The 53390-nt window shown below is 67.5% G+C and carries 58 protein-coding genes, 3 tRNA genes, 1 pseudogene and 1 riboswitch (1 of these 63 running past the window's edge); of the genes and pseudogenes, 29 read left to right on the forward strand and 33 right to left on the reverse strand.

Annotation, left to right across the window (positions count from 1 at the left end; genetic code table 11):
* Nucleotides 1-156, forward strand: a pseudogene (locus EIP85_RS14960) (enoyl-CoA hydratase); the annotation flags it as partial.
* A gap of 10 nt (nt 157-166) precedes the next feature.
* Here the strand turns inward: EIP85_RS14960 and EIP85_RS14965 are convergent.
* Nucleotides 167-985 (reverse strand): alpha/beta hydrolase, encoded by an 819-nt coding sequence (locus EIP85_RS14965; RefSeq protein ID WP_127903023.1) that lies wholly within the window; start codon nt 983-985, stop codon nt 167-169.
* A 154-nt stretch (nt 986-1139) separates the two neighbouring features.
* On the opposite strand from EIP85_RS14965, the gene EIP85_RS14970 reads away from it, so the two are divergent.
* The 4 genes from EIP85_RS14970 (at nt 1140) to EIP85_RS14985 (ending at nt 3702) form a co-directional block, all read left to right on the forward strand.
* Nucleotides 1140-1982 carry a tryptophan 2,3-dioxygenase gene (locus EIP85_RS14970; RefSeq protein WP_127903024.1) on the forward strand — a complete coding sequence of 281 codons (843 nt, stop codon included), beginning with the start codon at nt 1140-1142 and terminating at the stop codon, nt 1980-1982.
* A 90-nt stretch (nt 1983-2072) separates the two neighbouring features.
* Nucleotides 2073-2696, forward strand: coding sequence for a nitrile hydratase subunit alpha (gene nthA, locus EIP85_RS14975; protein WP_127903025.1), 624 nt, complete (start codon nt 2073-2075; stop codon nt 2694-2696).
* Entirely contained in the window at nt 2693-3373 is a 681-nt protein-coding gene (gene nthB, locus EIP85_RS14980) for a nitrile hydratase subunit beta (RefSeq protein WP_127903026.1), read from the forward strand. Before nthA ends, nthB begins: the two co-directional genes overlap by 4 nt.
* Nucleotides 3370-3702 (forward strand): nitrile hydratase accessory protein, encoded by a 333-nt coding sequence (locus EIP85_RS14985; protein ID WP_127903027.1) that lies wholly within the window; start codon nt 3370-3372, stop codon nt 3700-3702. Before nthB ends, EIP85_RS14985 begins: the two co-directional genes overlap by 4 nt.
* Here the strand turns inward: EIP85_RS14985 and araD are convergent.
* The 3 genes from araD to EIP85_RS22835 all read right to left on the reverse strand — a co-directional run bounded on the left by araD (nt 3699) and on the right by EIP85_RS22835 (nt 6759).
* Entirely contained in the window at nt 3699-5438 is a 1740-nt protein-coding gene (araD, locus tag EIP85_RS14990; RefSeq protein ID WP_241560057.1) for an L-arabinonate dehydratase, read from the reverse strand. The two genes, EIP85_RS14985 and araD, sit on opposite strands and share 4 nt — an antisense overlap.
* A gap of 164 nt (nt 5439-5602) precedes the next feature.
* On the reverse strand, nt 5603-6574 hold the full coding sequence (locus EIP85_RS14995; protein ID WP_127903029.1) for a 2-hydroxyacid dehydrogenase: 972 nt from the start codon (nt 6572-6574) through the stop codon (nt 5603-5605).
* 32 nt (nt 6575-6606) lie between these two features.
* Nucleotides 6607-6759, reverse strand: a complete 153-nt coding sequence (locus EIP85_RS22835; RefSeq protein ID WP_164871753.1) for a hypothetical protein — start codon at nt 6757-6759, stop codon at nt 6607-6609.
* Nucleotides 6760-7151: 392 nt separating this feature from the next.
* On the opposite strand from EIP85_RS22835, the gene EIP85_RS15000 reads away from it, so the two are divergent.
* The gene (locus tag EIP85_RS15000) at nt 7152-8243 is read left to right on the forward strand and encodes an alcohol dehydrogenase family protein (protein WP_241560058.1); all 1092 of its coding nucleotides are present in this window, start codon (nt 7152-7154) and stop codon (nt 8241-8243) included.
* 84 nt (nt 8244-8327) lie between these two features.
* Here the strand turns inward: EIP85_RS15000 and EIP85_RS15005 are convergent, their stop codons facing one another.
* Complete coding sequence (locus tag EIP85_RS15005) at nt 8328-9260, reverse strand: LysR substrate-binding domain-containing protein (RefSeq protein ID WP_127903030.1); 933 nt, start codon at nt 9258-9260, stop codon at nt 8328-8330.
* 104 nt (nt 9261-9364) lie between these two features.
* On the opposite strand from EIP85_RS15005, the gene EIP85_RS15010 reads away from it, so the two are divergent.
* Nucleotides 9365-9637, forward strand: coding sequence for a DUF4242 domain-containing protein (locus EIP85_RS15010; RefSeq protein ID WP_127903031.1), 273 nt, complete (start codon nt 9365-9367; stop codon nt 9635-9637).
* A 69-nt stretch (nt 9638-9706) separates the two neighbouring features.
* On the opposite strand, the gene EIP85_RS15015 is transcribed toward EIP85_RS15010, so the two are convergent.
* The 6 genes from EIP85_RS15015 to EIP85_RS15040 all read right to left on the reverse strand — a co-directional run bounded on the left by EIP85_RS15015 (nt 9707) and on the right by EIP85_RS15040 (nt 15655).
* A complete protein-coding gene (locus EIP85_RS15015; RefSeq protein ID WP_127903032.1) occupies nt 9707-9913 on the reverse strand; it encodes a hypothetical protein in 207 nt (68 codons plus the stop codon).
* Nucleotides 9913-10656: a COG4280 domain-containing protein gene (locus EIP85_RS15020; protein WP_127903033.1), complete on the reverse strand. Its 744-nt coding sequence runs from the start codon at nt 10654-10656 to the stop codon at nt 9913-9915. The genes EIP85_RS15015 and EIP85_RS15020 overlap by 1 nt, the downstream gene beginning before the upstream one ends.
* A 63-nt stretch (nt 10657-10719) precedes the next feature.
* On the reverse strand, nt 10720-11646 hold the full coding sequence (locus EIP85_RS15025) for a MurR/RpiR family transcriptional regulator (RefSeq protein WP_127903034.1): 927 nt from the start codon (nt 11644-11646) through the stop codon (nt 10720-10722).
* A 166-nt stretch (nt 11647-11812) separates the two neighbouring features.
* Complete coding sequence (locus EIP85_RS15030; protein ID WP_127903035.1) at nt 11813-12850, reverse strand: ABC transporter ATP-binding protein; 1038 nt, start codon at nt 12848-12850, stop codon at nt 11813-11815.
* Nucleotides 12847-14526: an ABC transporter permease gene (locus tag EIP85_RS15035; RefSeq protein WP_164871754.1), complete on the reverse strand. Its 1680-nt coding sequence runs from the start codon at nt 14524-14526 to the stop codon at nt 12847-12849. Before EIP85_RS15035 ends, EIP85_RS15030 begins: the two co-directional genes overlap by 4 nt.
* A 106-nt stretch (nt 14527-14632) precedes the next feature.
* The gene (locus EIP85_RS15040; RefSeq protein WP_127903037.1) at nt 14633-15655 is read right to left on the reverse strand and encodes an ABC transporter substrate-binding protein; all 1023 of its coding nucleotides are present in this window, start codon (nt 15653-15655) and stop codon (nt 14633-14635) included.
* Between the two features lie 561 nt (nt 15656-16216).
* On the opposite strand from EIP85_RS15040, the gene EIP85_RS15045 reads away from it, so the two are divergent.
* From EIP85_RS15045 to EIP85_RS15055, 3 genes are all read left to right on the forward strand, one after another.
* Nucleotides 16217-16711 carry a cupredoxin domain-containing protein gene (locus tag EIP85_RS15045; RefSeq protein ID WP_127903038.1) on the forward strand — a complete coding sequence of 165 codons (495 nt, stop codon included), beginning with the start codon at nt 16217-16219 and terminating at the stop codon, nt 16709-16711.
* Between the two features lie 347 nt (nt 16712-17058).
* On the forward strand, nt 17059-17436 hold the full coding sequence (locus EIP85_RS15050) for a hypothetical protein (protein ID WP_127903039.1): 378 nt from the start codon (nt 17059-17061) through the stop codon (nt 17434-17436).
* 132 nt (nt 17437-17568) lie between these two features.
* Complete coding sequence (locus EIP85_RS15055) at nt 17569-17889, forward strand: SHOCT domain-containing protein (protein WP_206615553.1); 321 nt, start codon at nt 17569-17571, stop codon at nt 17887-17889.
* Nucleotides 17890-17957: 68 nt separating this feature from the next.
* Here the strand turns inward: EIP85_RS15055 and EIP85_RS15060 are convergent, their stop codons facing one another.
* On the reverse strand, nt 17958-18533 hold the full coding sequence (locus EIP85_RS15060) for a hypothetical protein (RefSeq protein ID WP_127903040.1): 576 nt from the start codon (nt 18531-18533) through the stop codon (nt 17958-17960).
* 65 nt (nt 18534-18598) lie between these two features.
* On the opposite strand from EIP85_RS15060, the gene EIP85_RS15065 reads away from it, so the two are divergent.
* Nucleotides 18599-19147, forward strand: a complete 549-nt coding sequence (locus tag EIP85_RS15065) for a Crp/Fnr family transcriptional regulator (protein WP_127903041.1) — start codon at nt 18599-18601, stop codon at nt 19145-19147.
* 222 nt (nt 19148-19369) lie between these two features.
* Here the strand turns inward: EIP85_RS15065 and EIP85_RS15070 are convergent.
* Nucleotides 19370-19446: transfer RNA gene (locus EIP85_RS15070), tRNA-Met, on the reverse strand.
* A 184-nt stretch (nt 19447-19630) separates the two neighbouring features.
* On the opposite strand from EIP85_RS15070, the gene EIP85_RS15075 reads away from it, so the two are divergent.
* Nucleotides 19631-20263, forward strand: a complete 633-nt coding sequence (locus EIP85_RS15075) for a cytochrome b/b6 domain-containing protein (RefSeq protein WP_127903042.1) — start codon at nt 19631-19633, stop codon at nt 20261-20263.
* Here the strand turns inward: EIP85_RS15075 and mprF are convergent.
* Complete coding sequence (gene mprF, locus EIP85_RS15080; protein ID WP_127903043.1) at nt 20227-22923, reverse strand: bifunctional lysylphosphatidylglycerol flippase/synthetase MprF; 2697 nt, start codon at nt 22921-22923, stop codon at nt 20227-20229. The genes EIP85_RS15075 and mprF overlap by 37 nt on opposite strands.
* 222 nt (nt 22924-23145) lie before the next feature.
* Here mprF and EIP85_RS15085 point away from each other — a divergent pair, with 222 nt between their 5' ends.
* The 9 genes from EIP85_RS15085 to EIP85_RS15125 all read left to right on the forward strand — a co-directional run bounded on the left by EIP85_RS15085 (nt 23146) and on the right by EIP85_RS15125 (nt 32138).
* Complete coding sequence (locus EIP85_RS15085; RefSeq protein ID WP_127903044.1) at nt 23146-23850, forward strand: HAD family hydrolase; 705 nt, start codon at nt 23146-23148, stop codon at nt 23848-23850.
* Nucleotides 23847-24809, forward strand: a complete 963-nt coding sequence (locus EIP85_RS15090; RefSeq protein WP_127903045.1) for a sugar-binding transcriptional regulator — start codon at nt 23847-23849, stop codon at nt 24807-24809. Before EIP85_RS15085 ends, EIP85_RS15090 begins: the two co-directional genes overlap by 4 nt.
* A gap of 117 nt (nt 24810-24926) precedes the next feature.
* Nucleotides 24927-26243 carry an ABC transporter substrate-binding protein gene (locus tag EIP85_RS15095; RefSeq protein WP_127903046.1) on the forward strand — a complete coding sequence of 439 codons (1317 nt, stop codon included), beginning with the start codon at nt 24927-24929 and terminating at the stop codon, nt 26241-26243.
* A gap of 129 nt (nt 26244-26372) precedes the next feature.
* A complete protein-coding gene (locus EIP85_RS15100; protein WP_127903047.1) occupies nt 26373-27245 on the forward strand; it encodes a carbohydrate ABC transporter permease in 873 nt (290 codons plus the stop codon).
* Between the two features lie 3 nt (nt 27246-27248).
* A complete protein-coding gene (locus EIP85_RS15105) occupies nt 27249-28079 on the forward strand; it encodes a carbohydrate ABC transporter permease (protein ID WP_127903048.1) in 831 nt (276 codons plus the stop codon).
* 13 nt (nt 28080-28092) lie between these two features.
* A complete protein-coding gene (locus tag EIP85_RS15110) occupies nt 28093-29094 on the forward strand; it encodes an ABC transporter ATP-binding protein (protein WP_127903049.1) in 1002 nt (333 codons plus the stop codon).
* Nucleotides 29091-29861, forward strand: coding sequence for an L-iditol 2-dehydrogenase (locus EIP85_RS15115; protein WP_127903050.1), 771 nt, complete (start codon nt 29091-29093; stop codon nt 29859-29861). Before EIP85_RS15110 ends, EIP85_RS15115 begins: the two co-directional genes overlap by 4 nt.
* A 1-nt stretch (nt 29862) precedes the next feature.
* Nucleotides 29863-30648: an SDR family NAD(P)-dependent oxidoreductase gene (locus EIP85_RS15120; protein ID WP_127903051.1), complete on the forward strand. Its 786-nt coding sequence runs from the start codon at nt 29863-29865 to the stop codon at nt 30646-30648.
* Nucleotides 30649-30659: 11 nt separating this feature from the next.
* A complete protein-coding gene (locus EIP85_RS15125) occupies nt 30660-32138 on the forward strand; it encodes a mannitol dehydrogenase family protein (RefSeq protein WP_164871755.1) in 1479 nt (492 codons plus the stop codon).
* 168 nt (nt 32139-32306) lie between these two features.
* On the opposite strand, the gene EIP85_RS15130 is transcribed toward EIP85_RS15125, so the two are convergent.
* From EIP85_RS15130 to EIP85_RS15145, 4 genes are all read right to left on the reverse strand, one after another.
* Entirely contained in the window at nt 32307-33197 is an 891-nt protein-coding gene (locus EIP85_RS15130; RefSeq protein ID WP_127903052.1) for a hypothetical protein, read from the reverse strand.
* An 8-nt stretch (nt 33198-33205) separates the two neighbouring features.
* Nucleotides 33206-33451: a DUF6471 domain-containing protein gene (locus tag EIP85_RS23285; RefSeq protein WP_127903053.1), complete on the reverse strand. Its 246-nt coding sequence runs from the start codon at nt 33449-33451 to the stop codon at nt 33206-33208.
* Nucleotides 33452-33574: 123 nt separating this feature from the next.
* Nucleotides 33575-34225: a GntR family transcriptional regulator gene (locus EIP85_RS15140; RefSeq protein ID WP_127903054.1), complete on the reverse strand. Its 651-nt coding sequence runs from the start codon at nt 34223-34225 to the stop codon at nt 33575-33577.
* Nucleotides 34226-34255: 30 nt separating this feature from the next.
* Nucleotides 34256-34954, reverse strand: a complete 699-nt coding sequence (locus EIP85_RS15145) for a M48 family metallopeptidase (protein WP_127903055.1) — start codon at nt 34952-34954, stop codon at nt 34256-34258.
* A 135-nt stretch (nt 34955-35089) separates the two neighbouring features.
* Between EIP85_RS15145 and EIP85_RS15150 the strand changes: the two genes are divergently transcribed.
* The 4 genes from EIP85_RS15150 (at nt 35090) to EIP85_RS15165 (ending at nt 38092) form a co-directional block, all read left to right on the forward strand.
* On the forward strand, nt 35090-35416 hold the full coding sequence (locus tag EIP85_RS15150) for a TIGR02300 family protein (protein ID WP_127903056.1): 327 nt from the start codon (nt 35090-35092) through the stop codon (nt 35414-35416).
* 83 nt (nt 35417-35499) lie between these two features.
* Nucleotides 35500-35575 (forward strand) — tRNA-Ala (locus EIP85_RS15155).
* 185 nt (nt 35576-35760) lie between these two features.
* Entirely contained in the window at nt 35761-36876 is a 1116-nt protein-coding gene (locus tag EIP85_RS15160) for a hypothetical protein (RefSeq protein ID WP_127903057.1), read from the forward strand.
* A gap of 79 nt (nt 36877-36955) precedes the next feature.
* Nucleotides 36956-38092 (forward strand): beta propeller repeat protein, encoded by a 1137-nt coding sequence (locus EIP85_RS15165; protein WP_127903058.1) that lies wholly within the window; start codon nt 36956-36958, stop codon nt 38090-38092.
* Nucleotides 38093-38166: 74 nt separating this feature from the next.
* Here EIP85_RS15165 and EIP85_RS15170 read toward each other — a convergent pair whose 3' ends face one another.
* On the reverse strand, nt 38167-38484 hold the full coding sequence (locus EIP85_RS15170; protein ID WP_127903059.1) for an antibiotic biosynthesis monooxygenase family protein: 318 nt from the start codon (nt 38482-38484) through the stop codon (nt 38167-38169).
* Nucleotides 38485-38580: 96 nt separating this feature from the next.
* On the opposite strand from EIP85_RS15170, the gene EIP85_RS15175 reads away from it, so the two are divergent.
* Nucleotides 38581-38778: a hypothetical protein gene (locus EIP85_RS15175; protein ID WP_127903060.1), complete on the forward strand. Its 198-nt coding sequence runs from the start codon at nt 38581-38583 to the stop codon at nt 38776-38778.
* Between the two features lie 23 nt (nt 38779-38801).
* Here EIP85_RS15175 and EIP85_RS15180 read toward each other — a convergent pair whose 3' ends face one another.
* From EIP85_RS15180 to gcvT, 10 genes are all read right to left on the reverse strand, one after another.
* Complete coding sequence (locus tag EIP85_RS15180) at nt 38802-39119, reverse strand: DnaJ family domain-containing protein (protein WP_127903061.1); 318 nt, start codon at nt 39117-39119, stop codon at nt 38802-38804.
* A gap of 25 nt (nt 39120-39144) precedes the next feature.
* On the reverse strand, nt 39145-39777 hold the full coding sequence (gene parA, locus EIP85_RS15185; RefSeq protein ID WP_127903062.1) for a ParA family partition ATPase: 633 nt from the start codon (nt 39775-39777) through the stop codon (nt 39145-39147).
* A 123-nt stretch (nt 39778-39900) separates the two neighbouring features.
* Complete coding sequence (locus tag EIP85_RS15190) at nt 39901-40980, reverse strand: ATP-grasp domain-containing protein (RefSeq protein WP_127903063.1); 1080 nt, start codon at nt 40978-40980, stop codon at nt 39901-39903.
* 170 nt (nt 40981-41150) lie between these two features.
* Nucleotides 41151-41226: transfer RNA gene (locus EIP85_RS15195), tRNA-Ala, on the reverse strand.
* 61 nt (nt 41227-41287) lie between these two features.
* On the reverse strand, nt 41288-41734 hold the full coding sequence (trxC, locus tag EIP85_RS15200) for a thioredoxin TrxC (protein ID WP_127903064.1): 447 nt from the start codon (nt 41732-41734) through the stop codon (nt 41288-41290).
* Nucleotides 41735-41788: 54 nt separating this feature from the next.
* Nucleotides 41789-43213 carry an MFS transporter gene (locus EIP85_RS15205; protein WP_164871756.1) on the reverse strand — a complete coding sequence of 475 codons (1425 nt, stop codon included), beginning with the start codon at nt 43211-43213 and terminating at the stop codon, nt 41789-41791.
* 168 nt (nt 43214-43381) lie between these two features.
* Nucleotides 43382-46222 carry an aminomethyl-transferring glycine dehydrogenase gene (gene gcvP, locus EIP85_RS15210; RefSeq protein ID WP_127903066.1) on the reverse strand — a complete coding sequence of 947 codons (2841 nt, stop codon included), beginning with the start codon at nt 46220-46222 and terminating at the stop codon, nt 43382-43384.
* 1 nt (nt 46223) lies between these two features.
* Complete coding sequence (locus EIP85_RS15215) at nt 46224-46580, reverse strand: VOC family protein (protein WP_127903067.1); 357 nt, start codon at nt 46578-46580, stop codon at nt 46224-46226.
* Complete coding sequence (gcvH, locus tag EIP85_RS15220; RefSeq protein WP_127903068.1) at nt 46577-46936, reverse strand: glycine cleavage system protein GcvH; 360 nt, start codon at nt 46934-46936, stop codon at nt 46577-46579. The genes EIP85_RS15215 and gcvH overlap by 4 nt, the downstream gene beginning before the upstream one ends.
* Nucleotides 46937-46948: 12 nt before the next feature.
* Nucleotides 46949-48076, reverse strand: coding sequence for a glycine cleavage system aminomethyltransferase GcvT (gcvT, locus tag EIP85_RS15225; protein WP_127903069.1), 1128 nt, complete (start codon nt 48074-48076; stop codon nt 46949-46951).
* A gap of 135 nt (nt 48077-48211) precedes the next feature.
* Nucleotides 48212-48323, reverse strand: a riboswitch (glycine riboswitch).
* A 75-nt stretch (nt 48324-48398) separates the two neighbouring features.
* Between gcvT and EIP85_RS15230 the strand changes: the two genes are divergently transcribed.
* On the forward strand, nt 48399-48959 hold the full coding sequence (locus tag EIP85_RS15230) for a gamma-glutamylcyclotransferase family protein (protein ID WP_127903070.1): 561 nt from the start codon (nt 48399-48401) through the stop codon (nt 48957-48959).
* A gap of 63 nt (nt 48960-49022) precedes the next feature.
* Here EIP85_RS15230 and hisG read toward each other — a convergent pair whose 3' ends face one another.
* Genes hisG through hisS form a run of 3 tightly spaced genes read right to left on the reverse strand, consistent with a single transcriptional unit; the run spans nt 49023 to nt 52337 of the window.
* Entirely contained in the window at nt 49023-49733 is a 711-nt protein-coding gene (hisG, locus tag EIP85_RS15235; RefSeq protein WP_127903071.1) for an ATP phosphoribosyltransferase, read from the reverse strand.
* Nucleotides 49730-50830 (reverse strand): ATP phosphoribosyltransferase regulatory subunit, encoded by a 1101-nt coding sequence (locus tag EIP85_RS15240; protein ID WP_127903072.1) that lies wholly within the window; start codon nt 50828-50830, stop codon nt 49730-49732. Before EIP85_RS15240 ends, hisG begins: the two co-directional genes overlap by 4 nt.
* Before the next feature lies 1 nt (nt 50831).
* On the reverse strand, nt 50832-52337 hold the full coding sequence (hisS, locus tag EIP85_RS15245; protein WP_127903073.1) for a histidine--tRNA ligase: 1506 nt from the start codon (nt 52335-52337) through the stop codon (nt 50832-50834).
* A 171-nt stretch (nt 52338-52508) separates the two neighbouring features.
* Between hisS and EIP85_RS15250 the strand changes: the two genes are divergently transcribed.
* The gene (locus EIP85_RS15250; RefSeq protein WP_127903074.1) at nt 52509-52715 is read left to right on the forward strand and encodes a SlyX family protein; all 207 of its coding nucleotides are present in this window, start codon (nt 52509-52511) and stop codon (nt 52713-52715) included.
* A gap of 7 nt (nt 52716-52722) precedes the next feature.
* On the opposite strand, the gene EIP85_RS15255 is transcribed toward EIP85_RS15250, so the two are convergent.
* Entirely contained in the window at nt 52723-53181 is a 459-nt protein-coding gene (locus EIP85_RS15255) for an Lrp/AsnC family transcriptional regulator (RefSeq protein ID WP_127903075.1), read from the reverse strand.
* A gap of 115 nt (nt 53182-53296) precedes the next feature.
* On the opposite strand from EIP85_RS15255, the gene EIP85_RS15260 reads away from it, so the two are divergent.
* Nucleotides 53297-53390 carry the 5' end (the start) of a phenylalanine 4-monooxygenase gene (locus EIP85_RS15260; RefSeq protein WP_127903076.1) on the forward strand. 707 nt of this gene lie beyond the right edge of the window, so 94 of the gene's 801 nt are visible here — the first part of the coding sequence; it begins with the start codon at nt 53297-53299; the stop codon falls past the right edge of the window.

The raw sequence follows: 53390 nt of genomic DNA on the forward strand, positions 1-53390 counted from the left end.
TGCTCGGCGATCAGCCACATGCAGAACATGTCCGCGCTCGACGCCGCCTATGCCGAGGCCGTCGTCGCCGGCGTCGTCAACACCCAGCCCGCCGCGCGCGAACGGCTCGAGGCCTTCGCCAACAAGACCGCCGCAAGGGTGCGACCGCAGGGCTGAGGGCGCGCCCTCAGCCCCCCGCCACGGCGAGGGTCAGCGGGTGCCCGGCCTCTTCCAGCCCCTCGATCACATTGAAATGGTGCCGCCCGGGATCGGCGACGAGCCGGGCCGCGACACCCTTCCGGGACCAGATGTCCGCCAGCAGCGCGGACTGGCGCAGGAACTCCGGCCGCTCCGCTGCCCCGACCCAGGCGGTCACATCGACGCCCGGGCGCGGCGCCTGCAAGGCCGGGCTTTCGGCCACCGCCTCCGTCGAGTCGAGGCCGAGCACGCCCGCCATCGAATGCAGCAGCAAGGGCCGCAGGTCGTGCAGCCCGCTGATCGACACCACGCGCTCCACCCGCGCCGCGATATCCTCCGCCAGCGGGCCTTCCGCGCAGACCATCCGCGAGGCCAGATGCCCCCCCGCCGAATGCCCGGTAAGCCGGATCGGCCCGGCGACCTGCGCCCCCGCCGCCGCCACCGCCGCGCCGATCTGCCGGGTCATCGCCCCGATCCGCGCCTCGGGGGCCAGGGTATAGCCGGGCATCGCCACCGCCCAGCCACGGGCCAGCGGCCCGGCGGCAAGATGTGACCAGCTCGACTTGTCGAAGGTGTGCCAGTAGCCGCCATGGATGAAGACGACGAGGCCACGCGGCGCGCCTTCGGGCAGGAACAGGTCGAACCGTTCGCGGGGAAGGTCGCCATAGGCGAGATCCTCCGCCCCGCATACGCCCGCGCGAAACGCCGCCGCCGCGGCTGCCCAGCGGGCCGGATACTCCGCGCCATCCGGGATATAGGCCCCGTTTGAAAACGCATCCTCCCAGTCGATCCCCGCATCCGCCACCATCGCCTGTCCCTCTCGCCTCTGTCATCTCCTGCACCCATGGCTAGGGGCAAACCGATCACCTTTCAAGCTTGAAGCAAAGCCCCGGAAGCGGATACACCGATGTGCAAGGCCGCCGCCCATCCCCGCGGACGGCCCCGGGCGGAAGGAGCGCGAGATGACCGACAAGACGGCATATGATCCCGGCACCGACGGGGCCGAGATGACCTTCCGGGGTGTCATGTCCTACGGCGACTACCTGCATATCGACCAGTTGCTCTCGCATCAGCGCCCGCTGACCGAGGCGCATGACGAGATGCTCTTCATCATCCAGCACCAGACCAGCGAGCTTTGGATGAAGCTCGCCATCCACGAACTCTCTGCCGCGCGGGAGGAGCTGAAGGCAGGCGCCACCGCGCATATGTTCAAGATCCTTGCCCGGGTCTGCCGCATCTTCGAGCAGCTGAATGGCGCCTGGGACGTGCTGCGCACCCTGACGCCCGCGGACTACTCGATCTTCCGCGAGGCACTCGGCCAGTCCTCGGGCTTCCAGTCCTGGCAGTACCGGATGATCGAATACGTGCTGGGCAACCGGAACCCCAACATGCTGAAGCCGCACGAGCATGTACCCGAGGTCCACCGCCGGCTGTCTGAAGAGCTTGACCGGACCAGCTTCTACGATGACGTGGTCCACCTGCTTTTCACCACCATCGATGGGCCCGATGCCGAGGTCCCCGCACCGCAGCTGCGCACCCCGCACCGGGCACTGCCGGAGATCCAGGCGAAGTGGAAGCAGGTCTACTGCGATATCGAGCGCTACTGGACCCTCTACGAGTTGGCCGAGAAACTGATGGACCTGGAGGATTACTTCCGCCGCTGGCGCTTCAACCACGTGACGACCGTCGAGCGCGTGATCGGCTTCAAGCGCGGCACCGGCGGCACATCCGGCGTGCAATACCTGCGCCGGATGCTGGAGGTGGAGCTTTTCCCCGAGCTCTGGCACCTGCGCGGGGAGCTCTGAACACCGCCCGGCCCGCGGCGAAGGGCGCGCATCCCGCGCGCCACACCGTTTCGTGGTGGACAGCCTTCCGTCCGCGGGCAATCTTGCGCCATGCCACACGATTCTCACGATCATGACCACGACGCCCACGCCCTGCTGCCGCCCGATCCGGCGCTGTGGGTGAAGGCGCTGGAAACACTCCTCTCGCGCAAGGGCTACGTCGACCCTGCCGCAATGGATGCGATCCTCGAATTCTACGAGGAGAAGATCGGTCCCCGCATCGGCGCCCGGGTCGTGGCCCGGGCCTGGTCCGATCCGGACTACCGCGCGGCCCTGCAGGCCGATCCCACCGCGACGCTCGCCGCCGACGGGCTGCTCGGCCGGCAGGGCGAACATGTGGTGGTGGTGGAGAACACGCCCGAGGTCCATAACGTCGTCGTCTGCACGCTCTGCTCCTGCTACCCGTGGCCGCTCCTCGGGATCCCGCCGAGCTGGTACAAGTCCGACGCCTACCGCGCCCGCGTCGTACGCGAGCCGCGCAAGGTCCTTGCCGAATTCGGGCTGGAACTGCCCGAGGGCCAATCCGTCCGCGTCTGGGATTCGACCGCCGAGATCCGTTACCTCGTCCTGCCGATGCGCCCCTCGGGCACCGAGGGGCTTGGGGCAGAGGCTCTGGCCGCCTGGGTCACCCGCAATTCCATGATCGGCACCGGCCTGCCGGAGCGCCCGGCATGACCCGCGTCCATGACATGGGCGGCCGATACGGCGACGGGCCGGTCGACCCGGCCCCGGGCGAGCCTCTCTTTCACGCCCCCTGGCAGCGCCGGGCAATGGCGCTGACGCTGGCCTTCGGCGCGCTCGGCCGCTTCAGCATCGACAGTTCGCGCTTCACCCGCGAGTCGCTCGCCCCGCGCGACTACAGCCGCTTCTCCTATTACGAGAAATGGATCGCGGCGGTGGCGAACCTCGCGCTCGCCTGCGGGCTGGTCACGCGGGAGGAGCTGGCCGGCGCCCCGGTGGCAGAGGCCCCGCTTGACCCCAAGGCGCTCCGCCCCGCTGCCGTCGAACCCGCGTTGCGGCGCGGCAGCCCCAGCCTGCGCGACGGCGCGGCGCCGCGCTTCGCCCCGGGCGATGCGATCCGCACCCGCCTGCCTGCGCGCAATACCCTTGTCGAGGGCGGCCACACCCGCCTTCCCGCCTATGCCGCCGGCCACACGGGACGGATCCTTCGCCGCCACGGCGCCCATGTCCTGCCCGACAGCAACGCCCATCGCCTCGGCGAGGCGCCAGAGCCGCTTTATGCCGTGGCATTCGACGCCGCCGACCTATGGGGCGCGGCGGAACGGGCGGGGGACGAGGTGATCCTGGACCTCTGGGAAAGCTACCTCTCCCCAGCGGAAGCAACCACATGAGCGATCCCCACGAGGTCACCCGCTTCGACGAGCCTTGGCATGCCCAGCTCTTCGCCCTGACGGTCGCGCTTTCCGAGGCGGGCCGGTTCTCGTGGCCGGACTGGACGGAGGCCTTCGGCGCCACTCTCGCCCGCCACGGCCTTTCGCGCGAGCTTGATGGCGGCGCGGATTACTACGCCGCCTGGCTCGAGGCGCTGGAGGGCCTGCTGGCCCGGCTCGACCTGGCGGAGCCCGGCAAGGTCGAGGCACTGCGCAACGCCTGGGAAGCCGCCTATCTCTCCACCCCGCATGGCAAGCCGGTGCATCTGGCCGACGAGGACGCAGCCTAGAATATGTCCGGTTCACCGGCCGCGCGGCCGAAATCGGATTGCAGGAAGTCGAAATCGCAGCCCTGGTCGGCCTGCGTCACATGTCGAGAATAAAGCCAGCCCCAGCCGCGCTCGAAGCGCGGCTCGGGTGGGGTCCATTCGGCTCGGCGGCGGGTGAGTTCCGCCTCGTCCACCAGCATGTCGAGCCGGCGGGCGGCAAGATCGAGGCGCACGGTGTCGCCGGTCCTGAGCAGCCCCAGCGGCCCGCCGACGAAGCTTTCCGGCGCGACGTGGAGGACGCAGGCGCCATAGGAGGTGCCCGACATCCGCGCGTCGGAGATCCGCAGCATGTCGCGGTAACCCTGCTTGATCAGCGCCTTGGGGATCGGCAGCATCCCCCATTCCGGCATCCCCGGTCCCCCCAGCGGCCCGGCGTTGCGCAGCACCAGAACCGTGTCCGGTGTGACCGCGAGATTTTCGTCGTCGATCGCCGTCTTCATCTCCGGATAGCTGTCGAAGACCAGCGCCGGCCCCTCGTGCCGGTGGAACTTCGGATCACAGGCCGCGGGCTTGATCACCGCGCCATCCGGGCAGAGGTTGCCGCGCAGCACGGCCAGCGAGCCCTCGTGATAGACCGGGTTCGAAAGCGGGCGGATCACGTCGTCATTATAGACCTCGGCGCCCGCGAGGTTCTCGCCGAGGCTCCTGCCGGTCACCGTCAGCGCGGAGGTGTCGAGCCGGTCCTCCATCTGCTTCATCAGCGCGCGCAGCCCGCCCGCGTAGAAGAAGTCCTCCATCAGGTACTCCGTGCCCGAGGGGCGGACATTGGCGATGAGCGGGGTGACCCGCCCCAGCGCGTCGAGATCGTCGAGGTCCAGATCAATGCCGGCGCGGCGCGCCATGGCGATCAGGTGAACGACGGCATTGGTGGAGCATCCGGTCGCCATGGCGACGATCGCGGCGTTCTTCACCGCCGCTTCGGTCACGATCCGGCCGGGGGTCAGATCCTCCCAGACCATCTCCACGATCCGCCGTCCGCAGGCCGAGGCCATGCGCTGGTGGCCCGAATCCACCGCCGGGATCGAGGAGGCGCCAGGCAATGTCAGCCCCAGCGCATCGGTGATCGCCATCATGGTCGAGGCGGTGCCCATCGTCATGCAGGTCCCGGCCGACCGGGCGATCCCGCCCTGAACGCCCAGCCATTCCTCGTCACTGATATTGCCGGCCCGCCGCTCGTCCCAATACTTCCAGGCATCCGAGCCGGAGCCGAGGACGCGGCCGGCATAATTGCCGCGCAGCATCGGCCCGGCGGGCAGATAGATCATCGGCACCCCGGCCGAGAGCGCCCCCATCACCAGCCCCGGCGTGGTCTTGTCGCAGCCCCCCATCAGCACAACGCCGTCGAGCGGATGCGAGCGGATCATCTCCTCGGTCTCCATCGCCAGCATGTTGCGGTACAGCATCGAGGTGGGCTTGGTGTAGCTCTCGTCGACCGACAGCGCCGGCATCTCGACGGCAAAGCCACCCGCCTGCAGCACCCCGCGCTTCACGTCCTTCACGCGCTCGGGGAAGTGCGCGTGACAGGTGTTCAGCTCCGACCAGGTGTTCAGGATGCCGATGACGGGCTTGCCCTGATACTCCTCGTCCGAATAGCCAAGCTGCATCATCCGCGACCGGTGGCCGAAACTGCGCAGATCGTCCGGCGCAAACCAGCGCGCGCTCCGCAGGTACCGCCCTCTTTCGTCGCCCTTCGCCAAACCAGCCCCCCTCGATGCTCTTCGGGCTGGAGTGCATGCACACGCCCAAAAGCCCGCCATTTGATCTGGCCGGTGACCACATCAATACATATTATTATTACATCATCATAGCTTACGAATGAACCTGCCGCCCGAAGGCGGCCTGGTTCCTCCGCCTCGCCCCTTCAGTCGCCCGCCCGGGGCACGTAGCCCGCCAGATCCACCGGCGTCAGCAGCGGCCGGCCCGCGAAGAAGGCGGCGAGGTTGTCCACCACCAGCTGCGCCATCGCATCGCGCGTCTCGACCGTGCCGGAGGCATGGTGCGGATAAAGCGTCACGTTGCGCAGCGCGACGAGCCGCGGCTCGGCCGTCGGCTCCTCCTCGAACACGTCGAGTCCTGCATGGCCCAGCCGCCCGGCCGCCAGCGCCTCGATCAACGCCTCCTGGTCGACCGTGCTGCCGCGCGAGACATTGACGAGGAGGCCCTCTGGTCCCAGAGCCTCGATCACCTCGCGCGAAATGATGCCCCGCGTCGCCGGTCCGCCGGCGAGGGCGACAACGAGGTGGTCGCACTCCCGCGCGAGGGTCACCAGATCGGCCACCTGCCGCCAGGGCGTGGTTTTGGCGCTGCGGTTCCAGAAGGCGATCTGTAGCCCGAAGACCTCGGCGCGGCGCGCGATGGCCTGCCCGATGGTGCCCAGCCCGACGATTCCCAGCCGCGTGCCGGCCACCCGGCGCTGCAGCGGGTACATCCCCTCGCGCACCCATTCGCCGGAGCGGACATAGGCATCCGCCCCGACCAGCCCGCGCCGGGCGGCCAGCAGAAGGAGTATCGCCGTATCGGCCACGTCGTCGCAGAGCGCGGCAGAGGTATTGGTCAGCGCGATCCCACGCTCGGCCAGCGCGGCCAGGTCGAACCCCTCGAAACCCGCCGAGGCGCAGGCGACGATCCCGAGCTTCGGCATCGCCGTCAGCATCTCGCGGGTCAGCGGCACATGGCCATTGGTCGCCAGGGCCCGGCATGCGGCGCCGTGCGCGGCCAGGAAGGCCGCCGGGTCGTCGGCACGGTCCCAGCGGTGAACGGTATAGGCCGCCTCCACCTGCACCATCGCCCTGGGGCGCAGGTCGTGCAGCATCATCAGATCCGGCTTGGTCATAGCTCGCCCCCTCAGCGCCTGTTTGCCCGGCGTCATTCGCCGAAGGCCGCCAGATGCACGTCCTTCGCGCGCCGGTAAAGGCCGATGATCGTCTCGCCCGGGAAGACCGGCGCGCCGCCGCAGCCGGTCGGGCCCTTGATCCCGATCGCGACGCCCATCAGCTTGTCGCGGGTGACTTCCTTCATCTCGATCTCCTCAGGCAAGTTCCGCAGGCCGCAGGCCAGCGGGAACGTTCCGATAGCAGACAGAGCGCAGGAAGCGCCGGATGGAAAGGGCTCCAGCCGAGGGCGCCCCGAAATTGGCGGGCCGGAGCGGAAGATGATCCGGGGCGCCGTGCGCGTCCGCCGGCAAACTGGTCGTGCGGCGATGATGAACGCCATGCCTGTGACACCCCGAGGCGCTTCCGTTGCGCGGGCGCGGGTTGACCACGGGTCCGCATGGCCGGCCCGGCCCGCAGAACCTGACCTTCGCGTCACGGGCAAGGCCTCCGGCCGATGACCAGCGGTGGGTCGGCAACACCCGGTGTTCCGGCTATGCTCATTGAAAGGGCGTAATCAGCTTCGATCGGAGGCAAGGCATGGGCGATGAAGATACGGGCGCCAACGTGAGCGGCAGGATGTGGGCGGTCGTCACGATGGGGACAGGCGGATACGAGCAGCTCGTGTACCGGCAGGTCCAGGTCCCGAAGCCCGGCCCGGGCGAAGTGGTGCTGGCCGTGCTCGCAGCCGGCATCAACAACACCGACATCAACACCCGGCTGGGCTGGTATGCTTCCTCCGTCACGACGGGCACGGATGACGCCCCGACGGAACCGAACCACACCGACGGCGGCTGGAGCGGGGCAACGCCGTTTCCCCTGATCCAGGGCACCGACTGCTGCGGCAGGGTCGTATCGGTCGGCCCGGGCGTGGAGCCGGGCAGGGTCGGTTCCCGCGTTCTGGTCCGGTCCTGCATGCGCAAGGCCGGGTTCGGCTCGATGGACACCGTCTGGCTCGGATCGGACTTCGATGGCGCCTTCGCGCAATACGTCAAGGTGCCTGAACAGGAGATATTCGCGGTCGACTGCGACTGGAGCGATGCGGAGCTTGCCACCATTCCCTGTGCCTACGGAACCGCAGAGAACATGGTTCACCGCGCCCGTGTCGCCCCGGGCGAGCGCGTGCTGGTTCCCGGCGCGTCGGGCGGCGTCGGCTCTGCCCTGATCCAGCTTATCAAGCGGCGTGGCGCCGAAGTGATCGCGGTCACGAGCGCCTCCAAGAAGCAGGCGGTCACGGAGATCGGCGCAGATCGCGTCCTGCTCCGGGACGATGACCCGGTTGCCGCCCTCGGCGAAAACAGCGTCGACGTCGTGATCGACAATGTTGCCGGGCCGGCCTTCGGCGAGATGCTGAAGGTTCTCAAGCGCGGCGGGCGCTACGTGTCCTCTGGCGCGATCGCAGGCCCGGTCGTCCAGCTGGACATGCGCGACATGTATCTCAAGGACATCACCCTGATCGGCTGCACCGCATGGGATGAGCCGGTCTTTGCCAACCTGATCTCCTATATCGAGAAGGGCGAGATCCGCCCTCTGCTGGCGGGCACCTACCCGCTCGACCGGATCGCCGAGGCGCAGCGCGCGTTCCAGGAGAAACGGCACGCCGGCAAGATCGTCCTGCTCCCCGCGCCCTGATCGTCGGTGCCGCCATCCGGGGTCCGGGCATTCAGCGGACGGGCTAATCCCAATGATGGCACGGGACGTATTGGCACCGCCTGGTCAATTTAACTGCACCCCCAGAAGGGCCGAGGCTTCGGCCACGAATTCGTCGCGTTCCGCGGCGATCCAGGCAAGGAACGCACGCATCGCCCGGTTGGGACGCCGGGTCTTTGGCCAGATCACGCGATACATGTAGGAGCCCCGGCGCATCACGCGGGGACCAAGGGGCGCGACAAGCCGGCCCTCGCGCATGTCGTTGAACACCTCCGTCAGGCCGGTCAGCACCAGTCCCGCCCCCGATACGGCCGTATTTTGGCCGGTGGTGTGCTGACCGCCGAACGGGTCCGTCGAGGTCAATCCGAAATCCTTCATCCACGCTGCCCAGTCACGCCATTCCGGGTCGGTCGTCCGGTCGTACAGGATGAAAAGCGGCACGCCGGTTAGGTCACGCGTCTCCTGGGTGATCCCGTGCGCTTCCGCGAAGCCCGGCGTGCAGACGGGAAGATAGCAGCCGTGACAGATTTCGAGCGCGTCGAAGCCTTGGCCCGCATCGCGTGAAAAACGGATGGCCATGTCGATGTTTTCCGCGCGCAGGTCGACCAGCGCGTCACTCGCCTCGATCTTGATCTCGATATCGGGATAGGCCCCGTAAAACGACGTCAGCCGGTTGGAAAGCCAGTGGTCGAGGTAATGGTAGGTCAGCGAGATGGTCAGATGCCGGCCGTCGCGCCCGCCGCGCAACTGGGCCAGCGCCTCGTCTACTGCGCCAAAGCCCATGGTCAGCTGCTCGGCCACCTCGCGGGCCTCCACCGTCGGCCGCACGCCCGATGGAAGCCGGTCGAACAACCGCAGGCCGAGGTAGTCTTCCAACCCTCTGAGTTGCTGTCCGATCGCGCCGACGGTCACGCCGAGTTCATCGGCGGCCGCGCTGAAGGTGCCGCAGCGCAGGGTCGCTTCGAGGGCTCTGAGTGCATTCAGGTGCGACAGCTTCATGAGGCACTATAGCAGAGATCGAGATGTCTAAAGAAAATCTGACCTGACCTTGCGGCAAAGCGATGGAATGCTCTGTGCGGTACTCAGGAAAAAGGGACTGTGCGATGAAACGCTATGTGATCGAACGCGACATCAACGGGGTCGGCGCGCTCAGCGATGAAGAGCTCGCAGGGGCCGCGAAGACCTCCAACGCGGCGCTCGCCGAACTGGCGCCGCGGGTACAGTGGGAACATTCCTACGTCGCCGGGGACAAGACCTTCTGCATCTATCTCGCCGAGAACGAGGATGCGATCCGCCGCCACGCCGAGATCAGCGGCTTCCCCGCGACGAAGATCACCCTTGTCTCGGGCATCATCGACCCGACGACAGCGGGCTAGGCAGCCCCGCGGCGCGCATCGGCCCAAGGCCTGCGCCACAGGTGCCCGCCAGGCCCCAGTGGCGCAGGTTCAACGCCGGAGCATCCGTCTGAGGCTGAGCGCGAGGATCACGATACAGCCAAGCAGAAGCAGCCCGGCCCCCGCCAGCGGCATGAGGCCGCCCAGCCGTACAGCCAGCGCCACGATCACGATCAGCCCAAGGACCTGCAGCGCGAGGTTGCCGTCATCGACAAAAAGCCCCAGCAGCTCGCTGAATATCGACTTGATGAATTGCATCAGACGGCCTCCTGCCGGCCGCAGGTCCCGTTCATCACGCTGACCGCGACAAGCGAAACGATGAGCAGAATGACCAGTATGGCCAGGATGGACAGATCGGCGCCGGGCCAGGCGGCCCCGAGGCCCTCGCCCGTCCAGAAGATCCCGAAGGACGTCAGCATCAGCCCTACGGCGAATTTAAGCGTGTTCTCCGGCACGGTGCTGAGCGGCTTGTGAACGACCGCCCCGACCAGCAGCACCGCGACGGCCGCGGCCAGCGCCCCGAGTCCCGCGATCCAGGTCATGTGATGCGCGGTGCCGACGGCGATGACGATGAAGACCACCTCCACGCCTTCGAGAAGCACGGCCTTGAAGGCCGCCATTCCCGCCAGCCAGTCCGCGCGCTTGTCGGCGGCAAGCTTCGTCAAGGCGTCGGTTTCCTTGGCAAAGGCGGCTTCCTCATCGTGCAGTGCGATGAACCCGCTGGCACGCAGGATTGCCTTTCTCAGCCAGCGCATCCCGAACAGGACGAGCAGCGTGCCGACCACGAACTGCATCACTCCGAGGGGGATCAGCGCGAACAGCGGGCCGAAGATCAGCACCAGCACGACGAGCAGCCCGAGCGCGGCGAATGTGCCCGTCAGCGCCGGCCGCCAGCTTCGCGTCAGCGCCACGGCCAGCACGATGGTGAACGCCTCGACGACTTCGACGACAGAGGCGAGGAATGCCGCCGTCAGCGTCGGGAGGATGGAGGTGAGGTGCATATCAATCCTTTCGATCTCGGTGCCGGCCTTTCGGCGGCATGAAGGCTTGCCCAGGCCCGGGCCTCAGCTTCTGTCGTTCGTCTCCCCGGCCCCTGCAGGGCGCCGCGTTCCGCGTTTGAGCCAGTTGCGATCGACCTGGCCGCGCAGGCGGCTCAGGGCGTCGAGGCTCGCGACGGCGCCCGCGCGGTTCCTCGCGGCAAGGCCAAGCGTCAGGGCCTCGATCAGCACGAGCGTCGCGCCATGAAGCGCCAGGTGGTCCGACCGGCCCCGCGGCACGTACAGCACCGTCTCCACCCGAGAGCCGATCAGCGGGCCGAGACTGTCCGAGATCAGAACGACCTTCGCCCCGACCTCCGCCGCATGGTCCAGCAGGACCTCGACCTCCCGATAGACTGGCGCATAAGCCAGCATCAGGACAACGTCACCCGAGGTGACCCAGGCCAGCTTGTCGGCCATCCCGACGCCCGCGGAGGTCATCGCCATAGTGCGCAGGCCGATGCGGTTGAACTGAAGCGCCACGTAGTCGGCGATACACCCCGAGGGCCCGATGCCGAACACGTGCCGCGTTGGGGCGCTGCCGATCAGCTCGACCGCATCGGCAAAAGCCTCGGCCAGATCGGGGCGGCGCAGCGCGTTCACCCCGTCTTCGTGCAGATCGAGCAGGTGATGCAGGATCGCCGCCGGCTCTCCCGTCGTCGCATCGAGCGTCCGCGACAGCAGACGCGAGGGCGAGGACGCGCCGGTCAGCTCGGCCAGCAGATCCTCACGAAGATCCGGCAATCCGGCATAGCCGAGCGATCGCGCCGTGCGCACGACGGTCGCGTCGCTTGTCCCGGCCGCCTCGGCGATCAGCGCGGCGGAGTTCAGCACCACCACGTCCTTGTGGGCCGCGAAGAACGTGGCCACGCGCGCCTCGGAAGGCGGCAAACGCGGAACTATAGCCTCGACGCGCCGATCGAACGGCAGCCGGTCGTTACCCTCTCGTCCCATGGCGCGCCTTCTCAGGATATTTCCGGATCATTCACTACAGATTTTACAACTTGAACCAAATGCTACAACCCAAATCGTGGACCCATTCGGCTGACCATCCTGCGTGTCGGCCCTTGTCTGATCTCCCAGCGTCTGATGTCCCTCGGTCGCTTGCGGGACCGCACCGCTAGTCTTCCCGAAAAACCAGGCACCGCGCCCAGTCCACGTGGAAGGCAACGCGCTCCCCCGCCGCGATCCGGCGGTCGAGCCGGAGGTGGATCGTGCCGCCGGGCAGATCCACAAGCGCCTGCCAGCCGCCGCCGGCATAGCCGCAGACCCTTACCCTGCCGGCCAGCGTGCCGGGCCCCTCATCCATCGGCGTGAGCCATTGCGGCCGCAGGAAGAGCTGCGCCTTTCCGGGGGCCTGCCCGACCGGGCGCGGCGCCCGGGCGCTGCCCCAGACAAGCGCATCGTCCGTGACCTCGACCGGGAAGGGCCCGGCAGCCCCGGTGAAATGCGCGACGAACGGTGTAGCCGGGTGGTCGTAAACCCTGTCGGGCGCGTCGATCTGCAGCAGATTGCCGTTGTGCAGAACACCGACCTGATCGCCAAGAAAGAAGGCCTCTGACTGGTCGTGCGTGATGTAGAGCGCCGCAATGCCGGCGTCGCGTACCGTCGCGGCGATCATGTCCCGCAGCTCGTCGCGCAGTTTCGCATCGAGGTTGGACAGCGGCTCATCGAACAGCAAAAGCCGCGGCTGCGCCGCCAGCGCCCGGGCAAGCGACACGCGTTGCTGCTGTCCGCCCGACAGTTCGTGCGGATAGCGCGCGCCAAGCCGGTCGAGGCCGACCGCCGCCAGCGCCGCGGCACCGGCCGCGCGCCAGTTCGGCACGCGTCTTTCACGCAGGGGCAGGCCGACGTTGTCGGCCGCCGTGAGATGCGGCCAAAGGGCGTAATCCTGGAACACCATGCCCAGCGCGCGCTGCTCCGGGGTCGCGAACCGCGGCCCGGCGTCATCCACAAGCGCACCGGAAACCGCGATCTCTCCGCCATCGAGCCGCTCAAGACCGGCCACCAGCCGCAGAAGGCTGGTCTTGCCCGACCCGGACGGCCCGAGAAGGCACAGGATCCGGCCCGGCGCCAGATCGAGAGAGACGTCGGCGACCGCCCGGGTCTGCCCGTAACTCTTGCGCGCGTTGCGGATTTCAAGGGCGCGGGCGCTCATCGGGTCGGCTCCGTTGAAAGGCGCTGCCATGCGCACGGCGTCAGCCGGGCGAAGGCGAAGCGGGCGAGAAGAACGGCGCCCCCGACCATCGCGATGGCGGTCAACTGCAGCGCGGCCTCGGTTTCGAAGTTGAAGCCGTGCAGATAGGCGATCAGCGCGACGGCAAGAGGCGGCGAGCCGGGCGGGTAGAGCAGCTCCGACGCCGGAAGTTCGAACACGATATGGCTGGCCGTCAGCAGGAAGGCGAACATGATCGGCGTCGCCAGAAGCGGCAGCCGGATCCGGAGCCAGCGGCGCCCGGCGGAGACGCCGTGAACCGCCGCGGCCTCGTGCATGCTGCGGTGTTGCTGGCCCACTGGGCCAAGCAGCATGCGAGAGGTGACCGGCAGGGCGCCGGTGACATAGGCCATCGCCAGGGCTGCGGAGGTGCCGTAAAGCGGCAGCCAGGGCTGGTTGAACGCGAAGATGTAGCCCGCCGCAAGGATCAGGCCGGGCAGCGCCATGATCGTCAGCAGCCCCCAGTCGAGAACGCGCGCAAGCCCGGTCGGCCGCATCAGCGCCAGTGCCACCCCGAGGCCAAGCAGAATGGCCCCAGCCGAAGCAACGAGCGACAGCTTGGCCGAGTAGAGCAGCGCCCCGAAGACCTCGGGCACCCGGAACACGTTGGCGTAGTGGGCGAAGCTGATGTTCGACAGCGAGAAGGGCTTCGAGATGTCCCCGACGAGGGAGACGGAGTCGGCCGAGAAGACCGGGATGCCGAGCGCGAGCGTCATCACCACCGCCACGCCCCCCAGCTGTACCGCGATCTGGCCCCGGGAGAGCCGGCGACGGCGCGGCGGGCGGGCGCGTCCGGTGATGATGCGGTAGCGCTCCGCCCGGCGGTTGACGCGGGTCTGCAGCCAGACGGCGGGAAGAACGAGGCTGAGGAGCAGCCAGCTGTCCGCCGCGGCGAGCCCGAAGTTGAGGGGCATCGCATTGAGCGCCGCGTAGATCGAATAGGTCGCCATCGGAAAGTTGACCCCCGCGGCCAGCGTGTCGGCGACACCGAAATCCGCCAGCGACTCGGCATAGACCATTGCGAAGGCGGCCAGGATGCTGGGGACCAGCAGGCCAAGCGCCAGCCTGACCCGCGTCCGGCCGGAAATCCCGTGGACCCGGCCGGCCTCGTCGATCTCCTCGGGCACGGCCAGCCAGGCCGCGACAAGCGTGAGATAGGCGAAGGGAATGAGCTTGAGCCCCAGCACCAGCATCACGCCGAAGGCGCTGATCATGATCGTCGAGGCCCAGGGCATGTCGATCAGCCCACCGGGCGCCAGCAGGAACTGCCAGCCGACAGCCATGAAATAGGAAGGCAGCAGCAGGATCGCCCAAACCGCGCCCTCGATCAGGCGCCGCCCGGGCAATGTGGTGCGGCTGGTGAGCCATGACAGCCAAAGCCCGGTCGAGGTGGCGATCACCCCTGCCCCCGCTCCGATCCACATGGAGTTCAGGAGTGCGCGCAGGTTGTAGCTGCTCAGCGCCTCCGCAAAGCTGTGCAGGCTGACGATACCGCCGCTTGCGGTCTGCCCGAACAGGTGGGGAAAGACCGCGAGGGCCAGGAAGCTCAGCAGCGGATAGCCCAGCAGCAGCGCCACGATGGCAATGCCGAGCAGCGGCAGGATCAGCCGCTTCGCCATACGCCCGCCATCCCGAAGCAGGACGGCCGGGGCCGTCCGGCCCCGGCGGAGACGCGGGGGCATGACCCCCGCGAACCCGTTATCTAAATCTTCCGAGCTCATCTGCTCAGTGGACGATGTTGTTGGTGAACCAGGTAACGACGCTCGCCTCGCGCGGCCCCCAGACCATCGGGTCCAGATACTGCGTCTTCAGTGTCGCGACCGACACGACACCGGCATCGGCCTTTTCGCCTTTGACCACCGGGTTGAAGAGCGAGTCGCCGCCCGCATCGCCGGTCAGCGCGATCTTCTGCCCCTCGGGCGACATCACGAACTGAATGAACCGCTCGGCTTCCTTCTGAACCTCGGGCGAGGCTCCGGAAGAGATCGCGATGGTGCGCGGCAGCAGGCTGACCGGGTTCGGATAGATGATCTCGAAGGGCTTACCCTTGATCTTGCGGCCGATGCCGGCGCTGTCCTGCGCGATGGCGACCGAGGTCACGCCGAGGCCGAGCGCACGCAGGTTCGGGCCATTGGTATCGAAGACCTTCACGTCGTTGGCCTTCATCTTCTTCCACCAGGCTTTGCCCTGATCGACACCGCCCTGCCACTGCATCATGCCGGCGACCATCGGGTAGGTGGGCCCGGAAATCGCCGGGTTGTTGATGCCGACCTTGCCCTTGAACTGCGGCTTGAGCAGATCGTCCCAGCTGGTCGGCCAGTCAGCCTTGTTCGGCAGTTTCTTGGTGTTGACGACGATCGCGCCGGCGACCGAGACGGCCGTGGCGGTATAGGCGTGATCCTTCGGCTGCAGCTCGGCGCCGGTCGCGGTCCAGTCGGCCCTGGGCGCGAAGGGTTTCAGTAGCCCCTGGCTGGCCAGGGCGCGCATTCCCTGGGCCCCGTCGACCCAGATGACGCCCCATTGCGGGTTCTGCTTTTCCGCAGCGACCTTGGCCAGAAGCGGGCCGGTGCTGCCGTCGACGACCTTTGTCGGGATGCCCGTGGCCTTTTCAAAGGCCTTGCCCATCGCGGTGTCGTAGCCAATCGCGGCATAGACGACGAGCGGCTGGGCCGCATTGGCGGCCGAAGCAACGCCGCAGGCAATGGCGGTGGTGGCGGCGAGTATCTTGAGCGAGATGCGTGAGCGCATGAATTCCTCCTCAGCGGGAATTGCGGTCAGACAGTGCGGATGACTGACCCACGGACTTCAGTTTCACAAAGGCCTTGCCGCTCTCGCATACGAGCGATTCATTACGTGCACGTGACAGTTCTGTAGTGTTTGCGACGAGGCGCCAGGGATCACACGATCGTGAGGTCGCTCCAATCGCGACCCAAAGGATTGCCTGAAGTCATCGACCCAGCATCGCTTCAAAGCCCGACGCAAGAAGTGCTGCCGAAGAGCCGCAATAAGGCATGAGGGATTTCAATACGGCTGCCAGTCAGCCGAATTGGGTTTGAGATCATATGAATTCAAAAAATTGAATATTATTTGCACGGCCATAATTACCCCGGATGAACAATACAATACATTGATTTTAATACATTTATTATATTCAAGTCGTGTGCGACAATCTGTCAGGCCGAAATTGATTCACATCAAAGTTTCACGAAGACCTGAGAAGTATTGATTTCGACGGAGGGCAAAGGAGCCCCCACGCAAGCTGTGATATCCGGAAGGGGTTTCGGATATGACGAGATAGGAGTGTCCGAAATGACAAAGCTTGGGACGAAATTTCTGATTGCCGCCACTTTCGCCGCCACGACCGCGTTCAGCGCGGGTGCGGCCATGGCAACGGCCACGCAAGCTCAGCCCGTGACGAAAACCATCTATGTCCTGGCTGACGACATGGGCCTTCTCGGGCCCGACAAGCAGCATCATGACAGCTTCCTGCCCTCGAGCTTCGTTCTTAAGGCCGGCCAGCAGGTCAAGCTCGTGTTCGTCAACTACGATGACATGCCGCACAGCTTCACCGCGCCGGGTCTGCATGTGAACGTGATCGTGAAAGCGGCCACCCACAAGGCCGGCAGCGACGCCGTCGTCCCGACCGAGACGACCTACACCTTCACCCCGTCGAAGGCGGGCCAGTTCCGCTGGCACTGCAACTTCCCCTGCGACAAGGGTGACGGTGCGGGCTGGGCGATGAAGGCCAGCGCCACGGGCCAGGACGCGGTCGGCTACATGGCTGGCTATGTCGTGGTGATGTAATCCACGAAACAGGTCGCAGATCTGGAGGCGCAGCCGTAAAGAGCGGCTGCGCCGATTTCTTTTCCGGATCACGCGCATCTTTCCGGTGAAACCCATTCACGACAAATGGACCTGCGCCATCGCGGGACCGTTTGCTGCGACCCCGGGGCAGCCCGGCATTGCCGCCACCCGCCCGGAGCGCCGCCAAGGTGCGGGTCAGGCCCCGGCGTCTTCATGCGGCACGGGCAAGATCCCCGATCCGCCCGGCAATGCGAGACGTCAATGCGGCGGCGCCTTTCACCCGTCAAGTTCGCCCGACTGCCGCACTTTTCCCACGGCGCAGCATTCTGGCAGAAAGGAGAACCCACATGCGTATCCTTTACATCGCCGCCATTGCCCTCCTTCTGAGCAGCGGCCCGGGGTTGGCGCAGACCGGTCTCGGGCCGGTTTATCAGGCGTTGCGGGACCAAGGCTTCAGCCAGATGCAGACCTACCAGGAGCAGGGCCGGATCCGCGTGACCGCGCGCCGGGGCGGGGCCCTTCGCCAACTCGTCTACGACGCCGGGACCGGCAGGCTGTTATGGGACAGCATGGACCCGCGGGACCGCGCCCATGATTATCTCTTCATGCGCTCCCAGGATCAGCTTCACATGGAGCACCATGAGAGCGAGGGAGACCGCGATCATGATGGCGGCATGGGCGGGGGAGACGGGGGAATGGGCGGAGGCGGCATGCACGGCCACTGAACCGGCCCCATTCGCGAAGGGGGGGCTCGCACAATTCGGCAGCCTTCCATTGCCCGTCGGCTTTGATCCGGATCATGGCGGCCAGCCCTGCGCTCAGGCGAAAATCTCGCCAGAGATACGATGGAGAGAACCATGAAACTCCTGAAGACGCTGGCAATTGCGCTTCCGCTCAACGCTGTTGCGATCGCGGCGCTGGCTGATGCGCCGGGTCCCGGTAATTACTATGGTCACATGATGGGCGGCTACGGATACGGGCCCGGTTTCTTCGGTATGGGCGTAATGATCCTGTTCTGGGCGATCCTCATTGGCGCCGTTGTGATTGCAGTCCGCTGGCTGATGGAACGGGACCATAAACGCAGCAACAGCGCGCTCGACATCCTCAAGGAACGACTCGCGCGCGGCGAAATCGAACCCGAGGAATACGAGGCCCGGCGCAAGGTGCTCGAGGCCTAGGGCGCAGCCCCGCCGATTGCCGCCGTCCGGCCTTGGCGCCGGCACAGGTTGGCCAGGCGGCTTATCGATCAGGGGTGCGGGTTCTGGCCGGTCGCGATCATCAGGTGATGCGCCTGATGGTGGCTGCCGAGGGCAAGCACCCCGATGAAGCCGAGGGCCTTCACCTTGACGATGTCCCGTGGATCGCGGACGGCGATGGTCAGGGCCGCGCCCTGCGGGATGTCGTGTGCGGCGTAGGTCCAGCCACCGACGCCATTCATCGTCTTTGCATGCGCCGCGACCATGCGGCGGATCGAGCCAGCCGTATCGCCCTGGCCGGTCACTACGAAGCGGACCCCCTCCGCCACATCCTCGGTTTTCACGCGGGAGCGCAGCGTGACGTTGTCCATGTCGATAAGGTGCTGGCGAAGCGCCTCGATGTTCACCTTCGACCAGTCAGTCTTGGGGTCCGCCACGAGCATGTTCACGATCTCATGGATCGCGGCAAAGGCTGCCTGGCCGCCCTCGCGGGGCATTTGACCGGGCGGCATGACCATGTGGGTGCCGTGATCCATCGCCTGCATCTGGCCGGCGACGCCGGGCATCTGGTCGGCGAAGGCCCCGGGGGCGGCAAGAAGGAGGGCAAGGAGGAGGAGGCGCTTCATTCGGAGCTCCGATACGGGCGTGGGATTGAGGCCCCCACTCTTGCGCAGGCTTCGCACAGATCCACATGATCGCCATCATGCCCATGCCCCTTGTTTCCTATTTCGCCACCCTGCCCCACGGCGAGCGCCACCTGAACCCGGGCGCCTTCCTCTTTCATCAGGGGGACGCGGTGACGCGCCTGTTCCTCGTCGTCGAGGGCGGCGTCGAACTCGTCCGACATCAGCAGGACGGAACGACGGTGATCCTTCAACGCGCGGGCGAGGGCGCCATCGCTGCTGAAGCTTCGGTCTTTTCGACGGCTTACCACTGCGACGCGGTCGCCATTGCCCCCACCCGGGTGGTCTCCGCGCCAATGGCGGAGGTTCGGGAGCTGTTCGCGCGATCCCCGGAGTTCGCGGAAGCCTGGGCGCGTCACCTGACCACAGAGGTTCAGCGAGCGCGGCTCCGCAGTGAGATCCTGACCCTTCGCACCGTCGCGGAACGCCTCGACGCCTGGGTGGCCGGCCAGGGCCAGGACCTGCCCGCCAAAGGCGAATGGAAGTCCCTCGCCCGGCAGATCGGGGTCAGTCCGGAAGCGCTTTACCGGGAACTGGCGCGGCGACGGGCAAGCTGAGCGCTAAGAGCCTGAAACCCGACATGGCCCGCGCAAAGGATCAGCCACGGCAGCCCCCCTTCGAACCGGAGCGCATGGCACCGTGCGGTAGCCCCAACAGACGCGACAGTCGCCGCGCAGGTGTCTGGGATACCTGACCCCGGCGGAGGTCTTCCAACGCCACCTGAAAAGGGGATCCGGACCGGATCCAACCTCGTTAGTCGATACAGAAGATCGGTGGATTGGTAGCGGAGGAGGGACTTGAACCCCCGACACGCGGATTATGATTCCGCTGCTCTAACCAGCTGAGCTACTCCGCCACGGTGGCGCGGTAGGTAGGGGACGCCGGCGAAGGCGTCAAGAGGAAAACCGCCACGCGCACATCCGCGTCAGCACCCTGCGACGGAAGGCCCCGCGTCAGCCGTTTGTCAGGTTGAAAACCTATATCGCTGCGGGCATCTTGCGGGGTGCCTTCCTCCTCCTCCTCGACCGAAAGGCAAGCCTATGTCCTCCACTGCCGATACCCCTCGCCGCTATGCCCCGGCCCGTCCCGCACGCGCGCCGCGCCACAGCCGGCTGACACGGCTCTCTCATGCCGCGCTCGTGCTGGCGGTGATCGTCCAGCTGGCGAGCAGCCTCGTCATGCGCCGCCCGTATGGCGGCAATCCGGGCAACGGGTTTTTCCAGATCCATGAATATGCCGGCCTCGTTGCCATGGCGATCATCGTGGTGTTCTGGCTGAACGTGATCGGCCGCCGCCTCGGCACCGCGCCGGCCGCCCTGATGCCGTGGTTCTCCGCCGAACGCCGCCGGGCCCTGCACGCGGATATCCTCCGCCATATCGAGGCCGCCAAGCGCCTGCGTCTGCCGGAGCATGACGAGCGCGCTGCCCTGCCCTCGGCGATCCACGGGATGGGCCTGCTGCTGATGACCTACATGGCCGCCTCCGGCACCGTCTGGTACGCGATGACCGCAAACGGCCTCGGCCACGTGGCGTTCGTCCGCCCGATGATGGAGATCCACGGCGCCTTCGGGAACCTGGTCTGGGTCTATCTCTTCGGCCATGCCGCGCTGGGTGTTCTCCAGCACGTGACGAGCAGTCAGCCGCTTTCGGTGATGTGGTCGGCCAGGGACTGAGCCCCGTCCCCGCCGTCCGCACGGCCGCCGCCGTCCGCGCCGCCCCCGCGGCGCGGCGCGCCCCGCCCGCTGCCCGAGATCGCCCGCGTCACATCGCGCAGCGCGGTCAGCGGCGGCAGCGAGCCCGGCACCGCGAAGTAGCGCGAACGCCAGTCCGGCCCGAACTTCTGCTTGAAGGCACGCAGCCCGGCGAAATTGTAGAATGCGCTGCCGTATTTGAAGAGGACGGAGCCGAAGCGGTTCCAGAGCCGCGCGCCGTACTTGACCTCCAGCCCGGCCAGGGGCGCCATGCCCAGGCTGAACGTCGCCACACCTTCGGCCCGCATCCGCTCCATCAGCGCGACGAAGAGGTATTGCATGACGTTGGCCGGCGCCTCAGGGGCGAAGCGCATCAGGTCCACCGTCGCCGCCGCCTGGCTCGGCACTTCAAGGACATTGGCGAAGGCGATCACCCGCCCCTCGCGCCGGACCAGCGCCAGCCGGAAGCGCTGCAGGTAGCCCGGATCGAACCGCCCGACCGAGAAGCGCTTCTCCCGCCCCTTCTTGCCGGCAAGCCAGCGGGCCGAGACATCGGCCAGTTCCGCCATGAGCGCCGGTGAATGCGGCGGGGCGGAAAGGGCGAAGCTGACCCCCTCCCGCTCCAGCTGGTTCTGGGCGGCGCGCATCGCCTTGTACTTGCGGCCGGACAGCGAGAACCCGGCCAGATCGACAATCGCCTCCTCGCCGATTTTGTTCACCGTCAGGCCCATCTCGACCCAGATCGGCAGATAGGCGTCGGTGATCTCGTAGAAGACCGGACGGCAGCCGGCGGCGTAGGCGGCGTCGAAGAAGGCCCAGGCGAGGTCATGCACGGCCGCCTTCGGCCCGACGGGGTCGCCATAGGCGATCCAGGACTTGCCCTGCACGACGTACATGATGAAGGCGTCGCCGGCTTCGGAGAAGAAGAAGGTCTTGTCGCCGCTCAGCGCCAGGTTCGCGATCGGCAGGTCCTGCCCCGCCACGATCGCCTCCACCCGCTCGATCGTCTCGGCATCGGCCGAGACGGAGCGCCCCCGCGCCGGCTGCAGCGCAAGGTAGATCAGCGCGAAGACCATCAGGGCAGAGGCTGTCAGCGCGGCCCGCAGCGCGCGGGGCGCATTGGCCTCCGGCGAGAAGCTCAGCAGCAGTTCCTTCGAATAGGGCGCGTTCTCCTGCATCAGGAACAGGAACGCCCCGGCCGCCAGCGCGATCGCCGCGATCAGTACGAACCATCCGGGCGACAGCAGGTTCTGCGTCAGCCGCGCGGCGCGGTAGAACTCTCCCCTCAGCGGCCAGAAGATCACCGCCGCAGCCAGGAAGATCCCGGCGCTGACGAAGGCCAGCCCGTTCAGGACAGAGGCCACCGCCCCGGCCACCAGCGCGATTTCGGTCAGCCAGAACGCCGCCGAGATCCGCCGCATCAGCCCCTGCGCCAGCAGGATCAGGATCACCCCGAGCACGGCGGAAAGCATCGCCCCGCCCTCGAGCAGCATCGCCACGATCAGGTTGTGCGGATTGATCTCGTGCGGCCGAACCGAGGGCATCAGCGCCAGCGCCAGAAGGTAGCTGCCAAGCCCCAGCACCGTCGCCCCGGTCGCCCCCGGCGCCACGGTCGTCAGAACCCGGCTGACCGGCGCCATCGTGTCCGAGAACTCGCCCAGAAGCCGCGAAACCGGCCCGCGCGCCAGCCGCGCCTCGTTCACCGAGATCACGATCATCGCCAGCGCGAAGGGCGTAAGATAGTAGATCATCCGGAACACCAGCAGCGCCACCGCCGCCTGTTCCACCGGCACCGTGGCCGGAAGCGCGCCCAGCACCACACTCTCGAACACGCCGATGCCGCCGGGCACATGGCTCATCACGCCCGTCATCGCCGCCGTGGTGTAGATGGCCAGGAAGGTGACGAAATCCGGCGCCCCCTGCGGCAGCAGGACGTAAAGCGCCAGCGCCGCCATGCAGGTGTCTGCGGCGGTGAAGGCAAGCTGGCCCAGCAGGATCCCCGGCGAGGGCGCGCGCAGCTCGAACCGCCAGATCCGGATCGCATGCCCCGCGACCGAGGCCATGGCCAGCACCCCCAGCGTGGCCGCCAGCGCGATCAGCGCGACGATCCGCATCCGGTCCGGCGCGATGCCGAAGATCCCGGTAAGCGCTCCGGGGTGGGCGGCAAGCGCGGCCAGCCCCAGGACGGAGATCCCCACCCCGAAGGCCAGCGACACGAAGGTGGAGATTGCCGCCACCTCCAGCGCATTGACCCCGAAAGCAGAATAGATCCGGTAGCGGACCGCACCCCCGGACAGGACCGAGATCCCGATGGTGTTGCCAAGCGAATAGCCCAGGAAGGCGCCGACGCCGACGACCGGGAAGGGCAGCTTCCGCCCGATATGGCGCAGCGCCGACCAGTCGTAGCCGATCAGCGCGGTATAGCTCGCCGCCGTGGCGGCGAAGGCCGCGATCAGCGCGCCGATCGGCATCCGCCCGGCATCGCGGACCACGTCATGCAGCTTGATCGGGCCAAGCAGATGCAGCAGCGCACCGATCCCGGCCGCGAACAGCGCGATGCCGACAACGAAGGGCGCCGCCTTCTGCAGCCGTGCAAGCCACGCGGAGCGGGGCGGATCGCGGTCTGAAAACTGCTCGGTCATCGAAAGACGCTCGGGCCTTCTCTGGCTCCACCTCCGGCGGCCCGGCCGGGCCACCCCTGTCGCTTTGCCCGGCCCGGCGAAAATGTCCGGCCCGCGCCGGGCGAGACATGCCCTTCATTCAGCGCAAAAATCAAGAGCCGCAGCCGCCGGCGCACACCATGTCGCGGGCTTTCCGCCGAAGCTCTGGACGGCGCGCCCCGGCCAAGGCTAACGTGGCCCACCATGCCAGAGACAGAGCTTGTCATCTTCGATTGCGACGGCGTGCTGATCGACTCCGAGGTCATCAGCGCCAACATGCTCATTGCCGAGCTGAAGCTCTATGGCGTCGAGATGGACCTCGACTTCGTCAGCCGCCATTTCCTCGGCCGCTCCTACCCGGTGGTGCTGAAGGAGGTGCGCGAGCAATTCGGCGTCGCGCTGCCCGATCATTTCGAGGCCGACTACCGCCGCCGCCTCCTCGCCGCCTTCGCCGAGGGCCTGCGCGTCATGCCCGGCGCGCCGGAGCTTCTCTCCCGCCTCGCCCGGCCCTATGCGCTCGCCACCTCGTCCAGCCCGGAACGCACGGCCCGTGCGCTTGCCCTTACCGGGCTCGATCACGCCTTCGGCGACCGGGTGTTCACCGCCTCGCAGGTCGCCCGCGGCAAGCCCGCGCCGGATCTTTTTCTCCATGTGGCCGAGGTCATGGGCGTGGCCCCCGCGGCCTGCCTGGTGGTGGAGGACAGCCTCAACGGCGTCCGTGCCGGCCTGGCCGCGGGAATGGAGGTCTGGCGCTTCACCGGCGGCAGCCATCTTGCCGGGCGCCTGTCGCAGGAGCCGGCCGACGCCACCCCGCACCGGCACCTGTCGGATTTCGGCGATTTCCTGACCCTGCGCCCGGACCTCGCCCAGCCCCTGCCCGATCGCCGGCCAGCCGCGGTGGCACCATGAGCCGCGGCAACGACACCGACGCGCCGCTGGACGAGGCCGCCCGCGCCGGCTGGCTCTACTACGTCGCCGGCATGACCCAGGACCAGATCGCCCGCGACATGGGGATCTCGCGCCAGCGCGCGCAGCGGCTGGTGTCGCGCGCCGTGGCCGAGCAGCTGATCCACGTCCGGCTGGAGCATCCGATCGTCGCCTGCCTGGAGCTTGAACGCGAGCTCTGCCGTCGCTTCGACCTGCTGAGCTGCCGCGTCGCGCCCTCGCTCGGCCCCGGCACCGATCCGCTGCGCGCCATCGCACCCGTCGCGGCGGCGGAAATGGAGCGCGTGCTGCGCTCTACCCAGCCGCTGGTCATCGCGCTCGGCACCGGCCGGGCGCTGCGGGCAACGGTAGAGGAGCTGGCGCCGGTCTCTGCCGAACAGCACCGCCTGGTCTCGCTGATCGGCAACATCGCGCCCGACGGATCCGCCTCCTTCTTCGACGTGATCATGCGCATCGCCGACAAGGTCCACGCCCCCCACTACCCGATGCCGGTGCCGGTGCTGGCCGAGACGGCCGAGCAGAACGCGCTCTTCCACGATCTCGCGCCCATCCGCCGGGTGGTGGAGCTTGCCCGTTCCGCCAATGTCTGCTTCGTCGGCGTCGGCCAGCTTTCCGACGACGCGCCGCTGCACCAGGACGGCTTCGTCAGCCGCGACGAACTCTCCGAAATGCGCCGCATGGGCGCGATCGGCGAAATCGCCGGCTGGGTCTATGATTCGCAGGGCCGCTATCTCGACCTCGCGATGAACCAGCGCGTCGGCGGTGTCCGCGTCGATCCCACCCGGGCCGACCGCATCATCGCCATCGCCGGAGGCCGGCCCAAGTATGCCGCGCTGCAGGCCGCGCTTAAGGGCCGGATTATCAACGGCTTGATTACCGACGAAGACAGCGCCCGCGCCGTTCTCGCTGCACAGCAGCGTTAAATCCCCTCACACCAGCGCGATGTCTCGGTTGACTTTGTCATGCCCATAAGTGAGCATATGCCCACTGTGCGATCATATGCTCACATCGAGCAGCCATCGTGAACTGGGAGGATTCTGATGACTTCAACGCTTCGCGCGCTCTTCGGCGCGTGTGCTGTTGCCGCTTTGGCGACGGTGGCAAGTGCCGAAACCACGATCACCGTTGCGACGGTGAACAACGGCGACATGATCCGGATGCAGAAGCTGATGCCGGACTTCTACGCCGAACATCCCGACATCAAGGTGAACTGGGTCACGCTTGAAGAGAACGTGCTTCGGCAGAAGGTGACGACCGACATCGCCACCCATGGCGGCCAGTACGACGTGATGACCATCGGCACCTACGAGGTTCCGATCTGGGCCAAGCAGGGCTGGCTCACGAGCCTCAACGATCTGCCCGCCAGCTATGACGTGAACGACCTGCTGCCGGCGATCCGCAAGGGCCTCAGCTACGACGGCAAGCTCTACGCCTCGCCCTTCTACGGCGAAAGCTCCTTCATCATGTACCGCAAGGACCTGATGAAGAAGGCCGGCATGACCATGCCGGAAGCGCCGACCTGGTCCTTCGTCCGCAAGGCCGCCGATGCGATGACCGACAAGGCCAAGGGCATCTACGGCATCTGCCTGCGCGGCAAGGCCGGCTGGGGCGAGAACATGGCCTTCCTGACCGCCATGTCGAACTCCTTCGGCGCGCGCTGGTTTGACATGAAGTGGAAGCCGCAGTTCGACACCAAGCCGTGGCATGACACGCTGTCGTTCTACGTCGACATGATGAAGAAGGACGGCCCTCCCGGCGCCTCCAACAACGGCTTCAACGAGAACCTGGCGCTCTTCCAGCAGGGCAAGTGCGGCATGTGGATCGACGCCACCGTCGCGGGTTCCTTCGTGACCGGCAAGGATTCGAAGGTCGCCAACGAGGTCGGCTTCGCCCTGGCGCCGAACAAGGAAGGCATCGCGAAGCACGCCAACTGGCTGTGGTCCTGGGCCCTCGCCATTCCGACCGGCACCAAGCACGCTGCCGCGGCGAAGACCTTCATCGACTGGGCGACCAGCAAGCACTACCTCGACCTCGTCGCCTCGAAGGACGGCTGGGCCAACGTGCCTCCGGGAACCCGGACCTCTCTCTATGAGAACCAGAAGTACCTGGATGCCGCGCCCTTCGCCAAGCTGACGCTGAAGAGCATGCAACTGGCCGACCCGACCCATCCGACGGTCGATCCGGTGCCCTATGTCGGCGTGCAGTTCGTCGCCATCCCCGAATTCCAGGGCATGGCCACCGCGATCGGCCAGCAGTTCTCGGCCGCCGTCGCCGGCACGACCAGCGTCGACACCGCGCTGAAGAACGCCCAGGCGATCGCCACGCGCGAAATGAAGAAGGCCGGCTACCTCAAGTAGAGGCCTCTCTCCCAGGGGGCCGGGCGTCACGACCCGGCCCCCAATTTTCCGTTCCGATTATCCCGACCCCGGCGCCCGCGCGCCCCCTGATAACAGCCCGAAACGGGCCATGAGGGAGGAGGAAACCCCATGGCGACCCAGCATTCCCGTGCTGCCGCACGTCTGATGATCTCGCCCGCCGTCATCCTGCTGTTTCTGTGGATGGCCGTTCCGCTGGGCATGACGATCTATTTCTCCTTCCTGAACTACAACCTGCTCATCCCCAGCGCGCATAACTTCATCGGGCTGCAGAACTACGACTTCTTCGTCACCGATCCCGCCTTCGTCACCGCGCTGGTCAACACGCTGGTGCTGGTGCTCGGCGTGCTCGTCATCACCACGGTCGGCGGCGTCCTGATGGCGCTGCTGCTCGACCGCCCGATGTGGGGCCAGGGGATCGTCCGCATCCTCGTCATCGCGCCGTTCTTCGTCATGCCGACCGTCTCCGCGCTGGTCTGGAAGAACATGTTCATGAACCCGGTGAACGGCATCTTCGCCTGGGTCTTCCATCTGCTCGGCATCCAGCCCTTCGACTTCCTCGCCCAGGCGCCGCTCTTCTCGATCATCATGATCGTCTCCTGGGAATGGCTGCCCTTCGCCGCGCTGATCCTCTTGACCGCGCTGCAGTCGCTCGACAGCGAGCAGATCGAGGCCGCCGAGATGGACGGCGCCTCCGCCTTCTCGCGCTTCATCTACATCACCGTGCCGCACCTGACGCGCTCGATCACCGTGGTGATCCTGATCCAGACGATCTTCCTGCTGTCGATCTTCGCCGAGATCTACGTCACCACAAACGGCGGCCCCGGCAACGCCTCCACCAACATCCCGTTCATGATCTACTCCCAGTCGCTCCTGCAGTTCGACGTGGGCGGCGGCTCCGCCGGCGGCATCATCGCCGTGATCCTGGCCAACATCGTCGCGATCTTCCTGATGCGGATGATCGGCAAGAACCTGGAGGCTTGAGAGATGGCCCGTCGCGTCACAACCCGCGCCAAGCTCACCAACACCATCATCGCCTGGTTCGTCGGTCTCACGATCTTCTTCCCGATCCTCTGGACCTTCCTGACCTCCTTCAAGACCGAAGGCGACGCGGTGGCGATCCCGCCGAAGTTCCTCGACTTCCACTGGACGCTGGAGAACTACATCCAGGTCAACGACCGCTCCGACTACCTCTTGCACTTCTGGAACTCGGTGGTGATCTCCGTCGGCTCCACGCTGATCGGGCTGGCCATCGCCATCCCCGCCGCCTGGGCCATGGCCTTCGTCCCCGGCAAGCGGACCAAGGACGTGCTGATGTGGATGCTGTCGACCAAGATGATGCCCGCCGTCGGCGTGCTGGTCCCGATCTACCTGATGTTCAAGAACACCGGCCTGCTCGACACCCGCATCGGCCTCGTCATCATCCTGACGCTCATCGACCTGCCGATCATCGTCTGGATGCTGTTCACCTACTTCAAGGAGATCCCCGGCGAGATCCTCGAGGCCGCGCGGATGGACGGCGCCACGCTGCGCTCCGAGATCCTCTACGTGCTGACGCCGATGGCGATCCCCGGCATCGCCTCGACCTTCCTTCTGAACGTCATCCTGGCCTGGAACGAAGCCTTCTGGACCCTGCTTCTGACCGCCGCCAACGCCGCACCCCTGACAGCCTTCATTGCCTCCTTCTCCGCTCCCGAGGGCCTGTTCTACGCCAAGCTCTCGGCCGCCTCGACGATGGCCATCGCCCCCATCCTGATCCTGGGATGGTTCAGCCAGAAACAACTTGTCCGCGGCCTGACCTTCGGCGCGGTGAAATAGGGAGGGACACCCCATGGGCAAGATCAGCCTCAAGCAGGTGGTCAAGAAGTTCGGCGAGGTCGAGGTGATCCCGCCGCTGGACCTGGAGATCGAGGACGGCGAGTTCGTCGTCTTCGTCGGGCCCTCGGGCTGCGGCAAGTCGACCCTGCTGCGCCTCATCGCCGGGCTGGAGGATGTCTCCGACGGCCGGATCGAGATCGACGGCAAGGACGCGACCGATCTCGCCCCGGCAGAGCGGCGCCTCGCCATGGTGTTCCAGTCCTATGCGCTCTACCCGCACATGACGGTCCGCAAGAACATCGCCTTCCCGCTGAAGATGGCCGGCGTCGATCATGCCGAGCAGGAACGCCGCATCGCCTCCGCCGCCAAGGCGCTGAACCTCACCGACTACCTCGACCGTCGCCCCGGCCAGCTCTCCGGCGGCCAGCGCCAGCGCGTCGCCATCGGCCGCGCCATCGTGCGCGAGCCCGCGGCCTTCCTCTTCGACGAGCCGCTCTCGAACCTCGACGCGGCGCTGCGCGTCGGCATGCGGCTGGAGATCACCGAGCTGCACCACCGCCTCGCCACCACGATGATCTACGTCACCCACGACCAGGTCGAGGCGATGACCATGGCCGACAAGATCGTGGTGCTGCGCGCCGGCGTGGTCGAGCAGGTCGGCTCGCCGCTGGAGCTTTACCGCACGCCGCAGAACCTCTTCGTCGCGGGCTTCATCGGCTCGCCGAAGATGAACTTCGTCACCGGCAAGGACGCCGCCGCCCATGACGCCCACACCATCGGCGTGCGCCCCGAGCACGTCAAGCTGTCCAAGGACACGGGCCACTGGGCCGGCACCGTCGGCGTCTCCGAACACCTCGGATCGGACACCTTCGTCCATGTCGAGACCGAGGGCGGCCTCGGCCTGATGACCGTCCGCGTCGACGGCGAGATGGACGTGCATCACGGCGACCGCGTCTTCCTCACCCCGGAAGAGGACAAGATCCACCGCTTCGACGAAAAGGGGCAGCGCCTGTGAGACTCGCCGGACGCACAGCCCTGATCACCGGCGCCGCCCGCGGCATCGGCCAGGCCTTCGCCGAGGCCTATGTCCGCGAGGGCGCGCGCGTCGCCATCGCCGATATCGACATCGCCCGCGCCCGCAGCACCGCCGCCGGCCTCGGCGAGGACGCCATCGCGGTCGAGATGGACGTGACCCGCCAGGAAAGCATCGACACCGCCGTGGCCGAGACCGTCGACGGCCTCGGCCATATCGACATCCTGATCAACAACGCGGCGATCTTCACCGCCGCCCCCATCGCCGAGATCACCCGCGCCGATTACGAACGGGCGTTCGCGATCAACGTCTCCGGCACTCTCTTCACGATGCAGGCGGTGGCGCGGCACATGATCGCCCGCGGCCAGGGCGGCAAGATCATCAACATGGCCTCGCAGGCCGGCCGGCGCGGCGAGCCGCTGGTGGCGGTCTACTGCGCCACCAAGGCGGCCGTGATCTCGCTCACCCAGTCCGCCGGCCTCAACCTGATCTCCCACGGCATCAACGTGAACGCCATCGCCCCCGGCGTGGTGGACGGCGAGCACTGGGACGGCGTCGACGCCTTCTTCGCCAGATACGAGGGCAAGGCCCCCGGCCAGAAGAAGAAAGAGGTCGGCGAGGCCGTCCCCTTCGGCCGAATGGGAACCGCCCAGGACCTCACCGGCATGGCCATCTTCCTGGCCACTCCAGAAGCCGATTACATCGTCGCCCAATGCTACAACGTCGACGGCGGACAGTGGATGAGTTGAGATGGACCTGGGGCTCGACGGCAAGGTTGCGGTAGTCACCGGCGCAAGCAAGGGCATCGGCCTCGGCGTCTCGCGCGCACTCGCCCGCGAAGGTGCGGTGGTCCTGATGGCCGCCCGCGACGAAGCGCGCGTGGCCGCGGCCGCCCGCGAGGTCTCGGCCGAGTTCGGCACCGAGACGCTCGGCCTCGCCGCCGATGTCTCCACCGCCGAGGGCTGCGCCCGGGTCGTCGAGGCCGCGCGCGAATTCGGCGGCGCCGACATCCTGGTCAACAATGCCGGCACCGGATCGAACGAGACCGTGCTCGAGGCGCCGGACGAGAAATGGCAGGCCTACTGGGATCTCCACGTCATGGCCGCCGTCCGCCTCGCCCGCGGCCTCGCCCCGCAGATGATCGCCAGGGGCGGCGGCGCGGTCCTGAACAACGCCTCGATCTGCGCCGTCCAGCCGCTCTGGTACGAGCCGATCTACAACGTCACCAAGGCCGCCCTGATGATGTTCTCGAAGACCCTGTCGACCGAGCTCATCCCCCACAACATCCGGGTGAACTGCATCAACCCCGGCCTGATCCTCACCCCTGACTGGGAAAACACCGCGCGCGAGCTTTCGGGCCCCGGCGGCGACTGGCAGGGCTACCTGCAATCCGTCGCCGACGAACACGCCCCGATCCGCCGCTTCGGCACGGTCGAGGAACTGGCGGACTTCTTCGTCTTCCTCTGCTCCGACCGCGCCTCCTACTCGGTCGGCTCAACCTACCACGTCGACGGCGGAATGCTGCGGACCATTTGAAAGGCGCCCCCATGATCAAGCTCTCGAACGCCGCCCTGCACAGCCTGCCCGCCGGCATCGCCCGCCCGCGCTACGACCGGAGCAAACTGACCCCCGGCATCGTCCATATCGGCACCGGCAACTTCCACCGGGCGCATCAGGCCGTCTATCTCGACGATCTCTTCAACGCCGGGGCGGGCCACGACTGGGCGCTGATCGGCGCCGGCGTGCGCCCGCATGACGCCGAGATGCGCCAGAAGCTCGGCGCGCAGGATTACCTGACCACGGTGATCGAGCTCGACCCCAAGGGGAACCGCCCCCGCGTCACCGGCCCGATGATCGGCTTCGCCGAGGTCGCGCCCGACAACGCCCCCCTGATCGCCGCCATGTCGGATCCGGCGATCCGCATCGTCTCGCTCACCGTCACCGAGGGCGGCTATTTCGTCGATCCCTCCACCGGCACCTTCGACCCGACCCACCCGGATATCGCCGCCGACGCGCGCCAGCCCGGCACGCCCGCCACCGCCTTCGGCGCCATCCTCGCCGCGCTCCGCGTCCGCCGCGCCTCCGGTCTCGCGCCCTTCACCGTCATGTCCTGCGACAACCTGCCGGGCAACGGCCATGTAACCCGCGACGCCGTCACCGGCCTCGCCCGCCTCTTCGATGCCGAGCTTGCCGACTGGATCTCGGCCAATGTCGCCTTCCCCAACGCAATGGTGGACCGGATCACCCCGGCAACCGGCCCGCGAGAGATCGCGCTCGCCGGGAGCTTCGGCATCGAAGACGCCTGGCCTGTGACCTGCGAGCCGTTCCGCCAGTGGGTGATCGAGGATCACTTCACCGCCGGCCGTCCGCCGCTGGAAGAGGTCGGCGTGACCTTCACGGATCACGTCCATCTCTACGAGGCGATGAAGATCCGCATCCTCAACGGCGGCCATGCGATCATCGCCTATGCCGGCGGGATGATGGATATCGAATACGCGCATGAGGCGATGGCCGAACCGCTGATCCGCGCCTTCCTCGGCAAGGTCGAGCGCGAGGAGGTCATCCCCCATGTCCCCGCCGTCCCCGACACCGACCTGAACGATTACTTCGCCACGATCGAGGACCGCTTCGCCAATCCCGAGATCGCCGACACGATCCGCCGGCTCTGCCTCGACGGCTCCAACCGGCAGCCGAAGTTCATCATCCCCTCGCTGCGCGACAACCTCGCCAAGGGGCGGGTGCCGCTGGGGCTGATCCTCGAATCCGCGCTCTGGTGCCGCTACTGCGCCGGCACCACCGACAGCGGCGCGGTCACGGCCCCGAACGATCCGCGCTGGGACGAGCTGACCGTGATCGCGAAGAAGGCCAAGACCGAGCCCAACGCCTGGCTCGCGATGGCCGACATCTACGGCACCACCGGCCGCGATCCCCGTGTGCAGGAGGCCTTCGCAACCGCGCTCAACGCGCTCTGGACCCGCGGCACCCGCGCCGTGCTGGAGGACTACCTCACCGGCCGCCCGCTCTGAGCAGCCGGGCTCCGGCCCGCCCCTTCCCACTTTCCGTCCCCAAATATCCGGACTTATGCATCAAACGCACCAGCCCTCCGGAGCTGGTCGTCGCTCACTCTAACGGGTGAGGGATGACCAATGCGCAAGATCATACTCGCGACGCTCGGGTCCGCCCTTCTTTGCGCTTCAGCGGATGTAACGCAGAGAAGCCATTTCGTTGGCGAAGTGGCTAGGGCCGCCATCGATGCTAAAACAAGGAACGAGGTGATAGACGCGAGCATCTACCCCCCTGACAGAATGATCGTCTCCGGGGGAAAGGTTATAAGTCGTGCACGTAATAAGATAAAGCAGCTCAGGAGCGCCGTCATCCGGACTCGATTTATCAACCTTTCCGGCTGGGATCAGGTTGGGTTCAGTCGGAAAAGGCGTTTTTTCACCCGGGAAAATTATGGCAATGCTGGAAAGAGATTTCTTTCTCTCTTCAGATGCGACAAATGCATCTCTTGCGGCTATCAGATCAGTTGGATGCCTCATCGCAACGATTTTAGGGGCCGCGCGGACTTGGTAAGCAGCAGTTTTCCCCCTGTTGAAAAATTGGGTCTTCCAGTAAAGGCCGTAGCCGTTGTCGCCAATCGTCCGAGTGCATTGAGGATCAAGGTAGAAATCGATCAGGGGCCTTTGCTCCAGTCGGCTGATCTCGTTCGCCTCAGAGGCGTGGCGAAGCCCGGCGTTAGTCTGAAAAATGGCATACAGAACCCCCCCTACCCCAAAAATGCTCAAGACAAACGTGAAGATGCCCACAAGGAAGGAACCATAGTTCCATTCAGCAATATCCTGCTGCGCCTTCAGGTCATACTGGGCTTGGGAGTCGCCTTGATTGGCGGATACCTTTTCTATGACACATGCAAGCCAGCCAGAAACGCCATGCTTAGACAGAGGGAGCAGGCAGGATTGGTTGGCTATCTCGCTTTGGCTTGTATAGTATGCGGCAGCGCTTTGGCGCTCATGCGCATGTTCGTTTTGATAAGCTAGAAATGAACTTGCGGCTCGGTAGACACTGACGCTGCCAAGCAGCATGAAAAGTGCTAATCCAACCGCAGCGATGTACGCCCAAGCGCGACAAGACATTGTAAGAAGAACCTAGCCGTGAACTTACCTCGGCTTACCTTATTGCGCAGATTCCGCTCGTTGTCTTCTACTCCTACGGCAGCAAGCTTCTCGACCAGTCCCGCATAGGTAACGTTCCGGCGGGCCATCTCGGCCCGTAGCAGGCCCTTGGCGATCAGCCCCCTCGACGTCCGCGGGCATCCCAGCCGGAACGCCGGTGCCATACGGTGCGAAAGCGGTGCAAAAGCGGTGCTGTTACGGTATCGCCTTTTTCGAGTTCCGACAAAGGCTTACCCGCCCGAAGGCGCTCCCGCCCCCGGCTCCGGGCACGCCCCGGCAGGATTGCGTTAACTGGTCAGATGCCGCAGCCCCTGCGTCACGTCGGTGCGGACCGCGAGGCGCAGCCCCGGCTCGTCTCCGGCCCTGAGCGCAGCAAGGATCATCCGGTGATGCTGCGGCGGCTCGTTCCGCCTGAGCCGCCCGTAAAGCGCCCGCATCGTGGGGCCCAGCTGCAGCCAGACCGTCTCGGCGATGGCCAGCATCGCCGGCGCCTGGGCGCGCAGGTAAAGCGTCCGGTGAAACTCCAGGTTGGTGCGGATATAGCCCACCGCATCCTGCTTCGCGACCGCCTCGGCATTGGCCGCGTTGATCGCCTGAAGCCTTTCTATTAAGGCGAAATGCGCCCGCGGCAGCGCCCGGCTGGCAAGCTCCGGCTCCAGCAGCGCCCGGATCGCCGCCATCTCCTCGATCCGCTCGTTCGACAGTTCCGGCGCGGTCACCCGGCCGGAAGAGGACATGGTCAGCGCCCCCTCGGCCACCAGCCGCTGCACCGCCTCCCGCGCCGGGGTCATCGAGACGTCGAAGGTCTTGGCGATCCCCCGCAGTGTCAGCGGCTGGCCCGGCGTCATCTCGCCATGCATCACCTGCACCCGCAGCGTCCGGTAGACCCGGTCATGCGCGGCGGGAAGCGAGTCGGCGGGGCGGGGCTGCAACAGCATGGTTCTACCTGATCCTCTGCCCGTCCACGGTCAATCCCCGAAGCCCGCCTCGAAGCCCACCGCATGCAGCACATGCCCCTGCCGCTTCAGCCAGGCCCGCGGCCCCGCATATCCCGGCATAAGCCCTTGAACAACCGCCCAGAATGCCGGCGAATGGTTCATCTCCGCCAGATGGGCCACCTCGTGGGCCGCGACGTAATCCAGCACCTCCGGCGGCGCCATCACCAACCGCCAGGAGAACATCAGCGCCCCGTCCGGCGCGCAGGACCCCCAGCGCGATCGCGTGTCGCGCAGCGTGATCCGGCTGTAGCGCCGCCCGATCCGGCCCGCGTGTCGGTCGCAGGCCACCTGCAGCCGCTCCCGCGCCAGCACCTTCAGGAAAGCCGCGACCCGCGCCGGCACCCGTGCCGGTTCGCCCGGAACCAGAAGATCGCCACCCTCGATCCGCACCAGCCGGCCGGCTCCGGGGCGAATCATCAGCTCGCGCCCCTCGACCGGCAGCATCTCGCCGAAGCCCACGCCCCGCGCCGCCGGCATCCGAGCCAGGGCCGCGCGAATCCAGTCGGCCTTCTCCGCCGCGAAGGCCAGCGCCTCCGCCTCGCGCGCCCAGGAGGGCAGCGACAGCGTCACCCGCCCGTCAACCCGCGAGACTCGCAGCGAAAACCGCCGCGCCCGCGCGGAGCGGCGCAGAGAAATCTCGACAGGAGGAGAGCCTGGAAGGACCGCCATCATACCCCAGCACCGCCAGATGCGGTCCGTTAAGGATAACCGCGCACCGGCGGCCCGGAAAGGCTTTGACAGGCCGCGGGCTTTATGGCAATGGCACCCGACTCCGAACAGCCCAACAAGCGAAAGGGATCATCGATGCCCAAACCCGAATGGGGTGTAAAGCGCGTTTGCCCGACCACCGGCAAGCGATTCTACGACCTGAACAAAAGCCCGATCGTCAGCCCCTACACCGGCGAAGTGATCGACATCGACAACGCCCGCCGCAAGTCGGTGACCACGGTCTCCCGGGCAACGGCGGACAAGGACGAAGAGACGCTCGTCGAGGACATCGACAACGACGATGACCTGCTGACCAACGAGACCAGCAACGACGACGATATGGACGATGACCTCCTCGAGGATGACGAGGACGACACCGTTTCGCTCGACGATCTCGCCGACGTTCCGGACGAGGAAGAGTAGGGCGCAAGGCGGCGTTTTTCGCTTGCGCCGTACGCCGGGCTTCACTACATAGCCCGAGCGCTCCGAAGGGAGCGCAACCCGGTGGGGCCATAGCTCAGATGGGAGAGCGCTTGAATGGCATTCAAGAGGTCGGGGGTTCGATTCCCCCTGGCTCCACCAAACAAATAAACGGCTTGGCGGGCGTCCTTCGGGGCGCCTTTCTTGTTTCCGGCCTAGCGCCGCAAAGACGGGTCCGGCAGGCCCGTCTTCGCCGTTTTCGCTAATAATCGCACGATCGGGCTGGCAACGCCCCCGCGGCGCGGTGTTCAATGGAACCACGGGGATCCGCCCCGGCAGGACATTGCATGGCACCACCCCTCACGCCGCTTTCCGCCAAGGGCATCTCGGTCGCCCTCGACGAAGACTGCGGCCTTCTCGCCGCCTTCACGGTGGAACGCCCCGGCGCGCCCATCCGTCCGCTCGCCCGGGTGCCCTGGGCCGATGACCTGCCGGACTGCGAGGCAATCCGCACCGCGCCGCATCTCGCCCGCATGTCGGGTGATTTCTTCTGTGCCCCCTTCGGCCCCTCGGACTTCATCGGCGGCCCGCCGCATGGCGCCCCTGCCAACGGCCGCTGGCGCCTCCTGACCCGCGAAACCCTGCCCGACGGCGCGCGGGCGGTGTGGGAGCTGGGGAACACCGTCCTCGGCGCGCGGCTCCTTAAGGAATGGCGGCTGATCGACCATCACCCCGTGCTCTACCAGGCCCATGTCTTCGAGGGCGGCACGGGCGAAATCAGCCTCGCCCATCACGCGCTGATCGACGTGGCACGGGGTGCCCGGCTCAGCCTCTCGCCCCGCGCCTTCGGTGAGACGCCTGAGATGGACCTCGACGCCTCGGACGATTTCCGATCGGCGATCCTGCGCTACCCCGCGCATTTCGCCGATCTCGCCCACGTGCCGCTCATGGCAGGGGGGACGGCCGACCTCACCCGCCTTCCCGTCGCGCCCCGGCACGAAGATTTCGCGATGCTGGTCGATCAGGTTCCCGCGCCGCCGCCCGGCACGCTCGCCTGGGCAGCCGTCGCACGCCTCGCCACGCAAGACGCGGTTGTGCTGGTCAAGCCCGCAGCCCTTCTGCCCGAGACGATGCTCTGGTTCTCGCAGGGCGGGCGGCAGGCCCCGCCCTGGTCCGGGCGCCACAGCGGCGTGCTGGGGGTTGAGGATGCCTGCGCCTACTCGATCCACGGCCATGCCGCGGCCATCGCCGAGAATCCGCTCAGCCGGGCCGGGGTGCCGACCTCGATCCGCCTCTGCGGTCGGCTGCGCATCCCCTATGCGATCTGCGCGCTCGATCTGGGCGAAGGCGAGGGCAGCGACAGCCTTGCGGTCGAGGTCGGCCCCGACCACCTCTTGCTCACCGACGCGGCGGGCCGGCGGATCGAGACGCCCTTCCACGCGGGCTGGTTCGCCCAGGGCTGAGCCGCACGCTCCAGAAGTTCCCCCTCCGGCGGTTCGCCGCGCCGTGGTATGCTCCCACCGAGATCTGGAGGGAGGCACCATGTCGTCATCGCTCACGCTACTCATCGGCACCACCAAGGGCGCCTTCCTGATGGACGGCTCGGCCGGACGGGAGGCGTGGGCGGTCCGCGGCCCGTTCTGCGGCGGCTGGCCGATCAACCATGCCATCGGCGACCCGGAGAGCGGCGCGATCTGGGCCGCGGGCGGGGGCGACTGGCACGGCGCGGGTGTCTGGCGCTCCACCGACGGCGGGCAAAGCTGGGAGCTTTCGAAGCTCGCCAATGGCCAAGCCGACCGCTGGATGGCCGAGAACCCCGAGATCGCGGCCCAGATCGGCATGCAGCCCTCGCCACCTGCGCCTTTCACCGGCAACCTCGATGCGCTCTGGTCGCTCGGCCGGGCGGGCGGAACGCTCTACGCCGGGGCCAAGCCTGCCGCGCTCTACGCCAGCGGTGACGGCGGCGAAAGCTGGGCCAAGGTCGAGGGGCTGACCGACCATCCCTCGGCCGGAGAATGGGAGCCGGGTGGGGCGGGGCTGACGCTGCATACGATCGTCACGGATCCGGCCCGGCCGGAACGGCTCTGGCTCGGCATCTCGGCCGCAGGGGTCTTCGCCAGCGAGGACGGCGGGCTGCAATGGGACCGTCGCAACCGCCGCGCCAACGCCGCACCGGAAAGCGGTGACGTGGGCCATTGCGTCCACAACATGGTGCGCGCGCCCGCGGCGGCGGGGGAGGACCTGCTCTACCAGCAGAACCACCACGGAGTTTTCCGAAGCCCCGATGGCGGGCGCAGCTGGCAAGAGATCAGCACCGGACTGCCCTCGACCTTCGGCTTCCCGATCGCGGTCCATCCGCGCGACCCGAAGGCGATCTGGGTGCTGCCGCTGAACGGCGACACCCTGGGCCGCTACCCGCCCGGCTCGGCCGCCGCGGTCTGGCACTCCCGCGACGGCGGCGAAAGCTGGGTCGCCCAGCGCGAGGGGCTGCCGCAGAAGTCCTGCTTCTTCACCGTGCTGCGTCAGGCGATGGCGACGGACCGAGGCACGCCGGCGGGGGTCTATTTCGGCACCAACAGCGGCTCTGTCTTCGCCAGCAGAAACGAGGGCGAAAACTGGGAAGAGATCGCCCGCCATCTGCCCACCGTGCTCTGCGTCGAGGTGCTGGAACGCGGCTGACGCCGCCATCAACGCGATGCGCCGGGCCCCAGCGCCCTCCCGCTGGCGGCGCGGCGGCGCGACGAACGCGGGCCCTAGAACACCGCCGAGACCTCGTACATCACCGGCTCGAAGCGCGAGCAGAGCGAGGCGATGTGGCGGTTCCTCTCCCGCATCTCCGGGCTGCGCAGCATGGCCTGGAAATCCTCCCGCCGGCGCCATTTGGAGTAATTGGCGATGCGGGTCTGGGCGTCGTTCACATGCAGCGCGGCCTCGATGAACCCCGGCCATTTCGAGATGCAGTTCTCATAGGCGTCCTTCAGCGCGTCCATCAAGTCGTCGCAGGTTCCCGGTGTCATCTCGAAGGTGGTCAGCACGGTCTGGCCGCTGAAATCGTCGCTGATGGTCGCCATCTGCTCCTCCTTTGCGCTGCCCCCCGACTATCGCGCCAGGCCCGGGGCCTGTAAACGCGCTTTTCAGGCCGCCCTGCCCGGCGTAGGGTGCCGCCCATGCAGCTTCTCGACCCCAACGATCCATTCTTCCGGCCGGTCTGGCGCCGCTGGGCAACAACGCTCGTCCCCGCGCTCTGGGCCTGTGTCGAGGCGGCCCATGGCAGCGGCACCTGGGCCGTGGCCTTCCTGCTGATCGCGGCCTTCGCGTGGTGGAAGCTGATCTTTCAGGGCCCGGACGAGGGCAAGGACGGCTAGAGGCCCCCTCGCCCCGCCCGGCCCTATCGGTAGAACCTGCGCCGCGCCTCTTCCTCGACGGCAAGCCGCTGCTGAAGTTCCGCGAGCTTCGCCATCTCCCGCTTGCGCTCCGCCTCGCCCGTGGTCTGCCGGAGCACCTCGGCCTGGACGTCGATCGCCTTTCGCAACTCGATCTCGCGCGGAAGCGCACCGGCTTCGGCCATGATCCGGAAGCCCACCGCCTCGGCACTGCCCGCCGCCTCGCCCATGTCGAGCGGCTTGCCCGCACCCTTCAGCGCGTCGAACTGCCCCTCTGCCTGGGCCTTTCTGATCTGCCGTTCCGCGAGTTCGGAGAATTTCATGTGTCTTCCCCTTCCGCCGCCCGCCTCAGACGTCGAGCAGCCCCAGCACTTCCGCGGCCAGCGCCTCCACCTCGTCGCTCGCCCCGCCCCGACGGCCCTCCAGCACTCCGAGGCCCCGGCCCAGCGTCTCGGCATAAGCGACACGATTGGCGAGCCGCGTCTCCGCCACCTCGGCGTTGAGATCCAAGGCAGCCGCCGCCACCTCGGACGCGAGCCTCGTGTTGGCCTTGGCGCGGTTCAGCACCACTGTCACCCGGCGGCTTTCGCGGGCAGCAAGATCCAGCACCCCCTCCGTCGCCCAGAGGTCGACATGGCTCGCCGCCACCGGCACCAGGATCAGGTCCGCCTCCCGAAGCGCCGGACGCAGGTCGGCGTCGACCTTGGGCGGCGTGTCGACGATCACCACCTCCACCAGCTTCCTCAGCTTTTCGCATTCGTAGGAGACGCCCCAGGCCGAGGCGGTGGCGAAGTCGAGCCCGTCATCCTCCACCCTCTCGCGGCGCGCCATGAACCAGCGGCCGAGGCTGCCCTGCGGGTCGGTATCGAGCAGTGCCACGGACAGGCCCCGCTTGCGGAAGGCGACGGCGAGATTGGCCGCGAGCGTCGTCTTGCCCGAGCCGCCCTTCTGCTGGGCGAGGGTAATCACCTTGCCGGCCATCGCGCTGTCCTTCCCGTTCGCACGGTGCTGCAGCGCAGCATAGAGCGATTCGCCCCCCTGCGCATCGGAAAAGGCGAGGGTGCGGCAAGGGGGCCGCCGCCGCCCCGCCCAGCCGGTTCCGGCTCAGCCGAAGTCGCTGTAGCCGAACAGCCGCGGCAGCGGGTCGCGCAACGTATGGGCCAGCATCCGCAGGTCCATATGCCCCGGCGGGCGGAGCCGCAGCGCCCGCCGCGCGATCCCGTGCAGCGTGCCGACCGAGCGCCCGGCCAGCGGATTCCGAGGGCCCTTCCCCGGCCACAGCGTCTCGGCGAAGAAATTCATCCCCGCGATCTGGGCGAAATCCATCGAATGCCAGAAACGCGGATTGCATTCCGTCATCCACACCTCGCCGCCCGCATCGATCCGCGCGCCGAAGTTCAGCACACCGGAGACCCCGAGCCGCGCCACGATGATTTCGACATAGCCGATCAGCGCCGCGTTCTCGATGTAATGGACCCGTCCGCCCGCCTTTCGGTATATGCAGTAGCGTTCCACCAGCCCGTCGCGGGCGATCACGCTGATGTCGATGTCCTCGCCCGGGATGAAGGCCTGGAAGAGGATCGGCGCATAGTCGATCTCCGCCAGATCCGCGTGGCTGCCGATACGGAGAATCCCGAGCCCGCCATAGAGGTTCAGCGGCTTCGCCATCCCCGGCATGGAATTGGGATTGCGGGCCAGAAAGGCCTCCAGCTCGCCCCGCGCGGCAAAGCGGCGGGTCTTCGGCGCCGGCACCCCCAGCGCGGTGCAAAGGCAGTAGAACCGCCACTTGTCATCCAGCCGGTCGAAGTCCTCCGGCCCCGGCGTCGGAAAGCAGGCGCGCAGGATCCTGCGCCGCTCGATCGCAAGATAGCGCGTGGTCAGCCCGTCCGCCGGAACGATGAGGTCGATGCCGTGCTCCACGCAGATCGCCTCGATCTGCTCGAGCGAGGCCGCGGTCTGGAACGCCCCCTCGGGCAGCGCGTGATAGCGCCGGCCGTACCGCGACCAGGTCAGAAGACGGGCGCTACCGGTGCCGGCGACGATCACCCGCGGAACCACGGCTGCGACCGCCCGAAGCGCGCGGTACTGCACCGAGAAGCCGGAGGCGAGCAACAGTGCGGCGCGGGGCGGCGCCTTGGGGGGTGTGAAAAGCAAGGAAGGCTGCCAGTCGAGTTCCGCGCTCATGTGCCTCGGGTCCATGTCCGAGCCAACGTAGCATCCGGCCACGGCGCCACGCATGACCGCGCTCAACGATGCCGCATTTCGTTCGGCGCAGCGACGGCAGAGACGCGGGAGGATGGCCAAAGGAAAGGGCGCCCGAAGGCGCCCCGATCCGTCCGTCTGGCGGAAAATCCTGGTGGAGCTGAGGGGAATCGAACCCCTGACCTCATCATTGCGAACGATGCGCTCTCCCAACTGAGCTACAGCCCCACAGGTGCCGCTGTTTGGCCCAAGGGCTGCGGCTTGTCAAGCGAGGGAAAGCGAATTTTGCTTACGCCGGAAGGGCGACGTGTTCACGCACGAAACGCTCGATCTCGGCGGCCGGACGGGCGCCGGAAAGCCGTGCCACCTCGCGGCCGCGATGGAACAGAATCAGCAGCGGAATGCCCCGGATCCCGAAGCTTTGCGAGGCCTGCGGATGCCGCTCGGTATCGATCTTGGCGAAGCGCGCGCGGCCGGCCAGTGCCTTGCCTGCGCGGGCGAATTCCGGCGCCATCATCCGGCAGGGTCCGCACCAGGGCGCCCAGAAATCCACGATGAGCGGCAGGTCGTCGCCCTTCACCGCCTTGGACAGCGTGGTCATGTCGAACGTGCCCACCGCGCCATCGGCAAGCTTCGCGCCACAGACCCCGCATTTCGGCCCGGCGGAGAGCTTCCCCACCGGCACCCGGTTGGCCTGCCCGCATTCAGGGCAGGTCAGTCGCACTGCCTCGGCCATCTTCGCCTCCAAACATTCATCCCGCGGAATATATCGGCAGGGCGGAGACCTCGTTCAAGTCCCCTGCTCTGCCGCGCGGTCTGCCTCTCCGCCCCGCGCCACCATTGCCGCGGCAAGCGCGATCAGCGCGAAGACGGCGGCAAGGCCCCACTGCCAGAGAATCGGCCCCGCCGCCCCCCCGGGGACCAGTGCGGCAACCAGCCCGCTCGCCCCCGCCACCGCCCCGCCGATCCCTGCGCCAACAGCACGACCGGACTCGGCTACTGCCGGAAGGATCGCGCCTGCGCGGTCGCGTTCATCCCGCGGCACGGCCTCCATCGCGGCATGGTTCATCGCGCCATAGGCCAGCCCGAACCCCGCACCCCGAAGGCCCAGCCCGATGGCGAAGAGCCAGAGCGTCTCCCCGGCAAGGCCCGCGGCAGAGATCAGCAGCCCGATCACCAGCACCGCCGGCCCGGCCCGGCGCAGCGCGGCCTGCTGACCGGGCGCGGTCATGGCCCCCACCGGGATGGCTATCGCGCTCCAGACCAGCGGCCCTACGACAACGAGATAGCCCACCGCCGTAGGCCCCAGCACGAAACGGCTGCCCAGCGCGAGGGCCTGGAACGAATAGACCAGCGACGAGGCGCAGGGCATCAGGAACAGGCTCCAGAGCACCCGCCCGAACGGGTGGCGGAACGAAAAGGCCCCCTCGGGAAACAACCGCGCCGGGGCCAGTGCGTCGATGCGAAGCGCCAGCCGGAACAGGGCGATGCCGGCGAGGATCGGCAGCGGCGCCAGCTCTGGCCAGGGAAGCGCCGCGGGAAGTGCCAGTGCTCCGGCAGCCCCGAGGCAGAGGAGCAGGACCAGCGGCCGCGCCGCCGTCTCCCGCCCCCGCCTTTCCGTCGGCGCCACGCGCAGCGTCAGCGCGAGGAAGGCCAGCGCCAGCGGCAGCGCCGCGGCCATGGCGGCGCGCCAGGAGAGATGCGCCACCGCCTGCCCGCCGACAAGCGGTCCAAGCAGCGCCGCCAGCGCCCAGACCACCGCCTCCACCGCGAAGACCCGGGGAACAAGCACAGAGGCGAAAACCTCGGGAATGATGGCGTAGCACATGGCGATGACCAGCCCGTCCGCCAGCCCCTGCAGGCCCCGCCCCGCCAGAACCCAGCCCCAGGCCGGGGCGAGCGCCGCCATGGCGAGGCCCGCGAGGAACAGACAGGCCGCCCCCGCCATCGCCACCCGCGCCCCCGCATGCCGCTTCAGCGACCCGCCAAGCACCCCGCCGGCGATGGAGCAGACGTAGTAGAGCCCGTAGACCCAGGCGATCCGCTCGATCCCGCCGACCTCCTTCAGCCCGATCGGCAGCGCCGCGGCGATGGCAAATTCGTTGAAGGCATGCAGGCCCACGCCCGCCGTCACGAGGCCGAGGCGGACCGCCGCACCACCGCTCAGAAGCGCGCCCCAGCCCTCCGCCGCCCGGGGGCCCGATCTCTCCGCCATGCCTGTCTCCCTCATCAGACCGGCGGGCAGGCTAATTTCTCAAGCCTGCTTCAGGTCAAGCGCAAATCTTTCGCATTTCCTTGGCGAAAATACTCCCGCCGAAGGCGCCCCGTGAGTGCCACGGGACGCTCCGCTGGGAGTATTTGGGCCAGCGAAAACCCGGAAGCCCTATTCGGCGGCCTCGGCGTAGCTTTCGACCGGCGGGCAGATGCAGACGAGGTTGCGGTCCCCCCAGACGTTGTCGACCCGGCCGACCGGCGGCCAGTACTTGTCGACCCGGAAGGAGGCGGGCGGGAAGCAGCCCTGCTCGCGCGGATAGGGGCGGTCCCAGTCGGCGACGAGATCCTCGACCGTATGCGGCGCGTTCTTCAGCGGGTTGTTCTCCGCATCCATCTCGCCCCGCTCCACCGCCGCGATCTCCTCGCGGATGGCGAGCATGGCGGTGATGAAGCGGTCGAGTTCGGCCTTGGTCTCGCTCTCGGTCGGCTCCACCATCAGCGTACCCGCGACCGGCCAGGACATGGTCGGCGCGTGGAAGCCGTTGTCGATAAGCCGCTTGGCGATGTCGTCGACGGTGACATGGGCGCTTTCGGCGTAGGGCCGCGTGTCGAGAATGCATTCATGCGCGACCCGCCCGTTGCCGCCCTTGAAGAGCACCTCGAAGGCCCCGTGCAGCCGCGCGGCGATGTAGTTGGCGTTCAGGATCGCCACCTTTGTCGCCTGGGTCAGCCCCGGCCCGCCCATCATCAGGCAATAGGCCCAGGAGATCAGCAGGATCGAGGCCGACCCATAGGGCGCAGCACTCACCGCGCCCTCGGTGCCGGTGGCCGGATCGCTCGGCAGATGCGGGGCGAGATGCGCCTTCACGCCGATCGGGCCCATGCCCGGGCCGCCGCCGCCATGCGGAATGGCGAACGTCTTGTGCAGGTTCAGGTGGCTCACGTCGCCGCCAAGCTCGCCCGGCTGCGACAGGCCCACCATCGCGTTCATGTTGGCACCGTCGATATAGACTTGGCCGCCATGCTGGTGAGTGATGGCGCAGACCTCGCGCACCGTTTCCTCGAACACGCCGTGGGTGGAGGGATAGGTGATCATGCAGGCCGCGAGCTTCTCGCCCGCCGCCTCCGCCTTGGCGCGGAAATCGTCGAGGTCGATGTCGCCGTTCTCGCGGCTCTTGACCACCACCACCTCCATCCCCGCCATGACGGCGGAGGCCGGGTTGGTCCCGTGGGCGGAGACCGGGATCAGACAGATGCTGCGCTCGGCCTCCCCCCGCGACTTGTGATAGGCGCGGATCGTCATCAGCCCGGCATATTCTCCCTGCGCACCGGAATTTGGCTGCATGGAGAAGGCATCGTAGCCGGTGATCTCGCAGAGTTTCTGGGCCAGATCCTCGATCACCTCGGCATAGCCCTGCGCCTGGTCGCGCGGCGCGAAGGGGTGGAGCGCGCTGAATTCCGGCCAGGTGATCGGCATCATCTCGGCGGCGGCATTCAGTTTCATCGTGCAGGAGCCGAGCGGGATCATCGCCCGGTCGAGCGCCAGGTCGCGGTCCGAAAGACGGCGCATGTACCGCATCATCTCGCTTTCCGCCCGGTTCATGTGGAAGACCGGATGGGTCAGGTAATCGCTCTCGCGCAGCATCGCCTCCGGGAAGCTGAGCGTTGCGCGGTGCGGCGGCACACCGTCGATGCCAAAGGCGCGCAGCACCTTCACCAGCACTTTCTCGTCGGTGGTCTCGTCAAGGCTGATGCCGACCCTGTCATTGCCGATCTTGCGGAAGTTCAGCCCCTCGTGGCGCGCGGCGGCAAGGATGCCCGCCTGGCCAACGCCGACCTCCACCGTGATCGTGTCGAAGAAATCCTTCGGGCTGACCTTCGCGCCCGCGGCCTTCAGCGCACGCGCCAGCCGGTTGGTCAGGAAATGCACCCGCTCGGCGATGGCGCGCAGGCCCATCGGCCCGTGGAAGACGGCATAGAAGCTGGCCATGACGGCCAGAAGCGCCTGCGCGGTGCAGACGTTGGAGGTCGCCTTTTCGCGCCGGATATGCTGCTCGCGCGTCTGAAGCGACAGCCGGTAGGCCCGCCCTCCGCGCGCGTCGACCGAGACGCCGACGATGCGGCCCGGCATCTGCCGCTTCATCTCCTCGCGGCAGGACATGAAGGCGGCATGCGGCCCGCCATAGCCCATCGGAACGCCGAAGCGCTGAGAGGAGCCGATGGCGATATCCGCCCCCATCGCACCCGGTTCCTTCAGCAGGCACAGCGCGAGCAGGTCCGTCGCCACCACGGCCACGGCCTTTGCTTCGTGCAGGGCCGCGATCTCGGGCGTGTAGTCGCGGACATGGCCGTAGGTGCCCGGATACTGGAAGATCGCGCCGAAGTACTTCTCGGCCTCCATCTCCCCCGGCGCGCCCGTGACGACCTCGATCCCCAGCGGCGCGGCGCGGGTCTCGATCACCGCAAGGGTCTGCGGATGGCAGTTGCGGTCGACGAAGAAGGCCGTGGCCTTCGACTTGGCCACCCTATGCGCCATCACCATGGCTTCTGCCGCCGCCGTCGCCTCGTCGAGAAGCGAGGCATTGGCGACCGGCAGCCCGGTCAGGTCGCTGACCATCGTCTGGTAGTTCAGAAGCGCCTCCAGCCGGCCCTGCGCGATCTCGGGCTGGTAGGGCGTATAGGCCGTGTACCAGGCCGGGTTTTCCAGGATGTTGCGCTGGATCGCGGGCGGCGTGACGGTGCCGTAATATCCCTGCCCGATCAGCGACGTCATGACCCGGTTCTTGGCCGCAACCTCGCGCATCCGGGCCAGCAGCTCATGCTCCGCGAGCGGCGCCCAGGTCAGCTTGTTCTGCTGCCGGATCGAGGCGGGAACCGTCTCGGCGATCAGCGCGTCGAGCGAGGGCGCGCCCACCGCCGCCAGCATCTCAGCCATTTCGCCCGGGGAGGGGCCGATGTGGCGGCGGTTGGCGAAATCGTAGGGATCGTAGGCGGTGGGCGTAAAAGGCATCTCAACCTCGGGTATTGCTCAGGACGTTGACAAGATTTCCCTCCGGATCCCGGAGGTAGAAGCGGCGCAGGCCCCAGGGCTCGTCCGCCGGTCCGTAGACCACCGTGGCCCCGGCTGCCCGGGCCGCGCTTTCCGCGCCGGTGAGATCGTCGACCTCGATCGAGATCGCCGGCAGATCTGTGTCCGATCCGCCCTGCGAGGCGGTGTGCAGCTCGATCTTCTGGCCCCCGTCCGCGGTCAGGAACCCGATCCAGCCCATGTCGTGGGCCAGATCGAGTCCGAAGACATCGGCGTAGAATCGGGCAAGGGCGAGCGGATCGCGCGCGGGTAGGTTCGGCACGATCCGCAGGACGCTCACGCGATGGACTCGTTGTATTCGTCCTCGTCCATGAAGTCGTCGAGTGCGGACATGTCCTCGACCTTCATCTTGAAGAACCAGGCGTCGCCCAGCGGGTCCTCGTTCACCAAGCCCGGGTTGTCGCCGAGCTTGTCGTTGACCGCGACGATTTCGCCCTCCAGCGGGGCTGAGATGTCGGAGGCGGCCTTGACGCTCTCGATCACCACGACCTCGTCGCCCTGGGCAACCTGGGTCTCGACCTCGGGCAGCTCGACGAAGACGACGTCGCCCAGCTGCTGGGCGGCATATTCGGTGATGCCGACGACGACGAGGTCACCCTCGACGCGCAACCACTCGTGATCTTCGGTGTATTTCATGCGGAACCCTCTTCAGCGTTTGTAATTGGCGGGACGGAACGGCAGCGCGGCGACGGTCACGGGAAGGCGGCGGCCGCGCAGCTCGCCCCATATTGTGGTGCCCGGCGCGCAAAGGGAAGCCGGCAGGTAGCCCATGGCGACGGGCGCCTCCAGGCTGGGCCCGAAGCCACCGGAAGTGACGGTGCCGACCGGCTCGCCCCCTGCATTCGCGGCGAAAAGCTCCGTGCCCTCGCGCATCGGTGCACGGCCCTCGGGGCGCAGGCCCACGCGCTTGCGCGCCGGTCCTTCGGAGAGTTCCCTGAGAATGCGATCCGCACCGGGAAAACCGCCCGCTCGGGTCCCGCCCGCGCGGCGGGCCTTCTGGATCGCCCAGTTGAGCCCCGCCTCGATGGGCGAAGTCTCCTCATCTATGTCATGGCCGTAGAGGCAGAGCCCGGCCTCGAGCCTCAGGCTGTCGCGCGCGCCGAGCCCGATCGGCGCCACGGCGGGATCCTCCAGCAGCCGGCGGGCGAAGGCCTCGGCCGCGCTGTCGGGCAGCGAGATCTCATAGCCGTCCTCGCCGGTATAACCGGAGCGGGAGATCCAGAGCTCCACCCCCTGCCAGTTGCGGATGCCGTGATCCATGAACGCGAAGTCCGCCGCATCGGGCACCAGCCGCGAAAGCGCCGCCTCCGCCGCCGGCCCCTGCAGCGCCAGCAGGGCGCGGCCGGTGACTTCGCCCACGTCGCAATCCGGCAGCCCGGCCTTGAGCGCGGCCAGATCCTCCGCCTTCCGCGCGGCATTGACCACGACGTAGAGGTGATCGCCGCGGTTGGTCATCATCAGGTCGTCGATGATCCCGCCGGCCGGCGTGGTCAGGAACCCGTAGCGCTGGCGGCCTTCACCGAGCCCGGCGATGTCGACCGGGATCAGCCGCTCCAGCGCCAGCGCCGCGTCTTCCGCCCGCCCGCTCTTCGCGGCGACGATGACCTGGCCCATGTGGCTGACGTCGAAAAGGCCCGCGGCGGCGCGACAGTGCAGATGCTCCTTCAGCACGCCCATCGGGTATTGCACCGGCATCTCGTAGCCGGCGAAAGGCACCATCTTGCCGCCAAGCTCGAGATGCAGCGCCCTGAGCGCCAGCTGCTTCAACTCCGTCATTCCGCCCCCTCTGGCCCGCGTCGGGCCGGCATCATACAACCGGGGTTTCCCGGCGCTCGATGCCCCCTCTGTCCTTCCGCCTGAGATCGTTATCCCTTCGGCGCCCCGGGCATGCCGGGATCTCTCCAGAGTCCATGCGCCAGGACGGTTCTTGCGCCTGAGAGTTTACCGGGGCGGTTGCTCCTTCGGCACCGGCTCCGGGCCCGGCCTGCGCCCTGCCCCGCCGGATTCTCCCGATCCTGACGCACCCCGCTTATCCGCTTCGCCCCTGCTCTGGCAAGAGGCTTGCGCAGAAAGCGGCATTCAGAGAGGACTGGGCGACATGACGGATCGTTTCTTCGGCTATGGCTCTCTCGTGAACCGCCGGACGCATGACTATGCGCCGGCCCATCCCGCCCGTGTCTCCGGCTGGCGCCGGGTCTGGCGGGGAACCCGGCTCCGGCGGCTCGCCTTCCTCTCGGTCGAACCCGCCCCGGGGGTGGAGATCGAGGGGCTGGTCGCGCCCGTGCCCGGCGGCGACTGGGCCGCGCTCGACCAGCGCGAGGCGGCCTATGTGCGCCACCCCCTGGGCCTGGACGAAATCGCGGCGCCCGTGGGCGGCCCGACGGTGATGTATGTCGTCCCCGACGACCCGGAAGCGCCTGCGCTTCGGGAGCATCCGATCCTGCTCAGCTACCTCGACGTCGTGGTGCAGGGCTTCTTGGACGAATTCGGCAGGGCCGGCGTGGAGCGTTTCTTCGCCACCACGGCGGGCTGGGAGGTGCCGGTGCTCGACGACCGAGCTTCGCCGCTCTACCCCCGCGCCCAACGGACCGGAGAGGCGGTGCAGGCGATGGCGGATGCGCATCTCGCGCGGCTCGGGGCGCGGCGGATGACGGAATAAGGGGGTGCTGCCCCCTCGCCGCCAGCGTGGCTCACCCCCGGCGTATTTCGGCCAGGAGAGGGATCAGAGGGGTTCGGGCGGCTCGACCTTCAGCGTGGCCAGAAGCGCCTCGTAGGTTTCGCGGGCGCCGTTCGACCAGTCGGCAGCGCGGGCCGAGAAAAGCGTCGCCTGCGAGCGGTGAATCAGCCCATCCGAGAGGATCTTGAGATGGTTCGCCCGCAGCGTCTCGCCCGTCGAGGTGATGTCGGCGATCGCCTCTGCAGTGAGGTTCTTGACCGTACCCTCGGTCGCGCCCTGGCTGTCGACCAGCTGGTAATCGGCCACCCCCTCGTCGCGCAGGAACTCGCGGACCAGGCGGTGGTACTTGGTGGCGATGCGCAGCCGGTGGCCATGCGCGGCGCGGAAGGCCGAAGCCGCCGCGTCAAGATCGTCGAGCGTGTCGACGTCGATCCAGAAGGCCGGGACCGCGATAATCAGATCGGCAAAGCCGAAGCCCAGCGGGGCGAGTTCCGTCACCTGCTCGTCCCAGTCGGCGAGCTTCTCACGGACGAGGTCGGAGCCGGTCACGCCAAGGTGGATGCGGCCGGCGGCCAGCTCGCGCGGGATCTCCCCGGCCGAGAGGAGCACGGCCTGCACCCCGTCTGCCCCGGCGACGGTGGCGGAATATTCCCGCTCCGACCCGTCGCGCCGCATCTCCACGCCGCGGGCGCCGAACCATTCGAAGGTCTTGTCCATCAGCCGCCCCTTGGACGGCACGCCGATCTTCAGGCTCATGCCCCGCCCTCCTGAAGAAGCGCGATCAGGCCGGGCCGGATGACCCCGCCCACGGCCGGAATCTCGCGCCCCTGGCCAAGAACGCGGGTCAGCGCGTCGTAGCGCCCGCCAGACGCGACAGGCGGCAGGTCCGGCCGACCCTCGGCATGGAACGAGAAGACGAAGCCGTCGTAATATTCCAGCGTCGTCCGGCCGTGGCTGGCCTCGAAATCCAGCGTGTCGACGTCAATCCCGTGGCTGGCGAGCGCGTCGAGCCGGCGTGCGAAACGGTCCACGGCGGGGGCGATGGTGGGCAGGTCCACCGCCATGTCCCGCAGCCGGCCAAGCGCCATGGGCGCGGTGTCGCGCAGGTGCAGCACGTCGTCGAGGATGTCGACCTCCGCGCCCGAAAGCGGCGGCGTCGCCGCATCCTCCAGCAGCGCCGCGGCGCGGGCCGCGACTTCTCCCGCCTCGCGCAGCCCGATGGCGGGGCCCGCACTCGCGATAAGCTCGGTGGCCGGGGCCTCCTGCAACTCCTTCAGCAGCCGGGCGCGCGGCTCCGGCATCCGACTGCGGCCGCCGAAACGGTCCAGCAGCGCCCGGAACCGGCGCGGCCGCCAGACATGTCGCAGGAGCGCCGCACGGCGGCGGGGGCTGGTCGACAGCCCCCGGACGGCGGCCATCAGGATGCCGATATCGCCGGTTGCCGCGTGCAGCCCAAGCGGCGAAAGGACCTTGGCGAAGAGCGCGAAGACCTCGGCATCGGCCTGCTCCGGCATCTCGCGAGCGAAGACCTCGTAGCCGACCTGCAGGTATTCGCGGGCCCGCAGCCCGTGATGTTCCTGCCGGCGGAAGACCTCGCCCATATAGGTGTAGCGGGCAGGCTCGGCGCCATGGGCCATATGCTTCTGCACGACCGGCACGGTGAAGTCGGGCCTGAGCATCATCTCGCCCTCGAGCGGGTCGGAGGTGACATAGGCGCGGGCGCGGATGTCCTCTCCGTAAAGGTCGAGGAGCGTGTCGGCGGGCAGCAGGATGTCCGCCTCCACCGGCTGCGCGCCGGCCGCCCGGAAATGGGCGAACAGACGTTCGGCTTCGGCGCGGTCGTTGCTGTGCATCTCAGCCGCCCGACGCGCGACGGGCGAGGATCGCGCGCACGGCCGCGACCAGATCTGCCCGCGCCACCTCGGTCTGCGCCGGCTGGGCCTTCCATTCCTCATGGCTCGCCGCGGCGGCGATCTCGGCACCGAGGATGAGGTCCTTGAGCTGGACGACACCGCGCGCCGCCTCGTCCCCGCCCTGAATGACGGCGACGGGAGAGGCGCGTTTATCGGCGTATTTCAACTGGTTGCCGAAGTTCTTCGGGTTGCCGAGGTAGACCTCGGCCCGGATCCCGGCGGCACGCAGCTCGCCGACCATGGCCATGTAATCGGCCATCCGGTCGCGGTCCATCACGGTGACGACGACAGGGCCCGGCGCGGCCTCCTGCCCGATCCGGCCCTTGGCGCGCAGCGCGGCAAGGAGCCGGTCGACGCCGATGGAGATGCCGGTGGCCGGCACCGACTGGCCGGTGAAGCGCTTGACCAGATCGTCATAACGCCCTCCGCCGGAAACCGAGCCGAAGCTGCGCTTGCGGCCCTTCTCGTCGAGGATTTCGAACGTCAGTTCGGCTTCGAAAACCGGGCCGGTGTAATAGCCCAGACCCCGCACCACGGCCGGGTCGACGATGATCCTGTCCGGCCCGTAGCCCTGCGCGTCGAGGAGTTCTGCGATGGTCTCCAGCTCCCGCACGCCTTCTGAGCCGATGGCGGAGGGGCCGACGAGGCCGCGCAGGTTCGCGGCCGTGGCCTCGCCGTTCGCGCCCTGGGCGGCCATGAAGCCCATGACGACCTCGGCCTGCTCGGCGCCGAGGCCGGCGCCCTTGGTATAGTCGCCCGACTCGTCCATCCGGCCCTTGCCGAGGAGCGCCCGGACGCCCTCGTCCCCAAGCCGGTCGAACTTGTCGACGGCGCGCAGGACGATGCCGCGTTGATGCGAAAACCGTTCCGGATCAGAGGGATCGAGGATTCCCGCGACCTCCATCACGCCGTTCAGAACCTTGCGGTTGTTGACCCGGATGACGTAATCGCCGCGCGGGATGCCGACATGTTCCAGCGCGTCGGAGAGCATGGCGCAGATCTCGGCATCGGCCGCCACGGTGGGGGCGCCGACGGTATCCGCATCGCATTGATAGAACTGGCGAAAACGCCCCGGCCCCGGCTTCTCGTTGCGCCAGACCGGGCCCATGGCGTAGCGCCGGTAGGGCGAGGGCAGGTCGTTGCGGTATTGCGCGGCGACGCGCGCCAGCGGCGCCGTCAGGTCGTAGCGCAGCGCCAGCCAGTCGCTGTCCTCTTCCTGCCAGGCGAAGACACCCTCGTTCGGGCGGTCGACGTCGGGGAGGAATTTTCCAAGCGCCTCAACGGTTTCGACGGCCGAAGTCTCCAGAGGGTCGAAGCCGTAGCGGTGGTAGACCTCGGCAATGCGGCCGAGCATCTCGGTGCGCTCGGTCACTTCCGCGCCGAAATAGTCGCGGAACCCCTTCGGGGTCTCGGCACGGGGCCGGCGGGGGGCTTTGTCCTTGGCCATGGGCTATGCACCTGCTTGTCGCGCGGGTCCATAGCGCGTGCATGGCGGCGGGGCAAGGCGGCGGGTTGACGGGGCGTACGGTGCATACCGTAAATGCACCGCTTTCGCACAGTAACCGCACCGTAGCTTACCGCCCTTCTGGCCGCCCGGGATCTGGGCTAGGATCGCGCCATGACCGACCGCATCACCGACCTCGAAGAACAGCTCGCGCATCTTTCGCGCAACGTCGACGACCTTTCGGAAGTCGTCGCCCGGCAGGCGCGCGAGATCGACCTGCTCTCCCGCCGCCTCGGCCTGCTGATGGAGCGCGAGGCGGAGCGGGAGGTGGCCGAGGGCGGCACGATCCCGCTCGCCGACCAGCGCCCGCCGCATTGGTGAGACCCGCTCAGAGCGGCAGCTCGGTCGTGGCCTTGATCTCGCGCAGCACGAAGCTCGAGACGACGGAGCGGACATAGGGGCTGCGCAACAGGTTGTGGGACATGAAGGCCTCATAGGCCTCCACATCCGCCACCCGGACCTTCAGGATGTAATCGGCACTACCCGAAACCGAATGGCATTCGAGGATCTCCGGGTGATGCGCCACCATGCGCGCGAAGCCCGCGACCGCCTCTTCCGAATGGTCGTGCAGGCGGATCGAGGCCAGGACGCAGAGCTTCGCCCCGGCCCGCGCCGGGTCCAGAAGCGCCACGCGGGCGCGGATCAGGCCCGCCGCCTCGAACTCCTGCAGCTTCCGCCAGACGGTGCTTTGCGCCATGCCGCATTGCGCCGCCATCTCGGCGAGCGAGAGCGAGGCATCGCGCTGTATGATCCGCAGAAGCACCCTCTCCTGATCATTAAATTCCATGATATGGCCTGTTAGTGAGAATATCTTCCATATCGTGATCGCATCGGCTTCGGAATGAAAGCCCTTTTCACCCCGCCGGGCCCAAGCTCACCGGAGGTTTGGAAGGGGGGATTCCATGTCTGGAAAGACGCAAGCGGATCGGCCGGCATATCGCTCCAAGGAGCCGGATGCCGCGGGCTACTACGCCTATAGCGCGGCGGAGGATACGG

It is taken from the genome of Solirhodobacter olei (genome assembly GCF_004010155.1).
GTDB classification, from domain to species: Bacteria; Pseudomonadota; Alphaproteobacteria; order Rhodobacterales; family Rhodobacteraceae; genus Solirhodobacter; species Solirhodobacter olei.

Coding starts and splice junctions, on each gene's coding strand:
- EIP85_RS15000 (WP_241560058.1), top strand. CDS start 7,152: ATGGGCGATGAAGATACGGGCGCCAACGTGAGCGGCAGGATGTGGGCG.
- EIP85_RS15035 (WP_164871754.1), bottom strand. CDS start 14,526: ATGGCGAAGCGGCTGATCCTGCCGCTGCTCGGCATTGCCATCGTGGCG.
- EIP85_RS15175 (WP_127903060.1), top strand. CDS start 38,581: ATGCAGCTTCTCGACCCCAACGATCCATTCTTCCGGCCGGTCTGGCGC.
- nthB (WP_127903026.1), top strand. CDS start 2,693: ATGACCCGCGTCCATGACATGGGCGGCCGATACGGCGACGGGCCGGTC.
- EIP85_RS15205 (WP_164871756.1), bottom strand. CDS start 43,213: ATGGCGGAGAGATCGGGCCCCCGGGCGGCGGAGGGCTGGGGCGCGCTT.
- gcvT (WP_127903069.1), bottom strand. CDS start 48,076: ATGACGGAGTTGAAGCAGCTGGCGCTCAGGGCGCTGCATCTCGAGCTT.
- EIP85_RS14985 (WP_127903027.1), top strand. CDS start 3,370: ATGAGCGATCCCCACGAGGTCACCCGCTTCGACGAGCCTTGGCATGCC.
- gcvP (WP_127903066.1), bottom strand. CDS start 46,222: ATGCCTTTTACGCCCACCGCCTACGATCCCTACGATTTCGCCAACCGC.
- gcvH (WP_127903068.1), bottom strand. CDS start 46,936: ATGAAATACACCGAAGATCACGAGTGGTTGCGCGTCGAGGGTGACCTC.
- EIP85_RS22835 (WP_164871753.1), bottom strand. CDS start 6,759: ATGAAGGAAGTCACCCGCGACAAGCTGATGGGCGTCGCGATCGGGATC.
- EIP85_RS15150 (WP_127903056.1), top strand. CDS start 35,090: ATGCCCAAACCCGAATGGGGTGTAAAGCGCGTTTGCCCGACCACCGGC.
- EIP85_RS15010 (WP_127903031.1), top strand. CDS start 9,365: ATGAAACGCTATGTGATCGAACGCGACATCAACGGGGTCGGCGCGCTC.
- EIP85_RS14995 (WP_127903029.1), bottom strand. CDS start 6,574: ATGACCAAGCCGGATCTGATGATGCTGCACGACCTGCGCCCCAGGGCG.
- EIP85_RS15030 (WP_127903035.1), bottom strand. CDS start 12,850: ATGAGCGCCCGCGCCCTTGAAATCCGCAACGCGCGCAAGAGTTACGGG.
- EIP85_RS15050 (WP_127903039.1), top strand. CDS start 17,059: ATGCGTATCCTTTACATCGCCGCCATTGCCCTCCTTCTGAGCAGCGGC.
- EIP85_RS15055 (WP_206615553.1), top strand. CDS start 17,569: ATGAAACTCCTGAAGACGCTGGCAATTGCGCTTCCGCTCAACGCTGTT.
- EIP85_RS14970 (WP_127903024.1), top strand. CDS start 1,140: ATGACCGACAAGACGGCATATGATCCCGGCACCGACGGGGCCGAGATG.
- EIP85_RS15180 (WP_127903061.1), bottom strand. CDS start 39,119: ATGAAATTCTCCGAACTCGCGGAACGGCAGATCAGAAAGGCCCAGGCA.
- EIP85_RS15085 (WP_127903044.1), top strand. CDS start 23,146: ATGCCAGAGACAGAGCTTGTCATCTTCGATTGCGACGGCGTGCTGATC.
- EIP85_RS15165 (WP_127903058.1), top strand. CDS start 36,956: ATGTCGTCATCGCTCACGCTACTCATCGGCACCACCAAGGGCGCCTTC.
- mprF (WP_127903043.1), bottom strand. CDS start 22,923: ATGACCGAGCAGTTTTCAGACCGCGATCCGCCCCGCTCCGCGTGGCTT.
- EIP85_RS15015 (WP_127903032.1), bottom strand. CDS start 9,913: ATGCAATTCATCAAGTCGATATTCAGCGAGCTGCTGGGGCTTTTTGTC.
- EIP85_RS14965 (WP_127903023.1), bottom strand. CDS start 985: ATGGTGGCGGATGCGGGGATCGACTGGGAGGATGCGTTTTCAAACGGG.
- EIP85_RS15045 (WP_127903038.1), top strand. CDS start 16,217: ATGACAAAGCTTGGGACGAAATTTCTGATTGCCGCCACTTTCGCCGCC.
- EIP85_RS15105 (WP_127903048.1), top strand. CDS start 27,249: ATGGCCCGTCGCGTCACAACCCGCGCCAAGCTCACCAACACCATCATC.
- EIP85_RS15005 (WP_127903030.1), bottom strand. CDS start 9,260: ATGAAGCTGTCGCACCTGAATGCACTCAGAGCCCTCGAAGCGACCCTG.
- EIP85_RS15065 (WP_127903041.1), top strand. CDS start 18,599: ATGATCGCCATCATGCCCATGCCCCTTGTTTCCTATTTCGCCACCCTG.
- EIP85_RS23285 (WP_127903053.1), bottom strand. CDS start 33,451: ATGGCACCGGCGTTCCGGCTGGGATGCCCGCGGACGTCGAGGGGGCTG.
- EIP85_RS15140 (WP_127903054.1), bottom strand. CDS start 34,225: ATGCTGTTGCAGCCCCGCCCCGCCGACTCGCTTCCCGCCGCGCATGAC.
- EIP85_RS15120 (WP_127903051.1), top strand. CDS start 29,863: ATGGACCTGGGGCTCGACGGCAAGGTTGCGGTAGTCACCGGCGCAAGC.
- EIP85_RS15095 (WP_127903046.1), top strand. CDS start 24,927: ATGACTTCAACGCTTCGCGCGCTCTTCGGCGCGTGTGCTGTTGCCGCT.
- EIP85_RS15190 (WP_127903063.1), bottom strand. CDS start 40,980: ATGAGCGCGGAACTCGACTGGCAGCCTTCCTTGCTTTTCACACCCCCC.
- parA (WP_127903062.1), bottom strand. CDS start 39,777: ATGGCCGGCAAGGTGATTACCCTCGCCCAGCAGAAGGGCGGCTCGGGC.
- EIP85_RS15075 (WP_127903042.1), top strand. CDS start 19,631: ATGTCCTCCACTGCCGATACCCCTCGCCGCTATGCCCCGGCCCGTCCC.
- EIP85_RS15145 (WP_127903055.1), bottom strand. CDS start 34,954: ATGGCGGTCCTTCCAGGCTCTCCTCCTGTCGAGATTTCTCTGCGCCGC.
- EIP85_RS15100 (WP_127903047.1), top strand. CDS start 26,373: ATGGCGACCCAGCATTCCCGTGCTGCCGCACGTCTGATGATCTCGCCC.
- EIP85_RS15060 (WP_127903040.1), bottom strand. CDS start 18,533: ATGAAGCGCCTCCTCCTCCTTGCCCTCCTTCTTGCCGCCCCCGGGGCC.
- EIP85_RS15040 (WP_127903037.1), bottom strand. CDS start 15,655: ATGCGCTCACGCATCTCGCTCAAGATACTCGCCGCCACCACCGCCATT.
- EIP85_RS15090 (WP_127903045.1), top strand. CDS start 23,847: ATGAGCCGCGGCAACGACACCGACGCGCCGCTGGACGAGGCCGCCCGC.
- trxC (WP_127903064.1), bottom strand. CDS start 41,734: ATGGCCGAGGCAGTGCGACTGACCTGCCCTGAATGCGGGCAGGCCAAC.
- EIP85_RS15110 (WP_127903049.1), top strand. CDS start 28,093: ATGGGCAAGATCAGCCTCAAGCAGGTGGTCAAGAAGTTCGGCGAGGTC.
- EIP85_RS15130 (WP_127903052.1), bottom strand. CDS start 33,197: ATGCTGCTTGGCAGCGTCAGTGTCTACCGAGCCGCAAGTTCATTTCTA.
- EIP85_RS15170 (WP_127903059.1), bottom strand. CDS start 38,484: ATGGCGACCATCAGCGACGATTTCAGCGGCCAGACCGTGCTGACCACC.
- EIP85_RS15230 (WP_127903070.1), top strand. CDS start 48,399: ATGACGGATCGTTTCTTCGGCTATGGCTCTCTCGTGAACCGCCGGACG.
- EIP85_RS15160 (WP_127903057.1), top strand. CDS start 35,761: ATGGCACCACCCCTCACGCCGCTTTCCGCCAAGGGCATCTCGGTCGCC.
- nthA (WP_127903025.1), top strand. CDS start 2,073: ATGCCACACGATTCTCACGATCATGACCACGACGCCCACGCCCTGCTG.
- EIP85_RS15240 (WP_127903072.1), bottom strand. CDS start 50,830: ATGCACAGCAACGACCGCGCCGAAGCCGAACGTCTGTTCGCCCATTTC.
- EIP85_RS15020 (WP_127903033.1), bottom strand. CDS start 10,656: ATGCACCTCACCTCCATCCTCCCGACGCTGACGGCGGCATTCCTCGCC.
- EIP85_RS15025 (WP_127903034.1), bottom strand. CDS start 11,646: ATGGGACGAGAGGGTAACGACCGGCTGCCGTTCGATCGGCGCGTCGAG.
- EIP85_RS15125 (WP_164871755.1), top strand. CDS start 30,660: ATGATCAAGCTCTCGAACGCCGCCCTGCACAGCCTGCCCGCCGGCATC.
- hisG (WP_127903071.1), bottom strand. CDS start 49,733: ATGAGCCTGAAGATCGGCGTGCCGTCCAAGGGGCGGCTGATGGACAAG.
- EIP85_RS15250 (WP_127903074.1), top strand. CDS start 52,509: ATGACCGACCGCATCACCGACCTCGAAGAACAGCTCGCGCATCTTTCG.
- hisS (WP_127903073.1), bottom strand. CDS start 52,337: ATGGCCAAGGACAAAGCCCCCCGCCGGCCCCGTGCCGAGACCCCGAAG.
- EIP85_RS15255 (WP_127903075.1), bottom strand. CDS start 53,181: ATGGAATTTAATGATCAGGAGAGGGTGCTTCTGCGGATCATACAGCGC.